Source organism: Vibrio sp. 10N.247.311.14, from assembly GCF_041467715.1.
In the GTDB taxonomy this organism is placed as follows: domain Bacteria; phylum Pseudomonadota; class Gammaproteobacteria; order Enterobacterales; family Vibrionaceae; genus Vibrio; species Vibrio crassostreae_C.
The window spans coordinates 1-57,671 of record NZ_JBFSVE010000026.1 but is presented as its reverse complement, the minus strand read 5'-3'; the positions used below and the strand labels follow the sequence as shown (position 1 = coordinate 57,671).

At 45.9% G+C, this 57,671-nt stretch carries 46 protein-coding genes (1 of these 46 running past the window's edge); 29 read left to right on the top strand and 17 right to left on the bottom strand.

Annotation, left to right across the window (positions count from 1 at the left end; genetic code table 11):
• The 10 genes from AB6F11_RS11575 to AB6F11_RS11530 all read left to right on the top strand — a co-directional run.
• Positions 1-460, top strand: partial view of an anaerobic C4-dicarboxylate transporter gene (locus AB6F11_RS11575; RefSeq protein WP_017061168.1) — the final stretch only. 848 nt of this gene lie to the left of the window's left edge; 460 of the gene's 1,308 nt are visible here — the last part of the coding sequence; its start codon lies off the left edge, out of view; its stop codon occupies positions 458-460.
• A 510-nt stretch (positions 461-970) separates the two neighbouring features.
• Complete coding sequence (locus AB6F11_RS11570; RefSeq protein ID WP_102394141.1) at positions 971-2,419, top strand: YfcC family protein; 1,449 nt, start codon at positions 971-973, stop codon at positions 2,417-2,419.
• A gap of 808 nt (positions 2,420-3,227) precedes the next feature.
• Positions 3,228-4,451 (top strand): arginine deiminase, encoded by a 1,224-nt coding sequence (arcA, locus tag AB6F11_RS11565; protein ID WP_017062724.1) that lies wholly within the window; start codon positions 3,228-3,230, stop codon positions 4,449-4,451.
• Between the two features lie 71 nt (positions 4,452-4,522).
• Positions 4,523-5,434, top strand: a complete 912-nt coding sequence (arcC, locus tag AB6F11_RS11560) for a carbamate kinase (RefSeq protein ID WP_102394140.1) — start codon at positions 4,523-4,525, stop codon at positions 5,432-5,434.
• 141 nt (positions 5,435-5,575) lie between these two features.
• Positions 5,576-6,586 (top strand): ornithine carbamoyltransferase, encoded by a 1,011-nt coding sequence (locus AB6F11_RS11555; protein WP_017062722.1) that lies wholly within the window; start codon positions 5,576-5,578, stop codon positions 6,584-6,586.
• A gap of 489 nt (positions 6,587-7,075) precedes the next feature.
• Positions 7,076-8,005 (top strand): aspartate carbamoyltransferase, encoded by a 930-nt coding sequence (gene pyrB, locus AB6F11_RS11550; protein ID WP_102394139.1) that lies wholly within the window; start codon positions 7,076-7,078, stop codon positions 8,003-8,005.
• A 15-nt stretch (positions 8,006-8,020) separates the two neighbouring features.
• On the top strand, positions 8,021-8,485 hold the full coding sequence (pyrI, locus tag AB6F11_RS11545) for an aspartate carbamoyltransferase regulatory subunit (RefSeq protein ID WP_050647091.1): 465 nt from the start codon (positions 8,021-8,023) through the stop codon (positions 8,483-8,485).
• 327 nt (positions 8,486-8,812) lie between these two features.
• Positions 8,813-9,301, top strand: a complete 489-nt coding sequence (locus tag AB6F11_RS11540) for an arginine repressor (RefSeq protein WP_017063664.1) — start codon at positions 8,813-8,815, stop codon at positions 9,299-9,301.
• A gap of 175 nt (positions 9,302-9,476) precedes the next feature.
• A complete protein-coding gene (locus tag AB6F11_RS11535; RefSeq protein WP_102394138.1) occupies positions 9,477-11,327 on the top strand; it encodes a protein-disulfide reductase DsbD in 1,851 nt (616 codons plus the stop codon).
• 212 nt (positions 11,328-11,539) lie between these two features.
• Positions 11,540-12,169, top strand: a complete 630-nt coding sequence (locus AB6F11_RS11530; protein ID WP_017062717.1) for a response regulator transcription factor — start codon at positions 11,540-11,542, stop codon at positions 12,167-12,169.
• On the opposite strand, the gene AB6F11_RS11525 is transcribed toward AB6F11_RS11530, so the two are convergent.
• Complete coding sequence (locus tag AB6F11_RS11525; RefSeq protein WP_102394137.1) at positions 12,166-13,917, bottom strand: potassium/proton antiporter; 1,752 nt, start codon at positions 13,915-13,917, stop codon at positions 12,166-12,168. The two genes, AB6F11_RS11530 and AB6F11_RS11525, sit on opposite strands and share 4 nt — an antisense overlap.
• Positions 13,918-14,365: 448 nt before the next feature.
• On the opposite strand from AB6F11_RS11525, the gene AB6F11_RS11520 reads away from it, so the two are divergent.
• From AB6F11_RS11520 to AB6F11_RS11505, 4 genes are all read left to right on the top strand, one after another.
• Positions 14,366-14,632 (top strand): DUF4212 domain-containing protein, encoded by a 267-nt coding sequence (locus AB6F11_RS11520; RefSeq protein WP_010435433.1) that lies wholly within the window; start codon positions 14,366-14,368, stop codon positions 14,630-14,632.
• Positions 14,633-14,642: 10 nt separating this feature from the next.
• Positions 14,643-16,346, top strand: coding sequence for a sodium:solute symporter family protein (locus tag AB6F11_RS11515; RefSeq protein WP_102394136.1), 1,704 nt, complete (start codon positions 14,643-14,645; stop codon positions 16,344-16,346).
• A gap of 200 nt (positions 16,347-16,546) precedes the next feature.
• Positions 16,547-16,933 carry a hypothetical protein gene (locus AB6F11_RS11510; protein WP_017068852.1) on the top strand — a complete coding sequence of 129 codons (387 nt, stop codon included), beginning with the start codon at positions 16,547-16,549 and terminating at the stop codon, positions 16,931-16,933.
• Positions 16,934-16,945: 12 nt separating this feature from the next.
• Entirely contained in the window at positions 16,946-18,331 is a 1,386-nt protein-coding gene (locus tag AB6F11_RS11505) for a lyase family protein (RefSeq protein WP_017062713.1), read from the top strand.
• Positions 18,332-18,448: 117 nt separating this feature from the next.
• On the opposite strand, the gene AB6F11_RS11500 is transcribed toward AB6F11_RS11505, so the two are convergent.
• The gene (locus AB6F11_RS11500) at positions 18,449-21,880 is read right to left on the bottom strand and encodes a PAS domain-containing hybrid sensor histidine kinase/response regulator (protein ID WP_102394144.1); all 3,432 of its coding nucleotides are present in this window, start codon (positions 21,878-21,880) and stop codon (positions 18,449-18,451) included.
• A gap of 118 nt (positions 21,881-21,998) precedes the next feature.
• Positions 21,999-23,195 (bottom strand): 3-phenylpropionate MFS transporter, encoded by a 1,197-nt coding sequence (locus tag AB6F11_RS11495; protein WP_017062710.1) that lies wholly within the window; start codon positions 23,193-23,195, stop codon positions 21,999-22,001.
• A gap of 232 nt (positions 23,196-23,427) precedes the next feature.
• Between AB6F11_RS11495 and AB6F11_RS11490 the strand changes: the two genes are divergently transcribed.
• The 9 genes from AB6F11_RS11490 (at position 23,428) to fis (ending at position 33,217) form a co-directional block, all read left to right on the top strand.
• Complete coding sequence (locus AB6F11_RS11490; RefSeq protein WP_102394135.1) at positions 23,428-25,260, top strand: DUF294 nucleotidyltransferase-like domain-containing protein; 1,833 nt, start codon at positions 23,428-23,430, stop codon at positions 25,258-25,260.
• Between the two features lie 10 nt (positions 25,261-25,270).
• Entirely contained in the window at positions 25,271-25,903 is a 633-nt protein-coding gene (locus tag AB6F11_RS11485) for a 3'-5' exonuclease (protein WP_017062708.1), read from the top strand.
• A 218-nt stretch (positions 25,904-26,121) separates the two neighbouring features.
• The gene (gene acs / locus AB6F11_RS11480; protein ID WP_009844693.1) at positions 26,122-28,071 is read left to right on the top strand and encodes an acetate--CoA ligase; all 1,950 of its coding nucleotides are present in this window, start codon (positions 26,122-26,124) and stop codon (positions 28,069-28,071) included.
• Positions 28,072-28,394: 323 nt separating this feature from the next.
• Complete coding sequence (gene aroQ, locus AB6F11_RS11475; protein ID WP_010435475.1) at positions 28,395-28,844, top strand: type II 3-dehydroquinate dehydratase; 450 nt, start codon at positions 28,395-28,397, stop codon at positions 28,842-28,844.
• A 74-nt stretch (positions 28,845-28,918) separates the two neighbouring features.
• A complete protein-coding gene (accB, locus tag AB6F11_RS11470) occupies positions 28,919-29,371 on the top strand; it encodes an acetyl-CoA carboxylase biotin carboxyl carrier protein (RefSeq protein ID WP_017062707.1) in 453 nt (150 codons plus the stop codon).
• A gap of 15 nt (positions 29,372-29,386) precedes the next feature.
• Positions 29,387-30,730, top strand: coding sequence for an acetyl-CoA carboxylase biotin carboxylase subunit (accC, locus tag AB6F11_RS11465; RefSeq protein ID WP_017062706.1), 1,344 nt, complete (start codon positions 29,387-29,389; stop codon positions 30,728-30,730).
• A gap of 170 nt (positions 30,731-30,900) precedes the next feature.
• On the top strand, positions 30,901-31,788 hold the full coding sequence (gene prmA / locus AB6F11_RS11460; RefSeq protein ID WP_017055901.1) for a 50S ribosomal protein L11 methyltransferase: 888 nt from the start codon (positions 30,901-30,903) through the stop codon (positions 31,786-31,788).
• 140 nt (positions 31,789-31,928) lie between these two features.
• The gene (gene dusB / locus AB6F11_RS11455) at positions 31,929-32,897 is read left to right on the top strand and encodes a tRNA dihydrouridine synthase DusB (RefSeq protein ID WP_032546269.1); all 969 of its coding nucleotides are present in this window, start codon (positions 31,929-31,931) and stop codon (positions 32,895-32,897) included.
• A gap of 23 nt (positions 32,898-32,920) precedes the next feature.
• On the top strand, positions 32,921-33,217 hold the full coding sequence (gene fis / locus AB6F11_RS11450) for a DNA-binding transcriptional regulator Fis (protein ID WP_004729744.1): 297 nt from the start codon (positions 32,921-32,923) through the stop codon (positions 33,215-33,217).
• An 88-nt stretch (positions 33,218-33,305) separates the two neighbouring features.
• Here fis and zntR read toward each other — a convergent pair whose 3' ends face one another.
• A complete protein-coding gene (zntR, locus tag AB6F11_RS11445; protein WP_017062704.1) occupies positions 33,306-33,746 on the bottom strand; it encodes a Zn(2+)-responsive transcriptional regulator in 441 nt (146 codons plus the stop codon).
• 325 nt (positions 33,747-34,071) lie between these two features.
• Here zntR and purH point away from each other — a divergent pair, with 325 nt between their 5' ends.
• Positions 34,072-35,682 carry a bifunctional phosphoribosylaminoimidazolecarboxamide formyltransferase/IMP cyclohydrolase gene (gene purH / locus AB6F11_RS11440; RefSeq protein ID WP_102394134.1) on the top strand — a complete coding sequence of 537 codons (1,611 nt, stop codon included), beginning with the start codon at positions 34,072-34,074 and terminating at the stop codon, positions 35,680-35,682.
• A gap of 182 nt (positions 35,683-35,864) precedes the next feature.
• Positions 35,865-37,154 (top strand): phosphoribosylamine--glycine ligase, encoded by a 1,290-nt coding sequence (gene purD / locus AB6F11_RS11435; RefSeq protein WP_102394133.1) that lies wholly within the window; start codon positions 35,865-35,867, stop codon positions 37,152-37,154.
• Positions 37,155-37,336: 182 nt separating this feature from the next.
• On the opposite strand, the gene AB6F11_RS11430 is transcribed toward purD, so the two are convergent.
• Both AB6F11_RS11430 and hupA read right to left on the bottom strand, forming a co-directional pair.
• A complete protein-coding gene (locus AB6F11_RS11430; RefSeq protein WP_017068859.1) occupies positions 37,337-38,035 on the bottom strand; it encodes a DUF1481 domain-containing protein in 699 nt (232 codons plus the stop codon).
• Between the two features lie 47 nt (positions 38,036-38,082).
• Positions 38,083-38,355, bottom strand: a complete 273-nt coding sequence (gene hupA, locus AB6F11_RS11425) for a nucleoid-associated protein HU-alpha (protein WP_004729753.1) — start codon at positions 38,353-38,355, stop codon at positions 38,083-38,085.
• 270 nt (positions 38,356-38,625) lie between these two features.
• Between hupA and AB6F11_RS11420 the strand changes: the two genes are divergently transcribed.
• Positions 38,626-39,777, top strand: a complete 1,152-nt coding sequence (locus AB6F11_RS11420; protein ID WP_017062700.1) for a CNNM domain-containing protein — start codon at positions 38,626-38,628, stop codon at positions 39,775-39,777.
• Positions 39,778-39,881: 104 nt separating this feature from the next.
• Here AB6F11_RS11420 and AB6F11_RS11415 read toward each other — a convergent pair whose 3' ends face one another.
• Complete coding sequence (locus AB6F11_RS11415; RefSeq protein ID WP_017062699.1) at positions 39,882-40,469, bottom strand: YjaG family protein; 588 nt, start codon at positions 40,467-40,469, stop codon at positions 39,882-39,884.
• 71 nt (positions 40,470-40,540) lie between these two features.
• Here AB6F11_RS11415 and AB6F11_RS11410 point away from each other — a divergent pair, with 71 nt between their 5' ends.
• Positions 40,541-41,467 carry a D-2-hydroxyacid dehydrogenase gene (locus AB6F11_RS11410; RefSeq protein ID WP_102394132.1) on the top strand — a complete coding sequence of 309 codons (927 nt, stop codon included), beginning with the start codon at positions 40,541-40,543 and terminating at the stop codon, positions 41,465-41,467.
• Positions 41,467-42,060 carry a uracil-DNA glycosylase family protein gene (locus tag AB6F11_RS11405; RefSeq protein WP_102394131.1) on the top strand — a complete coding sequence of 198 codons (594 nt, stop codon included), beginning with the start codon at positions 41,467-41,469 and terminating at the stop codon, positions 42,058-42,060. The genes AB6F11_RS11410 and AB6F11_RS11405 overlap by 1 nt, the downstream gene beginning before the upstream one ends.
• A gap of 103 nt (positions 42,061-42,163) precedes the next feature.
• On the opposite strand, the gene hemE is transcribed toward AB6F11_RS11405, so the two are convergent.
• Together hemE and nudC are read right to left on the bottom strand one after the other, a co-directional pair.
• Positions 42,164-43,231 carry a uroporphyrinogen decarboxylase gene (gene hemE, locus AB6F11_RS11400; protein WP_017060530.1) on the bottom strand — a complete coding sequence of 356 codons (1,068 nt, stop codon included), beginning with the start codon at positions 43,229-43,231 and terminating at the stop codon, positions 42,164-42,166.
• Between the two features lie 299 nt (positions 43,232-43,530).
• Complete coding sequence (nudC, locus tag AB6F11_RS11395; RefSeq protein ID WP_102394130.1) at positions 43,531-44,340, bottom strand: NAD(+) diphosphatase; 810 nt, start codon at positions 44,338-44,340, stop codon at positions 43,531-43,533.
• A 165-nt stretch (positions 44,341-44,505) separates the two neighbouring features.
• Here nudC and rsd point away from each other — a divergent pair, with 165 nt between their 5' ends.
• Entirely contained in the window at positions 44,506-45,003 is a 498-nt protein-coding gene (rsd, locus tag AB6F11_RS11390; RefSeq protein ID WP_102394129.1) for a sigma D regulator, read from the top strand.
• Between the two features lie 363 nt (positions 45,004-45,366).
• Here rsd and rpoC read toward each other — a convergent pair whose 3' ends face one another.
• The 8 genes from rpoC to secE all read right to left on the bottom strand — a co-directional run bounded on the left by rpoC (position 45,367) and on the right by secE (position 57,386).
• Complete coding sequence (gene rpoC, locus AB6F11_RS11385; RefSeq protein WP_017060527.1) at positions 45,367-49,569, bottom strand: DNA-directed RNA polymerase subunit beta'; 4,203 nt, start codon at positions 49,567-49,569, stop codon at positions 45,367-45,369.
• 91 nt (positions 49,570-49,660) lie between these two features.
• Positions 49,661-53,689 carry a DNA-directed RNA polymerase subunit beta gene (gene rpoB / locus AB6F11_RS11380; RefSeq protein ID WP_017060526.1) on the bottom strand — a complete coding sequence of 1,343 codons (4,029 nt, stop codon included), beginning with the start codon at positions 53,687-53,689 and terminating at the stop codon, positions 49,661-49,663.
• A 235-nt stretch (positions 53,690-53,924) separates the two neighbouring features.
• Positions 53,925-54,293, bottom strand: coding sequence for a 50S ribosomal protein L7/L12 (gene rplL, locus AB6F11_RS11375; RefSeq protein WP_017631516.1), 369 nt, complete (start codon positions 54,291-54,293; stop codon positions 53,925-53,927).
• A 57-nt stretch (positions 54,294-54,350) separates the two neighbouring features.
• Positions 54,351-54,845, bottom strand: coding sequence for a 50S ribosomal protein L10 (gene rplJ, locus AB6F11_RS11370; protein ID WP_010435550.1), 495 nt, complete (start codon positions 54,843-54,845; stop codon positions 54,351-54,353).
• Positions 54,846-55,095: 250 nt separating this feature from the next.
• On the bottom strand, positions 55,096-55,800 hold the full coding sequence (gene rplA, locus AB6F11_RS11365) for a 50S ribosomal protein L1 (RefSeq protein WP_017060523.1): 705 nt from the start codon (positions 55,798-55,800) through the stop codon (positions 55,096-55,098).
• A gap of 4 nt (positions 55,801-55,804) precedes the next feature.
• Entirely contained in the window at positions 55,805-56,233 is a 429-nt protein-coding gene (rplK, locus tag AB6F11_RS11360) for a 50S ribosomal protein L11 (RefSeq protein ID WP_010435555.1), read from the bottom strand.
• A gap of 213 nt (positions 56,234-56,446) precedes the next feature.
• Positions 56,447-56,995, bottom strand: coding sequence for a transcription termination/antitermination protein NusG (nusG, locus tag AB6F11_RS11355; RefSeq protein WP_010435556.1), 549 nt, complete (start codon positions 56,993-56,995; stop codon positions 56,447-56,449).
• A 13-nt stretch (positions 56,996-57,008) separates the two neighbouring features.
• A complete protein-coding gene (gene secE, locus AB6F11_RS11350) occupies positions 57,009-57,386 on the bottom strand; it encodes a preprotein translocase subunit SecE (protein WP_010435558.1) in 378 nt (125 codons plus the stop codon).
• Positions 57,387-57,671 lie beyond the last annotated feature (285 nt).

Genomic DNA, 57,671 nt, shown 5'->3' with positions numbered 1-57,671 from the left:
AGCGAAGATTTCTTCAGCACCAACGTTCCGTTCTGGTATGACGGCATGTGTATGTGTACTTGGTGTGGCTTGGTTAGGTTCAACGTTTGTAAACGCACACGTTGCTGAAATCAAAGACGTAGCAGGCGCTCTACTGGCTGACTACCCATGGATGCTGGCTCTTGTTCTGTTCTTCGCTTCTATGCTGCTTTACTCTCAAGGCGCAACAACAGTTGCACTGATGCCTGCAGCACTAGCGATTGGCGTAGCACCACTAACAGCCGTTGCTTCTTTTGCTGCGGTAAGTGCGCTGTTCGTACTTCCAACTTACCCTACGCTACTAGCAGCGGTTGAGATGGATGACACAGGCTCAACGCGTATCGGTAACTACGTATTCAACCACCCATTCTTCATTCCAGGTGTGGTAACAATCAGTACTGCGGTAGCACTCGGCTTCGCATTCGGCGGTCTGTTTATCTAACATTCGCTGGTGATTGAACATTTAAAAGGAAGCTTCGGCTTCCTTTTTTGTTTTCTGCTCAATGTGTTATTTGATACGCATCAAATAACCATTATAAACTTTAAAAACCGCCTAAAAATAAAGTTTGAATAAAATTCCAAGATTATTCTGCCTAATCATAAACAACACCTACCAAATCAATCTCCTTCCACTTCCAGTTAATCCACAACGAATATTAATCCAAGCTAACTAACCAAAAAACCTTGACGATTTTCTGCCATTTTTTAGCCCTTTTATTAGCCATTATTTTTGTGAACAGCACCAAACTTAAATACCGGAGTAAGGAATAAAATAACCGCAGCTAAATTAAATCTAACTTCATTTGGATTAGTAAATATAAAAACAACCTTAATTTAAAGTCAGCAACTTTATATCGTTGAGTGCTTTATAAGTGTCCGTGTATTTACAATCTATAAATCATTAGTCGCTAATTCACATCACTTCTATTTAAGATGATGTAAGGAGATAGCCATGACAACTCAAACGATACCAAGCGAGAAAAAAAAGGGCGGCTTCTTTGCCAACTTTAAATTCCCTTCTGCCTACACCATTCTATTTATTCTGATTGCGTTCGTCGCACTGCTTACCTGGATTGTTCCAGCAGGTCAATACGACCGTGCAATGAATGAAGAGCTAGGCCGAGAAGTACCCGTAACCGGAACCTATCAAGCGGTAGAAGGTAACCCTCAAGGCGTGATTGATGTACTGCTCGCGCCTATTGACGGCTTCTATGACCACAATAGCTATGAAGCGGCGGCTATCGACGTTTCGCTGTTCATCTTAATCATTGGTGGCTTCTTAGGGCTAGTAACCAAAACGGGTGCCATTGATGCCGGTATCGAGCGCGTCACCGCCCGCTTAGAAGGGCGAGAAGAGTTGATGATACCAATACTGATGGCGCTATTTGCCGCAGGTGGTACCGTCTACGGCATGGCGGAAGAATCACTGCCCTTCTATACATTGCTAGTGCCGGTAATGATGGCAGCTCGCTTTGACCCTCTTGTTGCCGCTGCGACCGTACTGCTTGGTGCAGGTATTGGGGTGCTGGGTTCAACGATTAACCCATTCGCAACCGTGATCGCTGCCAACGCCTCTGGTATTCCATTTACAGACGGTATCGTGTTGCGTATTGCCATGCTCGTTATTGGTTGGATAATTTGTGTTGCCTACGTGATGCGTTACGCAAGAATGGTTCAAGCCGATCCAACCACATCAATTGTCTACGACAAATACGAAGAGAACAAAGCGCACTTCTTAGGTAATGCGAGCGGCGAAAAACTTGAATTCACCGCGACTCGCAAACTGATTCTGACCATTTTTGGTGGCTCGTTCGCTGTGATGATTTACGGTGTATCCGTTGCTGGATGGTGGATGGCTGAGATCTCAGCGATGTTCCTAGCTGCAACCATTATCGTTGGTATTGTGGCTCGTATGAGCGAAGAAGAGTTTACCACCAGCTTCATTGATGGTGCCCGCGACCTACTTGGTGTTGCGCTTATCATAGGTATTGCACGTGGTATCGTAGTGGTGATGGACCGCGGTATGATCACCGATACCATTCTGTTCTCTGCAGAACAAATGGTAACGGGGCTTTCTTCAGTTATCTTCATTAACGTGATGTTCTTCTTAGAGATTCTACTGTCATTCTTAGTGCCATCGACCTCTGGTTTAGCGGTGCTTACCATGCCAATCATGGCACCATTGGCTGACTTTGCTGGCGTAGGTCGTGACCTGGTTATCACTGCGTACCAATCTGCATCTGGCTTGGTGAACCTAATCACCCCAACCTCCGCGGTGGTGATGGGTGGTTTGGCGATTGCTCGTGTCCCTTACGTGCGCTGGGTTAAATGGGTGATGCCACTAGTCGGTATCTTGATGGTTTTCTGTATTGTTGTGCTGAGTATTGGTGCGCTGATCTAACTAACAGCACTTCACACCTATCTCATCCAAAGCCGCTTCTCACAGCGGCTTTTTTATTGCAGCCTCTCCCAATGCAACCCTCTGCTACTGAAACAGCTCCTCAAAGCCATACACGCGATATTCAAGGTATCTTCTGTTCGTAGCAAAGCTCAACCAAACTCAAAGTGCTTGCTATAGAAGAATCAATCCTACTTTTTAACATCCAATTTTCTTGATGAAATAACACTCTATTTTCAACCATGATGTTTAAACAAATAGTTAGTCACTTATTAGCGTTAATTATATTTAAAGTAATTTACAGCCTAATAAATAGACGAGGGTTAATGCCCTTTTTTATCAAAAAACACACTTAAACAGCCGATTTTAAAATGTGAGCGCAACAACTTTATTCGAATTTACTTTGTTAATAAATAATTAATTCCACATCCAAAATTAAATATCTAAATAAAAACACTGCATACTTCCAAGCTAAGTACACTCTTATCAATAAAACTATTCTGCATATAATCCCTCGTAAATTAGATTCTAGTAAGTTTCGTCAAAAAAGCGTGCATAAAGTTCCCTAACCGCTAACTATTTAGAAGGTATTAGTCATAACTAAAAGTGCATAAAGTTTGTTAAAACCCTTAATTTTAAAGGGCTGCGGGATAAAAAACGATTTGTGATAGATCTCTAAGAATACCTGACTAGCAGGCGTAATATTAATTCCAGACAAGAGATATGAATAAATAATTCATTCTTCTCAACTGAAAATAAATAATTACTCTTAGCGATAAAAGTAATTCAAATATATAAGAGAGAGACGATCATGAGTAAGTTCTATGTAGGTTCTGAAATAGGTCAATTACGCCGCGTTCTAGTTCACCGTCCACGACGCGCACTGACTCACCTAACACCCTCTAACTGTCACGATTTACTATTTGATGACGTACTGGCTGTTGAGCGTGCAGGTAAAGAGCATGACGCATTTACTCAAACGCTACGTGATCAAGGTGTTGAAGTTCTTCTTCTTACTGACCTACTAGCAGACACGCTAGCAGTGCCAGAAGCGAAAGATTGGCTTTTGAATCATCAAGTTTCTGATTACCGCTTAGGCAAAACTTTTGCTAACGATGTGCGCTGCTACTTGGGCGACTTACCAAACCTAGAGCTAGCAAAAATCCTAACGGGCGGTCTGTCTTACGCTGAAATGCCAATGAAATCATCTTCAATGATGCAAGGCATGCATGCACCAACCGACTTCATTATCGAACCGCTACCAAACCACCTATTTACTCGTGACACATCTTGCTGGGTATACGGTGGTGTATCCATCAACCCGATGGCGAAACCAGCTCGTCAACGTGAAACCAACCACGTTCGCGCTATTTACCGCTGGCACCCAACATTCGCAGGCCAAGATTTCATTAAATACTTCGGCGATGAAGAAAACATCAGCTATGACAATTCAACGATTGAAGGCGGTGACGTTCTTGTAATCGGTCGCGGCACGGTGCTTATCGGTATGTCTGAGCGCACAACAGCACAAGGTGTTGAGCACTTAGCGTCTAGCCTATTCAAACACGGTCAAGCGAAACAAGTTATCGCAATGCAACTACCGAAACACCGCTCTTGCATGCACTTAGACACCGTGATGACGCACATGAACGAAGATACGTTCTCTGTATACCCTGAAGTGGTGAGTAAAGACGTGCAGTGCTGGAACCTAACTGGCGATGAGTCTGGCGCAGTGAAAGTGAAAGAAGAAGGCTACTTCGTAACAGCTATCGAAAAAGCACTTGGCGTAGACAAGCTAAACCTAATCACGACCGGTGGTGACAACTTCCATGCAGAGCGTGAGCAGTGGAACGATGCAAACAATGTTCTAACGGTTAAACCTGGCGTCGTGATTGGCTACGAAGGCAACACCTACACCAATGAAAAATACGACAAAGCAGGCATCACAGTTCTTCCTATCCCTGGTGATGAACTTGGCCGCGGTCGCGGTGGCGCACGCTGCATGAGCTGCCCTATTGAGCGTGATGGTATCTAATCACTAAGACGAAACGGCCAAGTTGGCGAACGCAAATAACCTCAACTTGGCCACAATGAGAGAACACAATTATGACTAAACAAACTGTTGTTGTTGCACTCGGTGGTAACGCCCTACTTCGTCGCGGTGAGCCGTTAGAAGCTGACGTTCAGCGCCGTAATATTGAAACAGCGGTGAAAACCATCTCGGAAATCGCCAAAGAGTACAACGTGGTGTTAGTACACGGTAATGGCCCACAAGTTGGCTTACTTGCTCTGCAAGGTTTGGAGTACAAGAAAGTAAATCCATACCCACTGGATGTATTGGGTAGCGAAACGCAAGGCATGATCGGCTACATGCTGATGCAAGAGTTCAAGAACTATCTACCTAACCGCAACATCTCGTGCATGTTGACGCAAATGACCGTTGATCCAAACGATCCTGCATTCGCCGATCCAACGAAGCCGATTGGCCCGATCTACGAAGAAGCGGAAGCGCGTGAATTGGCGGAGAAATTCCACTGGATCGTCAAACCAGACGGCCAACACTTCCGTCGCGTTGTGCCAAGCCCACGCCCTACTGGCATTGTTGAGCACGAAGCGATCACCCAACTTATCGATGCAGGCCACCTAGTGATTTGTACTGGCGGCGGTGGCATCCCAGTGAAAAAAGAGAACGGCAAATTAGTGGGTGTTGAAGCGGTTATCGACAAAGACATGTCAGCGGCTTTCTTAGCGAAACAACTGGATGCGGATGCACTGCTTATTTTGACCGACGCGGACGCTGTTTACCTTGATTGGGGCAAACCGACTCAACACGCACTGCGCAGCACCACACCAAGTGAACTGGCGAAATTCGAATTTGATGCAGGCTCTATGGGACCAAAAATTGAAGCATCGTGCGAATTCATTCAGCAAGGCGGCAAAGTCGTCGGTATTGGTGCACTCGAAGATGGTTTGCAAATCCTGCAAGGCTTGGCGGGCACCAACATCACCAAAGATTAATCTACTCGCGAGCTTTTCAAACCTTGCGAGAAAACTGAATCACCGTTTGAACTGAAATTAATACACAAAAATTGAATCGCGCTTTCTTGAATTTTCTTTCCCTGTAACAAGAAAGCGCCTAAATCTAAGAAGGAATACATCATGGCTTTTAACCTACGCAATCGTAACTTCCTAAAACTACTAGATTTCACTCCACGCGAAATTCAACACTTATTAGATCTTTCTATGGAGCTAAAAAAAGCGAAGTACAACGGTTACGAACAGCCAACACTAACTGGCAAAAACATTGCGCTTATCTTTGAGAAAACCTCAACTCGTACTCGCTGTGCATTCGAAGTAGCGGCATTCGACCAAGGCGCTCGCGTGTCTTACTTAGGCCCATCTGGCTCTCAAATTGGCCACAAAGAATCAATGAAAGATACCGCTCGCGTTCTTGGCCGTATGTACGATGGCATTGAATACCGCGGCTTCGGTCAAGAGATTGTTGAAGAGCTAGGCGCTTACGCTGGAGTTCCAGTATGGAATGGTCTGACTGACGAATTCCACCCTACACAAATTCTTGCTGACTTCCTAACCATGACGGAATACGGCCGTGGTAAACAACTGCATGAAATCAGCTTTGCTTACCTAGGTGATGCTCGCAACAACATGGGTAACTCTCTGATGGTTGGCGCAGCGAAAATGGGCATGGACATTCGCCTTGTTGCTCCAAAACAGTTCTGGCCACAAGAAGAACTATTGGCTCAGTGTCGTGAAATCGCAGAGCACACAGGTGGCAAAATTACACTGACTGAAGATGTTCAAGAAGGCGTGCAAGGTTGTGACTTCCTGTACACCGACGTTTGGGTATCTATGGGCGAAGCGAAAGAAGCATGGGCTGAGCGTATCAACCTAATGATGCCTTACCAAGTGAACATGGAAATGCTGAAAGCAACGGGTAACCCACATGTGAAATTCATGCACTGTCTGCCAGCTTTCCATGGCGAAGATACCACGGTAGGCAAACAACTTGCGGCTGAATATCCACAGCTAAAAGACGGTGTGGAAGTGACTGATGAGGTAGTTGAGTCTGAATACTCTATCGTGTTCGATGAAGCTGAAAACCGCATGCACACCATCAAAGCAGTAATGGTTGCAACACTAGGCAGTTAATTACCTAAACAGCTAAGAATCGAAACAACTAAGAAGTTAAGCACTCACTTGTTCGCGAGACATTGACAAGTTAAGTGTAATGACAGGGAAATGCGGGCGGCGAACTTGGGATTTAGCCCTTGGATAAAGCCCGCATTTTTTTTCATGTACTTGAGGGCATTATCGCCCCAAAAACCCTGAGATTTTCTGTTTCAACAAGGGCTTAAATCAAAGCAAAATGTAGAGGTTGTTTCGCATAAAAATCCATTAAATGAATACTTTACGGAAAGTATTGCATGGCCTTTTTATCTGAGTATAATCCTCCGCAATTTGTCTTAAGAGAGCAAAAAATGAACTGCAATTCTGTCGCACATGATTGTCAAACTACACGCCAAAGAGTGGCGGTGGTGTCATTTTTATTTTGCTCTATTGATCGTTTCGAAGCCTCCTATTTTTAGGGGGCTTTTTTTTGTCCGCAATTTGACTGTATGCATAGAAGGAAGACCCGTTATGGCGCATTCGTTATTTAACAAGCACATCATCTCCATACCTGAGCTCACTCGTAATGAACTGGAGCTTATCGTCGACACAGCAGCAAGACTCAAGGCCGAGCCAAACCCAGAGTTGCTGAAAAATAAAGTCGTTGCGAGCTGCTTCTTTGAGCCTTCAACTCGAACTCGCCTTTCATTTGAGACCGCCGTCCAGCGCCTTGGTGGCACGGTCATTGGCTTTGATAATGGCGGTAACACCTCACTGGCGAAGAAAGGCGAAACACTTGCCGATTCGGTACAGGTTATCTCTTCTTACGTTGACGCCTTTGTGATGCGTCACCCACAAGAAGGGGCAGCACGTTTAGCGTCTGAATTTTCTAACGGTGTGCCGGTAGTAAACGGCGGCGACGGTGCTAACCAGCACCCGACGCAGACCTTGCTGGACCTGTTCTCGATTTACGAAACACAAGGCACGCTCGATAACCTCAATGTGGCGTTCGTCGGCGACCTAAAATATGGCCGTACCGTGCACTCATTGACGCAAGCACTATCGAAATTCAATAACGTGCGTTTCTTCTTTATCGCGCCAGAAGTCTTAGAGATGCCAGATTACATCTGTGAAGAATTGGAAGAGATGGGCATCCAATACAGCACTCACTGCAGCATTGAAGAAGTCGTGCCGGAACTGGATGTTCTGTACATGACTCGCGTGCAGAAAGAGCGCTTTGATGCGTCGGAATACGCACACATGAAATCGGCTTACATCCTCACCGCCGATACATTGAAAGACGCTCGTCAAAACATGAAGGTACTTCACCCGCTGCCACGCGTCGACGAAATCACCACCGACGTTGATAAAACGCCACACGCTTACTACTTCGAACAAGCTGAAAACGGTGTATACGCTCGCGAAGCCCTATTGGCCCTAGTTCTTAACGACACTTTATAAGCAGGAGAAACAGTCATGGTTAAACAAACTCAGCTACAAGTAGAAGCGATCCGTAACGGCAGCGTGATTGACCACATCCCTGCTCACCTTGGTATCAAAATCCTTAAACTGTTTAAGCTACACAAGACAGAACAGCGCATCACTATGGGCTTAAACCTGCCATCATCGGCACTTGGCCATAAAGATCTAATCAAGATTGAGAACATCTTTCTGACCAAGGAACAAGCCAACCAATTGGCTCTGTACGCCCCGCAAGCGACGGTCAATCAGATTGAAGAGTACAAGGTGGTTAACAAGCTAACATTAGTGCTGCCAGAGCAAATCAACAGTGTCTACTCTTGCCCGAATAGCAACTGTATTTCGCACGGTGAGCCAGTCGAAAGCAGCTTTAAAGTGCAGCTAAAACAGGAAAACGTGCAGCTAAAATGTCACTACTGTGAAAAAGTATTCTCTCGCGAGATCATGAGTGAAATTCGCTAACCCTTAGCGCCATTATCACGGTCTCCAAAGCACCCTAATACCGATGGATATTTATGCCAAACTTGGAATAAATATCCATTTAACAAAAGAATAAAACTCCAAAATAAAAGCAATTAACTAGAATTTTATTTGGTGATCCCCTTCAAAAAGATAACTATCCTTTAGTGGTAGACTCAATGGGTAGACGATCATACATCACGCATACCTTCCCTCTTTATTTCGGGATTCATCGGTAAGCCCTATTTAACAATCGTACTCTACGGCTTTGGGAGTACGCTCGGCGCTATGGACAAGCGATAACCACATGTTGACCTTAAGGAGTTGTTCATGAACCCAATCACTGAGCACGGTTGCTTGTATTCAGCTGAAGATAAAACACTGACTGCAGCGTGCAAACGCTTACTACAACAACAAAGCTTCTCGACCCAAAATCAACTGCGAGAGAAACTCGTCGATATTGGCTATACCGGTATCAGCCAATCGACCGTATCTCGTATTTTGTCACAGCTTGGTGTTGTCAAAATTCAGAATGCTTGCGGTAAAAAGGTTTACTGCATCACGGTTGAAAGTGCACCGGTTCGTGTCGATGCATCCATCTCATCGCAAATCGAATTCATCACTCATAACCAAGCGATGGTCATCGTAAAAACTCATCCAGGTTGTGCTCAATTAGTCGCAAGATTAGTCGATATCGACCCACATACTGAGATTATCGGCACCGTTGGCGGTAATGATACCGTGCTTATTATTCCAAAAGATACGATGAATATTGATGCTTGCGAACAAGTAGTAAAAGCACGCTTGGGTGTAGCTTAAATGTCTCTTTTACAAAGGCAAGTCACTCAAGTTGAATTGCAGCTCCCCACTCGATTACCCAATAAAATCGCTATCCCGCCTTAGGGGATATTTGTTTGCCGATGAAACTAATAGCAAACTATTACGGTCTGATTGAGTTAAGATACCTTCAACTCCATTTTGATGACTAAATAGTATGCGACGACTTGCCACATTACTTTTTGTTTGTGTTTCCCTATTCACCCAGCCTGCGTGGGCGCTATTTGGGAACGACAACGCCGAGCCAAGCTTCGGAGGCAATAACAATGGTTTTGTCCCTGTAGACCAAGCTTTCCCTTTCAATTACTACCAGCAAGACGACAAAGTCCTTCTCGACTGGCAAGTAAAAGAGGACTACTACCTCTATCAACATAGCCTCTCGTTCACCGGGCAAAATCTCGCTATCGGTAATGTTGAATTAGAAGATGGTAAGCCGCACCAAGATGAATTCTTCGGTGAGGTGAGCATTTATACTCAGCCGTTATTCGTGCAAGTTCCTCTGCAGAGTTACCAAGATGGCTCACAGCTGATCGTTAAGTATCAAGGCTGTGCGGACGCAGGGTTCTGCTACCCACCAGAGACTCGTATCATCGACATTGAACCTTTCACAGCAACAGGTTCTGCTAATTCGCAAGGTAGTGACTCACAAGCTTCATCTTCTGCTGGCAACGAAACCGATGTTTCTATACAACCAACATCTCCGAAAGCAGACGTTGTAAGTAACACGACTCAACAGCCAAATACCCCTGTTTCAAAAGAAGCAGGCTTAGCCGATAAGCTCGGTGACAGTTGGTGGACCCCTCTATTATTCTTAGCACTCGGTGTTGGTTTAGCCTTTACGCCGTGTGTGCTGCCTATGTATCCGATTCTAACGGGTATCGTTTTAGGTGGTGGCAAACTCAGCCAAGGTCGCGCGCTGATGCTGTCCTTTATTTACGTGCAAGGCATGGCGTTAACCTACACCTTATTAGGTTTAGTGGTTGCTTCAGCAGGCATGCAATTCCAAGCCGCTATGCAGCACCCTTACGTGCTGATCGCGCTGAGTGTTCTGTTCGTGGCGTTAGCAATGTCGATGTTTGGCGTTTATAACCTGCAACTGCCAAGCAGCATCCAAACTTGGCTCAACAACCAAAGCAACAAGCAGCAAGGTGGCAATACCTTGGGCGTATTCGCAATGGGCGCTATCTCTGGCTTGGTGTGTTCACCTTGTACCACGGCGCCATTGTCAGGCGCACTGCTGTATGTGGCTCAGAGTGGTGACCTATTTACCGGTGCAATTGCTCTGTACGCGTTGGCTATGGGTATGGGTATCCCACTGATTTTAGTGGCAGTGTTTGGTAATAAGCTATTGCCTAAAGCGGGCAGCTGGATGAACAAGGTGAAGATCGTATTCGGCTTTATCTTGCTTGCCGCGCCTATCTTCCTGCTAGAGCGCATCATTCCTGAATTGTGGGCAACCGTGCTTTGGTCTGGCCTTGGCTTCATCGCCTTTGGTTGGCTTTACCACAGTAAGAATGCACTGCCATTTGGTGGCTGGAAGCAAAGCGCTGTGGGCATCATTGCGATGCTTGGCCTGTTCGCATCAGCTCAACCTGCGCTCAATTACTGGTTTGCAGAAAAGAGCGTGACGGTAGAACAACAGCACATCCAATTTGCACGCATCAACACGGTTGAAGAGCTAGAAATCCAGCTCATCGAAGCGAAGAAACTCGGTAAGCCTGTGATGCTCGACTTCTACGCCGATTGGTGTGTGGCGTGTAAAGAGTTCGAGAAGTACACCTTCCATCAAGCTGATGTGGAAAACAAGCTTTCTGACTTTGTACTGCTACAAGCCGATGTAACGAGAAACATGCCTCAAGACATTGAACTGCTTAAACAATTACAGGTACTTGGCTTACCGACGATTGAGTTCTGGGATGGCGAGGGTAACCATGTTCCAAATGCTCGTGTAACCGGTTTTATGCCTGCTGATGTATTCTTAAAACACATGCAAAACCACCAGCTATAACGGCAATATTCACTAAAATATAAGCCGAATCGAAAGCCGCACCGCCCCTCCGTAACGAGATGGCAGTGCGGCTTTTTTGCTATTCAGAGTAACGCTTTCTTATTCCGGGGATAAAAGTCGATATGGTTCAGACTTTTAATGCATAGATATTGTCCACATACTCAATCAGGATGATAATAAATATTAACTAAATTGTTAAAAGTATGAACGTCATGGACTCGACCTATACCATCATCATTGCTGATGACCACCCTCTCTTTCGCAACGCCCTGTTTCAGTCAGTTCATATGGCGATCAGTGGTGCGAACCTGCTTGAGGCCGATTCTCTCGATGCCTTACTGACTCTGCTAAAGAAAGAAGGCGAGCCGGATCTATTACTGCTCGATCTGAAAATGCCGGGCGCCAATGGCATGTCAGGCTTAATTCAACTGCGCGCTGAATACCCAGATCTACCGATTGTGGTGGTTTCTGCCAGTGAAGATGCCAGCGTGGTCACTCAGGTGAAGAGCCACGGTGCGTTTGGCTTTATTCCTAAGTCGAGTGATATGCGTGAGTTGGTGAGTGCACTGAATCAAGTGCTGAATGGCGACCCGTTCTTCCCTGAAGGGCTTATCACCAATAATGCAGCGTGTAGCGACCTTGCAGAAAAGATTTCCACACTGACGCCTCAGCAATACAAGGTATTAGGGATGCTTTCTGACGGCTTGCTTAACAAGCAAATCGCGTATGAATTGAATGTTTCGGAAGCGACCATCAAAGCACATATGACGGCCATCTTCCGTAAACTGGATGTGAAAAATCGTACTCAAGCGGTTATCTTGCTACAAGAAGTCCACAATTAAGCTTCACTGATATCCTCTTCTAAAGTCGTCTTAGGTAAACATAAACCCAACCTGACGACTTTATGATCATCTATCTCTGCAACCACCCAAGTGATGTCATGCCACTCAAAGCTATCACCCAATACAGAGTGTGCGCCAAGCTCTTGAGCAACCAATTGTTTTAGCGTCATTTCTCGCTCTTCTTCCGAGCCAAGTTCAATACCATAACAATCACTCACTGCCGCAACTGATAGCTCAACATCCAAGAAGAAGTCACCAAAGAATCGTGCCGCCTCTTCTGCTAGAGGCGCCTCACTGAACAACGAACTTAAGCTGTCCAAATCTTTGTCTTGACCAAGCACACATAAGATATCGTTCGCCTCTAACACGGTGCTGCCTGATGGGTGAAGCAAGGCATCCTTTCTAAACAGTGCAGTAATTCGCGTTCCTTCCGGCATAGACAAACGCTTTAGTGGTTCGCCCACACACCACTTCTCTTCTTTCAGCTTGTAGACAAACATCTCCCACTCACTAGCAGGGTAAATTTCAATGCCAGTACGAGAAATCGGTGTCGGCGTTGGCGGTAGCGTCACTTGAGCCAATCTCGCGACTTTCATCAAGCTGCCGCCTTGAACAATCAGCGACACCATAACCACGAAGAAGGCGATATTGAAATACAGCTGAGCATTGGGCAGGCCTGCCATCATCGGGAATACCGCTAAGATGATTGGTACTGCACCACGCAAACCTACCCAAGAAACAAACCAACGTTCCTTGGTGGTAAAGCTTCTGAACGGCAGCAAACCCAACCAAACCGACAGCGGACGAGCAAACAAAATCATACCGAAGGCCAGTGCCAGCGCAGGCAGAGCAATGTCCATCAACGTTGATGGCGTCACCAATAAACCCAATACCAAGAACATCACGATCTGGCTTAGCCACGTCATGCCATCAAGAACATTAAGAATCGAGTGTCGCGAGCGCGTCGGACGATTACCAATGAACAAGCCCACTAGGTAAATCGATAAGATGCCGCTGCCGCCAAGCATGTTAGAGAACGCAAACAGAGCCACGCCCCCACTGAGTACCAGAATGGAATAAAGGCCATCAGCCAATTGTACTCGATTGATTAAGCTCCATAGAACCCAGCCGCCGCCAATACCAACAAGAGTACCGATACCAAACTGCATCGCAAAACTTTGCAGTAGGAAGTTCATTCCCATCTCAGCGTCAGGGTTACCTAACAGCGCAATTAAGGTCACCGTCAGGAAGACCGCCATTGGGTCGTTAGTGCCCGATTCGATCTCTAGGGTTGAGCCAACACGCTCATTGAGACTCTGTCCTTTCAGCAAAGAGAATACCGCTGCCGCATCGGTTGAACCAACAATCGCCCCGACCAAGATGCCCTGCATTAATGACAATTCAAACAGCCAAGCCGCCATTAATCCGGTTAAGGTTGCTGTACATGCGACACCTATCGTCGCCAGCGAGAGCGAAGGCCAGAAAGCGACCTTGAAGCTCGCCACCTTGGTTCGCATACCGCCATCCAACAGAATCACGGCAAGCGCAAGGTTACTCACCAAGTAGGTCAGTGAGTAATCATCGAAATGAATATTACCGGGTCCATCTTCACCCGCTAACATACCAACGAACAAAAAGATCAAAAGAATAGGAACGCCCAATCGAGAGGACACTTGTGAGAAAAGCACGCTGATGGCGATGAGTACGGCACCAGTCAAGAATAAGTGGTTAATGGTTATTGCGTCCAATTCGTTCCCCCAAAGAATAAAATCCGAGCTTTAAGCCTGTTGATCTTTTGCCACTAGCTTGTTGATCTTCTGCCGTTTAGCAAGGCACGGTCGGTGAAAGTGCCGTTGTTACTATAACAAACTTATGTTTCGCTTCGTGTCATAAGCAGGGCTAAATACCGTTTCTCGGTCATTTAGTTGTTAAATTTTATGACTCGCAGTCTAATTCATCCCTTTTTGTTAGACCTTTGGCTAATTTAACAACATTGTAACATCACATTTTTCTATGGTTATGTCTCCTAGCTCCCATATTTCAGTACATTAGCGCTAATACCATCCCGACTAAAGTTGCACAGATCCCTTGACTTATCCTTGCTACATTCTAAATCGTAACATTACGTTAACACGCTATTTTACAAAACGGTTTCACAAAAACAGTTTCTACGAAAACGGAATAAAGGAGAAGGCAATGGCGTTCGAATCTACGGAACATGCTCAAGCCTACTGGAAGGAAAACTTGGGAATTATGGGAACACTGCTCGCGGTCTGGTTTGCGGTGTCTTACGGCGCTGGCATCTTATTTGTGGATGCCCTCAATACCGTTCAGTTTGGCGGGTTCAAGCTAGGATTTTGGTTCGCTCAGCAAGGTTCGATATACACCTTCGTGGCGCTGATATTTATTTACGTTGTCCGCATGAATGCGCTCGACAAAAAATACAACGTACAGGAAGACTAGAGGCTAGAACATGGATATTCAAACTTGGACGTTTATTCTCGTCGGTATTACTTTCGCGGTATATATCGGCATCGCAATCTGGGCTCGTGCAGGGTCTACTAGTGAGTTCTACGTTGCTGGCGGTGGTGTACACCCAGTAGCAAACGGCATGGCGACCGCCGCTGACTGGATGTCGGCAGCATCATTCATCTCAATGGCAGGTATCATCTCATTCGTTGGTTACGACGGTGCGGTTTACCTAATGGGTTGGACAGGTGGTTATGTACTACTTGCGCTATGCTTAGCACCTTACCTACGTAAGTTCGGTCAGTTTACGGTTCCTGATTTCATCGGTGAGCGTTACTACTCGAAAACGGCACGTATGGTAGCGGTATTCTGTGCAATCTTCGTATCGTTTACGTACGTTGCAGGCCAGATGCGTGGTGTGGGCGTTGTATTCTCTCGTTTCCTAGAAGTTGATATTAACCTAGGCATCATCATTGGTATGGGTATTGTGTTCTTCTACGCAGTACTAGGTGGCATGAAAGGCATCACTTATACGCAGGTAGCTCAATTCTGTGTCCTCATTTTCGCCTTCCTTGTTCCAGCAATCTTTACCTCAATCATGATGACAGGTAACCCACTTCCACAAGTTGGTATGGGCTCTACGCTATCAGGCACAGATGTTTACCTTCTTGATAAACTGGATGGACTGACCGAAGAACTCGGATTTACCGCCTATACCGAAGGTAACAAGAGCATGGTAGATGTATTCTTCATCTGTGCGGCTCTAATGGTCGGTACTGCGGGTCTTCCACACGTAATCATTCGTTTCTTCACGGTACCAAAAGTACGTGATGCTCGTATCTCAGCGGGTTGGGCACTACTGTTCATCTCATTGCTATACACAACAGCACCAGGAGTTGCAGCATTCGCTCGTGTAAACATGATCGAAACAATCAACGGCCCTGACATGCAAGGTGTCGCTGCAGCGGACGCACCAAGCTGGTACAGAAACTGGGAAAGCACTGGCCTAGTAGGTTGGGAAGATAAGAACGGCGATGGCAAAATGTTCTACTCGGGCGATGAGCGCAACGAGATGAAGATTAACCGTGACATCATCGTACTGGCTTCTCCAGAGCTAGCGAAACTACCAAACTGGGTTGTAGCACTGCTTGCAGCCGGTGGCCTAGCAGCCGCACTATCAACAGCCGCGGGTCTACTATTGGTCATCTCAACGTCGATTTCACATGACTTGTTGAAGAAAGGCTTCAGACCAAACATGACCGACAAGCAGGAGCTGTTAGCCGCTCGTCTGGCAGCCATGGTCGCGATTGTCGGTGCCGGTTACTTAGGTATTAACCCACCAGGCTTTGTAGCACAGGTAGTAGCGTTTGCCTTCGGCTTAGCCGCAGCATCCTTCTTCCCAGCGATTATCCTAGGTATCTTCTACAAGAAGATGAACAAGGAAGGCGCAATTGCAGGTATGTTGTCAGGTATTGCCTTCACAGCAAGCTACATCATCTACTTCAAGTTCATTAACCCAGCAGCAAGCACACCTGAAAACTGGTGGTTTGGTATCAGCCCAGAAGGCATCGGTACGCTAGGTATGTGTCTAAACTTCGTAGTATCGATTGCTGTAAACAAAGTAACTGCTGAAGTACCACAAGATGTACAAGATATGGTTGAGAACATCCGTTACCCGAAAGGTGCAGGTGAAGCTCACGACCACTAAGCACGACCATTAAACAAAGATGTTTAGCAAAAAATGAATCAGTACTTACATTGTAGGGATTAGGTACTGACTCCAGAAAGCCGATACTTCGTGTATCGGCTTTTTCTTTTTCTGCTCACTTTATAAAAAGATAAACAAAGGGTTGTTTTTAAAACTTTATTTGATAATAATTATCATTAACATCCAGTAAAGAGATGCAGATGATGATGAAAGAGCAGCAGGTTCTCTATTCGAGATTTTACAAAGCACAGGATCGCTTTGCTTCATTAGAACAAGTTCAAGGCCATGAGCCGTTTGTAATTCGAGAGTATATCGAGTGTGCACTGACGCTTTCGGCTTACTATGAAAAGCATGCCGCTCAAGAAAACATCTTGTTGTGCGAGCTGTATCTACGCCAAGTTTTCTTTCATTTGATTGAAGCGATTGAGTCTCCTCAGCGCAGTTTCGCCTTTCGTCATATCTGCCTAGACTCTATTCACTCACCACTATTTTATTTGAAGCGCCACTACTGCCAGCAACCTCAAGGCCAAGCGCGTTTTTTGAATCTCAGCCAAACACTAAAACAAGTCCAAGCCCCACTTGGCTAACAAGGATAGAACATGACCCTACAATTTCGGATTGAAAAAGACAGCATGGGCGAAGTGAAAGTCCCTGCCGATGCGCTATACCAAGCACAAACTCAGCGTGCAGCGGATAACTTCGCGTTTAGCTCTCACAAGATGCCGACCAGTTTTATTCAAGCACTGGCGTTAATTAAACAGGCAGCGGCAGATACCAATGCTCAGTTAGGTCTACTGGAAGGTGATATTGCCAACGCGATAGCCGAAGCCAGCCAAGAGATCATTGAGGGTAAACACCTCGATCAATTCCCTATCGATGTCTACCAAACCGGTTCAGGTACCAGTTCCAACATGAATGCCAATGAAGTGATTGCTACGCTTGCCTCAAGAAGCTTGCAAGGCGACGTGAACCCCAATGATCACGTCAACATGGGCCAAAGCAGTAACGATGTGGTGCCAACCGCAATTCAAGTGAGCGTTGCTTTGATGGCTGAAAATAAGCTATTACCTGCATTAACTCACCTTTCTGAAGCACTCACCATCAAACAACAGGAACTTGCGGAGGTCGTGAAGACCGGCCGCACTCATCTAATGGATGCGATGCCAATGACCTTTGCTCAAGAGCTAGGTGGTTGGAAATTTCAGATAGAACACGCTAAGCAAGCAATAGAGAACACCCTGCCCGCTATCAAGGCTTTAGCACAAGGTGGTACTGCGGTTGGAACAGGGATCAATGCTGACCCACGCTTTGCCGATAAGTTTGCGAGTAACCTGTCTCAATCGACAAAGATCAGTTTTAGCTCGAGTGAAAACTTCTTTTTTAGCCTCAGCAGTCAAGACGCGATCGTTGCGCTGTCAGGTCAGCTCAAAACGGCAGCAGTTGCGATCATGAAGATCTCAAACGATCTTCGCTGGATGAACTCTGGGCCGTTGGCTGGCTTAGGGGAAATTGAATTACAGGCTCTACAACCAGGCTCATCGATCATGCCTGGCAAGGTAAATCCTGTGATTCCAGAAGCTGCAGCTATGGCGGCGGCGCAAGTCATTGGCAACGACACCACCATTACCGTAGCCGGACAATCAGGTAACTTCCAACTTAATGTGATGCTGCCAGTGATTGCTCATAACGTGTTGGAAAGTATTGAGTTATTGGCAAACAGCTCAGTCGCTTTAGCGGACAAAGCCATCGCGACCTTCACGGTACGCCAAGACAATCTCGATTTGGCACTGTCAAAGAACCCAATCCTAGTGACCGCACTTAACCCTGTGATTGGCTACTTGAAGGCGGCTGATATTGCCAAGAAAGCTTACAAAGAAGGCTTACCAATTCTGGATGTCGCAGAAAGAGAAACCGATCTTAGCCGAGAAGAGCTCAGTAAACTGCTTGATCCAACCACACTGACACAAGGTGGCATTGCTGGTTAGTTATTGAATTAACAAGCGAATCGGCGTTCGCAAAAAAAACAGAGACAAAAAAGGCCTCATCTGAGGCCTTTTCACTATCCGCTCACGAACGTACTAATCCGAGCCTGTTAACCCAAACTAGCTCACTCGATTCAAGACCGCTCTTAACTTAAGTGGCTTCACTGGCTTGGCAATAAAGCGAAAGCTGTTGGCCTTTATCGCTGCCAACATGTCATCGGTTCTATCGGCACTAATGATGACCCCTTCAAAAGAGTCTCCGAGGCGCAAGCGACACTGCTGCAGGACTTCGAGACCCGTTCTGCCATTATCTAAACGGTAATCAGAGAAAATCACATCAGGTAGCCAACCCTCATCTAGGCACTGCAAGCTTTCGACCAAATCAACCGCCGTCTTAACCTCACAGCCCCAACGTCCGATCAGGTTTTCCATACCGACTAAGATTTCTCGTTCATTATCGACACACAATATCTTGAGATGTTCGATGTCGCTGGTCGCCATTGGCGTCGAAGCTTGCACAACTGGAGCCACTTTTTCCGCTCTAGCTAAAGTGATGGAAAAGACACTGCCTTGCCCCGGCCATGAGCGCATCGAAATTTGATGGCCAAGCACATGAGCAATACCTTTCGAGATTGCTAACCCTAACCCCAATCCTTGATCGGCTCGTACTTGGCTGCCACGAGTAAACTCTTCAAAGATTTCTTGTTGCTTGTCTTCATCGATACCGGTTCCATTATCCCACACATCAATTCGAACCTGTCCATTGACTCTTCTCGCACCCAGTACCACTTTCCCTTCCGGGTTGTAGCGGAACGCATTGGTCAAAAAGTTCTGAATCACACGCCTCAACAGCTTAGGGTCTGAATGAATGAACAATGACGACGGAATCATCTTAAACTCAATTTTCTGTTGTCTCGCTAGAGCGCTAAATTCCGCGTTCAAATTGGTTAATACGTCATGCACGGCAATCGCGTGAATGTTGGTTTCTAACTTTCCGGACTCCAATCGAGAGATATCTAGCAAGTCACCAATCAAATCTTCTGCGGCGCCAAGTGCACTCTCGATGTGAGATGACAATTGCTTCACCTCTTGCTCTTTTGCCACCTCAGACAGTGACGAAGCAAATAGACGTGCGGCATTGAGCGGCTGCATCAAATCGTGGCTTACCGCGGCTAGAAAACGACTCTTAGATTGTGATTCTTGATCCGAAATCTGCGTGGCTTTTACCAAGCGATGATTCAGTTTTTCGAGCTCTTGAGTTCGCTCATGCACTCTCGATTCCAAACTTTCGTTGGCATCTTTTAGCGCTTGCTCTGCTTGTCGGAATACCGTGATGTCGGTAAAGCTCATCACAAAGCCACCACTTGGCATCGGGTTACCTTGCACTTCAATCACTCGACCATCAGGACGAATGCGAGAAGAGGTATGTCGAGTGCCTTGCTCCAAATGATAAACACGGCGACGCACATGATCTTCAGGGTCACCCGGACCACACAAACCTTGCTGAGCATTATGGCGAATCACATCGGAGATCGGCCTGCCCACTTGTATCAAACCAGCAGGGAACTCAAACAATTCTAGATAGCGCTGATTCCACGCCACCAGCCTCATTTGTTTGTCGATTACTGCGATGCCTTGGCCAATATGTTCAATCGCGCCTTGCAGTAAACCACGGCTGAAGTCGTACAGTTCCGAAGCTTCATCCACGATGGTCGCGACTTCTTCAAGCTGCATGTTTCTTCCCTGTAAAGCGGAAGTAAGTACTAACTTAGCAGACGAAGCACCGAATACTCCGGCGAGCACGCGCTCTGCGTGTCGAATCAGACTTGCAGGCGCTTGTTGATTAGGAAGCAGCGGCTGACCGTGTTGTTGCCAATAGCTGTGTAAGGCACTTTTCGCACGTTTGCGACCCACAAAACGCGACGCCAGCATCTCTAATTCAGCGACCGTCACTCGGTTCTGGTAAAGGCTAATATTCTCGTTTTCAGGCAGCGGCGTGCCAACAAATGCTGCTGATTGTAAGCGCTCACTTAGACTTGGCCTGGTCGACATCGAAACTACGGCATAGCACAAGGTATTAAGTACAATACTCAGCACAATGCCCCAGTTTGAACTGCTGATATTCCAGCTACTGAGCAGTTCTGGCGGCGTGATAATCCACAGTAAAAGGTTACTTTCACTGTCGCCAGCCAACATGCTGGTTTGGCTCATCAAGGTAATCAGCCAAATCAACGAGCCCACCATTAAGCCGACATACACGCCCTTGCGGTTACCCGGGCGCCAGTACAAACCACCAATAAGTGCTGGCGCGAATTGAGCAATCGCAGCAAAGGAAAGAAAGCCAATCGCTGACAGTGAATGGATGGTATCGAGCGCTTGATAAAACAGCCAAGCACCCAGTAACAGCAGTAAAATTAGCCCGCGGCGAATCACCAATAGCAGGCCAGAAAAGTGTCGATGGGTTCTTTGAGTTAGGCGCATACGGCGCAGTAACAATGGCATCACTAAATCATTCGACACCATGATCGCCAAGGCGATGGTCGACACTATCACCATGCCACTTGCCGCAGACGTACCACCAAGGAAAGCCAGCAAGGCAATGTGATTAGCGCCTTCTGACATTGGCACACTGATCACATAGGTATCCGCTGGCATACCAGTAAGTAGTCCTTGTCCTGCCCAAGCAATTGGCAGCACGAACAGTCCCATCAAAATCAGGTAAAGCGGAAACAACCAACGAGCGGTATGCAGGTCTTGAGGACGTTCGTTCTCTACCACCATGGTATGGAACTGGCGTGGCAGACAGACAATCGCCAACATGGTTAAAACGGTATGAATAATTAAGGTCGGAATATTGGGTGATTCGTAGGTGGAAGCCGCCACATCAAGCAAGTCGATCTTGTCGCTGCTCATCGCCAGATACATGATGAATAGGCCAACGATCAGGAATGCCGCGAGCTTAACGATGGATTCAAACGCCACCGCCATCATCATGCCACGGTGATGCTCTGTGTTATCAATGTGTCTTGTACCAAACAGCATGGTGAAAATAGCCAAAGCACCGACCACAAACCAAGACACATGATAGTCCTGATAACCGAAGTCAGCCGCTAGGTTGGGTGCAACAATATCCAACCCCATGGTAATACCACGCAGTTGCAGAGCAATATAAGGAAGGATACCAACCACGGCGATAACCGTCACCGCCACCGCTAAGCCCTGAGATTTTCCATAACGAGCCGCGATAAAGTCGGCAATGGAGGTGATATGTTCCCGCTTCGCAATCAGGATCAACCGCGCCAAGATCCGCCAGCCTAGTGTAAAGACTAGAATCGGGGCGAGGTAAATGGGTAAAAAAGACCAAGGGTTGTTACTCGCCTGTCCGACCGTTCCATAGAAGGTCCAAGAGGTACAATACACGGCAATCGAAAGGCTATAGATCCACGGGCGCCAACGCGATAGCCAACGAACCTGCCTGTCTCCATACCAAGCGATCAGAAATAACACGCCCAAGTAGGCTAAAGAGACTGGAATTACTATCCATCCTTGCATTGAAAACCCTTTTTTCATCCATAAAAAAACCTCTCCATAAGGGAGAGGTTTCATTTAACTAAGGATGGGTGATTAACTCAATCGCATCGCTTAAATTCTGTGCTTTAGACTCTAATTATCAGCATTTGCTGTGAGATTCTGACTGTTCCGAATCTGATTGATTAATCTCAACCACTGAACTTCTTTCATCCAACTTAATGAACAGAGCAAGTGCACCCATAGCAGCCATACCCCAGAAGATATTTGCGCCCCAAAGCTCATAACCCCAACCACTTAAGGTGGTCATCAGTGCAATAAAGGCACCTAATGGAATCGCGTTATACAGAGCTTGTAGCGCAACCATCTTGTTTTGTTCTTCAGATTGGATGTATTGAATCGCGGCGATGTGTGCCATGGCAAAGGTCACGCCATGCAGTAGCTGCACCATCACCAGTGCGAAAATCGCTGTCGTTGATGCGGTAATACCCCAACGCGCCATCACCCCAATAGCCGCGACGACAAACAAAGTACGCAGTGACCAGCCTGAGAATAATCGCTTACTCAGAGCAAATACGGCCACTTCAGCAACAACACCTAAACTCCACAAGTAACCGATAATAGCTTCTGAGTGACCCGCTTCTTTCCAATAAATCGCACTAAAACTGTAGTAAGCCGCATGACTACCTTGCAGCAGCGCCATCAAGGCTAAAAACTTTACCACTGACGACTCACGCAGCAGTTCACCTAGTTTTGGTCGCGCCGCTTGTTGCTCAGATTGCGTTACTGGCATCACGTTAGGATTTCTCATCGCCAGAATTAATGACAACAACACGCCCGCAAGTGCAGTATACAAAATCATGTCGGTGCCAAATTGTGCCACCAAATAGCCAACAACCGTTGAACCTGCGATAAAGGCAATTGAGCCCCAAAGGCGAGTTCGGCCGTAGTCGAGCATTTTCAAACGACTGTAATGGTTAGCCATCGCATCAGAAAGAGGAATGATCGGCCCACAACAGAGGTTAAACAGTACCGTTGCCAACAACATCAGTATAAAACTGCCACCGGTGAAGAAGTGGAAACCGACAAACAGCAGCGCAGCGAAACTCAAACAGCGTAGCGCTGGCATCAAGTGTTCCACTTTATGGATACGCGGCGTAATCACTAAGTTGGCCACACAACGAGTTGCAAAGCCGATACCAATCAATACGCCAATATCACCAGCAGACACGCCTTGGTCTTCAAACCACAACGCCCAAAATGGCAAATACACGCCATACGCAAAAAAGAAACCAAGAAAATACTGAGAGATCCAGCCATAGGGTGAAGGGCTAAACATAAATGACCTATAAAGTGTGCGGAAAAAGGCAGCACCAATTATGCCTATCTCGCATACGATGAAAAAGGGAATTATTACTGGGATAGTATTCCCATATTCAATGGGTCTGGATATCGCATTTCAACAAGAGATTTCACGCTCATCAATACTCATACTCGCATTTAGACTAAAGTCGTCTGGAGCTTCGCTGGTATTTTGTCAGACTGATTAAAGACTCCCATTTCTTCTTGTGATGCTTATGCCTGACAAATTTAATATGCAGCACCCGCCCTTCGATAGCCTGTCCGACGCCGAACAGTTGAAGCTTCGCTCTTCATTAGACGTGGTGTATTACCGCTCTCAAGAAGTGATACTGGAAGCTGAAAGGCCGAGCCGACACCTGCATATTTTGATCAAAGGAGCTGTTGAAGAGCGCGCGAGCAGTGATGGTGAGATTTACGCACACTATGCCAATGACGATATTTTTGATGTCCGCAGCCAGTTTGAACCCCACACCAAACACCAATATATCGCACTCGAAGATACATTAAGTTATCTGCTGCCCACCGATATTTTTCTTGAGCTTTACCACGCCAATGGCCAATTCGCTGCCTACTTTGATAGCAACCTATCAACACGAAAAGCTTTGATAGAAGCCGCCCAGCAGCAACAGAATCTTGCCGAGTTTATATTAACCAAAGTGGATGACTCTATCTATCACCCACCACTGATACTTGAACCAAACCAACCGATCAACCAAGTCACTCAAACCCTTAAAGAACAAGGGTTAGACTCGGCCCTAGTCCATTTGGAACATAATGATCCAAAAGCTTTTGGAACATCATGTTCCTTGTCGTATGGAATCGTCACTCGAACCAATTTATTGCATGCTGTGATGCTCGATAATTTCACACTGGATGCGCCTGTCGGTGAGATCGCAACGTTTCCGGTGATGCACGTGAACCAAGGCGATTTCTTATTTAACGCCATGATTACCATGACCAGAAATCGAGTAAAAAGGTTGATGGTTTGTGATGGTAAAAATGCGGTCGGCATGGTGGATATGACACAGATTCTCAGTGCATTCTCCACACACTCCCACGTTCTTACTTTGCGTATTGCGCGCGCCACCAGCGTTGAAGAATTGGCAATGGCATCCAACAAACAACGTCAACTGGTCGAGAGCTTGCTCAGTAATGGGATTCGCACACGCTTTATCATGGAGCTGATTTCTGCGGTCAACGAACAGATCATAGAGAAGGCTTTTGAGTTGGTGATCCCACCTGCACTGCATAATCATTGCTGCCTAATCGTGTTGGGTTCTGAGGGGCGTGGAGAGCAAATTCTCAAAACCGATCAAGACAACGCTCTGATTATTCAAGATGGTTTGGAATGGCATCAATGCCAAAGTGCCATGAACGACCTCACCCATACCCTTCAACAATTGGGTTACCCACTGTGCCCGGGCAACGTAATGGTCAACAATCCGAAATGGGTGCATTCAGAACAAGAGTGGAAACAAACCCTCACCCATTGGGTAAAAAAAGCCACGCCAGACACCGTGATGGATATCGCGATCATGGCAGATGCACACGCAGTAGCGGGGAATAGAGAGTTATTAAAACCTGTAAAGCAGCACCTCAGTGATTTAATGCTCGGACAAGAATTGATTCTGACGGAGTTCTGCCGCCCGGCGCTGAACTTCTCAGTTCCCCTGACCCTGTTTGGTAATGTGAAGCAATCTAAGTCCGGACTCGATATCAAACAAGGCGGTATTTTCCCTATCGTGCATGGTGTGAGAGCGCTTTGCCTAGAACATGGTGTCACGGTCAACAACACCTTCGAACGCATTGAGCAGCTGGTCAGCAAGAAAGTATTAGAGCAAAGTACTGCCGATAATCTCAGTGAAGCACTCAAGCAATTCTTTAAGTGGCGCTTAGCCCAAAGGCTTTCTCAGCAGCACAGCAGCAACAAGATTAACGTCAAACTGATGGAACGAGCAGACAGGGATCTGCTTCGTCATAGCCTGCACGTGGTGAAGAAATTCAAGCAATGGCTCGGCTACCACTATCAGATACGGGATTAGGCATTGAACGATGAATAGGTTGGTTCGCTATTACTGGCATCACAAGCTCAAAGGCTCCCTCTATCAGCCTCTGTTTACCGCGCCTATTGATCATGAATATGTATCGCTCGATTGTGAAACCACCAGCCTAGATCCCAATCAGGCAGAATTAGTTACCATTGCCGCGACCAAGATCATCGGTAACCGAATCATTACCAGCCAACCTTTTGAAGTCCGGTTGCGCGCCCCCCAATCGCTCGATTGCAATTCAATAAAAATCCACCGTATCCGTCATCAAGATCTAAAGCACGGCATCGAAGAAAAACAGGCTTTAATCGAGCTACTGAACTTCATTGGAAATCGTCCTTTAGTCGGCTATCACATCCGCTATGATAAAAAAATTCTCGACCGCGCCTGTTTAAAACAGCTTGGATTTCCACTGCCTAACCGATTAGTCGAAGTGAGCCAACTCTATCAAGACAAACTCGAAAGACAGCTGCCCAACGCCTATTTTGATCTCAGTATGGACGCCATCTGTCGCCAACTCGATTTACCTATCCCGGTCAATAAACATGATGCATTACAAGACGCTATCTCCGCTGCGCTGATCTTTGTGCGCCTGAAACATGGTGACCTTCCCCGTTTCAACTCTTCTTATTCTTAATTCAACCACTGGCGCTTCACATAGAGAGCAACATCTCAAAATTGAACTTAACTCGCTATTTTGTAAGTGAAAAGCAGCGTCTCATCCTAAAGTCTAATTGTGGAAATCGCCGTCCTAGCCGAGAGTGATAACACAAAGACGGTTCTGTAATAGACCTAGAAACTGAACACAAAGGAAGTTGCCAGTTCATTAGGAATGTAGGCACAAGGAGAGATGCAATGAGTGAAGCCCACGTTTATCCGGTAAAAGAAAATATTAAATCAACCACACACGCGGATAATGACACTTACCTAGCCATGTACCAGCAATCTGTTTCTGACCCTGAAGGCTTTTGGGGTGAACACGGAAAAATCGTTGATTGGATCAAACCTTTCACACAAGTAAAAAACACCTCTTTCGACCCTGGCCACATTGATATTCGCTGGTTTGAAGATGGCACGCTTAACGTTTCGGCTAACTGTATCGACCGCCACCTTGCTGAGCGCGGTGATGAAGTCGCTATCATCTGGGAAGGCGATGACCCGGCAGATGATAAAACTCTAACTTTTAATGAACTGCATAAAGAAGTGTGCCTGTTTTCGAATGCTCTAAAAGAGCAAGGCGTGCGCAAAGGTGATGTGGTTTGTTTATACATGCCAATGGTGCCAGAAGCGGCAGTAGCCATGCTGGCGTGTACCCGTATCGGTGCGGTTCACACAGTCGTATTTGGTGGTTTCTCACCAGAAGCACTGTCTGGTCGTATTATCGATTCAAATTCTAAAGTCGTTATCACTGCCGATGAAGGCGTGCGTGGCGGCCGTGCTGTTCCACTGAAAAAGAATGTCGATGAAGCACTGACGAACCCTGAAGTGAAAAACATCGAGAAGGTTGTTGTATTCAAACGCACTGGCGGTGATGTGGCATGGCACGAACATCGCGATGTGTGGTGGCACGATGCTATTGCTAATGTATCTGCAGATTGCCCACCAGAAGAGATGAACGCAGAAGATCCACTATTCATCCTTTATACGTCAGGCTCAACAGGTAAACCTAAAGGCGTTATGCACACCACAGGTGGCTACCTTGTTTATGCTGCGATGACCTTCAAATACGTATTCGATTACCAAGAAGGCGAGACTTTCTGGTGTACAGCCGATGTGGGTTGGATTACCGGTCACACATATCTTGTTTACGGACCGCTTGCTAATGGCGCAAAAACGATTCTGTTTGAAGGCGTGCCAAATTACCCGAACACCAGCCGCATGAGCGAAGTGGTCGATAAGCACCAAGTTAATATTCTTTATACGGCGCCAACGGCTATTCGTGCATTGATGGCGAAAGGCAATGAAGCCGTTGAAGGTACTTCTCGTGACAGCCTAAGAATCATGGGCTCAGTGGGTGAACCTATCAACCCAGAGGCGTGGGAGTGGTACTACAAAACAATCGGTAATGAGCAATCTCCAATTGTTGATACATGGTGGCAAACAGAAACGGGCGGTATCTTGATTGCACCGCTACCAGGCGCAACAGACCTGAAACCGGGCTCTGCAACTCGTCCATTCTTCGGTGTGCAACCGGCACTGGTTGATAACATGGGTAACATCATTGAGGGTGCAACAGACGGCAACCTAGTGATTCTTGACTCTTGGCCAGGCCAAATGCGTACCGTTCATGGCGATCATGACCGCTTCGAACAGACTTACTTCTCGACCTTTAAAGGCATGTACTTCACCAGTGACGGCGCTCGTCGTGATGAAGACGGTTACTACTGGATTACGGGGCGTGTCGATGATGTACTTAACGTATCAGGTCACCGTATGGGTACTGCTGAGATTGAATCGGCTCTAGTCGCGTTCGATAAGATTGCAGAAGCCGCGATTGTGGGCATCCCTCATGATATTAAAGGCCAAGCGATTTACGCTTACATCACGCTGAATGATGGTGAGTTCCCAACCGCAGAGCTTCATAAAGAAGTAAAAGACTGGGTACGTAAAGAGATTGGCCCAATTGCAACGCCAGATGTACTGCACTGGACCGACTCTCTACCAAAAACTCGTTCGGGTAAAATCATGCGTCGTATCCTGCGTAAAATCGCGACTGGCGATACAGGTAACCTAGGTGATACCTCGACACTGGCCGACCCAAGTGTGGTTGATAAGCTGATTGCCGAGAAAGCAGAACTGGCATAAGCAGCCAGTCACAGCAGCTAATCACTGTTTAAAACAGCACTTTCTAAACCGTCACCTATGTGGCGGTTTTTTTTATGGCTGATCTTGATCTCAAATATCCCGCCCCAAATTAAGGCTAAGACGCTTTTTTGTTAAGTTGGTAACAATTCCAAGCTGTATCAATAGGAGATTAGACCAGTAAATTGCTGCGATTTGCGCTGAATTAGCTATAATCTGGTTCTAATTTTTAAATTTGGGTTTTTCTCACTGGAAATTAACCGCAAATTTTCAATAAAATGGCAACATTCACGTTCGTAAACACGATAAAGGAAGATAGCCCCACGATGTCTACAAAGTTTCGCATTCTAGTTTTAAATGGCCCAAACCTTAACCTGTTAGGCCTTAGAGAGCCCGCACACTACGGTTCTCAAACACTTGATCAGATTATTAGCTCACTGACCGAGCAAGCGAAAGCACACGATGTTGAGCTATCTCACTTACAGTCAAATCGTGAGTACGAACTGATTGAAGCTATCCATAGTGCTTATCAAAATGTTGATTTTATTATTATCAACCCAGCAGCCTTTACACATACCAGTGTGGCACTGCGTGATGCACTACTTGGCGTTGCAATACCATTTATTGAGGTTCATCTATCGAATGTTCACGCGCGTGAACCATTCCGTCACCACTCTTACCTATCTGATAAAGCAGAAGGTGTGATTTGTGGCTTAGGTGCCCAAGGTTATCAATTTGCTTTGACCGCTGCGCTCAGCAAGCTCAACTCAAAGTAAACATAAACAACGAACTATTACTAACCTACTCAGTCATAGAGTAAGTTCAATTAACAGATAAAGAGAAAGAAACAATGGATATTCGCAAAATCAAAAAGCTAATCGAATTGGTTGAAGAGTCTGGTATTTCTGAGCTAGAAATCTCTGAAGGTGAAGAGTCAGTACGAATCAGTCGTAACAGCACTGCACCTGTAGCACCTGTTCAATATGCAGCAGCTCCAGCACCTGTAGCGGCAGCAGCTCCTGCGGCGGCACCTGTAGCAGCAGAAGCAGCAGCTCCTGCAGTTCCAGCTGGTCACCAAGTTCTTTCTCCAATGGTTGGTACTTTCTACGGCGCTCCAAGCCCAGACGCAAAACCATTCGTTAAAGTTGGTCAATCTGTAACTGCTGGCGAAACGCTATGTATCGTTGAAGCAATGAAAATGATGAACCAAATCGAAGCTGATAAATCTGGTGTTGTAACAGCTATCCTAGTTGAAGACGGTCAACCAGTAGAATTCGACCAAGCTCTAGTAATTATCGAATAATAGAGAGCACTCATTATGTTAGATAAATTAGTAATCGCGAACCGTGGTGAGATTGCACTACGTATTCTGCGTGCATGTAAAGAGCTTGGCATTAAAACGGTAGCGGTTCACTCAACTGCTGACCGTGATCTTAAGCACGTACTGCTTGCAGACGAAACCATTTGTATCGGTCCAGCTCGTGGTATCGATAGCTACCTAAACATCCCTCGTATCATCAGCGCAGCTGAAGTTACAGGTGCAGTAGCTGTTCACCCTGGCTACGGCTTCCTATCTGAAAATGCAGACTTTGCAGAACAGGTAGAGCGCAGTGGCTTTATCTTCGTTGGCCCTAAAGCTGAAACCATTCGCATGATGGGTGACAAAGTGTCAGCTATCACGTCAATGAAGAAAGCTGGCGTACCTTGTGTACCGGGTTCTGACGGCCCTCTTGACGACGACGAAGCAAAAAACAAAGCGCACGCTAAACGCATTGGCTTCCCAGTTATCATCAAGGCATCTGGCGGCGGCGGCGGTCGTGGTATGCGTGTTGTTCGTTCTGAAGCAGAATTAACAGAAGCTATCGCGATGACTCGTGCTGAAGCAAAAGCATGTTTCAACAACGACATGGTTTACATGGAGAAATTCCTAGAAAACCCACGTCACATTGAAGTACAAGTGCTTGCAGATGGCCAAGGTAATGCTATCCACCTAGGTGAGCGTGACTGTTCAATGCAACGTCGTCACCAGAAAGTTGTGGAAGAAGCGCCAGCTCCAGGTATCACTGAAGAGATGCGTAAGTACATTGGCGAACGTTGTACTCGTGCATGTATTGAGATCGGTTACCGCGGTGCAGGTACATTTGAATTCCTATACGAGAACGGTGAATTCTACTTCATCGAAATGAACACTCGTATCCAGGTTGAACACACGATTACTGAAATGGTAACGGGTATCGACCTAGTGAAAGAACAGCTACGTATTGCAGCTGGTCAGCCTCTATCATTCACTCAGGATGACATTAAGCTGCGTGGCCACTCAATCGAATGTCGTATCAATGCTGAAGATCCAGTTCGTTTCCTACCTTCACCAGGTAAGATTGAACGTTTCCACGCACCAGGCGGCATGGGCGTACGTTGGGAATCTCACATCTACACGGGTTACACAGTGCCACCACACTACGATTCAATGATTGGTAAGCTGATCACTTACGGTGAGAACCGTGATGTTGCTATCGCTCGTATGAAGAACGCATTGGGTGAAATGATTGTTGAAGGTATTAACGTTAATACTGAGCTTCAACTGTCTATTATGAACGACGAAAACTTCCAACACGGTGGTGCAAACATCCACTACCTTGAGAAGAAACTTGGTTTGTCATAATCCGTTCGTTTAAGAACAGTCAAAATGCTCACTTCGGTGAGCATTTTTGTTTTTGAACCGCCGAAAAAATCAATCTTTAACCCCCATTATATTCCGTGGGGTTTTGGTGAATTTGCTCATATTTTCTGCTAGACTCGCCATCCAATTTTTCTCATATAGAAGATGCAGCCATGCCTTGGATTCAAATCAAGCTTAATGCTACCAATGAAAATGCCGAACAAATCGGCGACATGTTAATGGAAGAGACTGGTGCTCTTTCTGTAACTTTCCTGGATGCACAAGATACCCCTGTATTTGAGCCTCTGCCAGGCGAAACTCGCCTTTGGGGTGATACTGACATTCTCGCGCTTTACGACGCTGAGACTGATACTGGTGTCGTTCTAGCGCAGATTAAAGCAAGCAACATGTTCCCTGCAGACTTTGCTCATAAAGTAGAGCAAATTGAAGACAAGGATTGGGAGCGTGAATGGATGGACAACTTCCACCCAATGAAGTTTGGTGAGCGTTTATGGATCTGCCCTAGCTGGCGCGATATCCCTGAACCTGACGCTGTTAACGTAATGCTAGACCCTGGCCTTGCATTTGGTACAGGTACTCACCCGACAACGGCATTGTGTCTTGAGTGGCTTGAAGGCTTAGACCTTGCAGGCAAAACCGTGATCGACTTCGGTTGTGGCTCAGGCATCCTAGCGATCGCTGCGATCAAACTAGGCGCAGCAAAAGTTATCGGGATCGACATTGATCCTCAAGCTCTGCTTGCATCAAAAGACAACGCACAACGCAATGGCGTTGCTGAGCAACTAGAGGTGTTCTTGCCACAAGATCAACCGGAAGGTTTGCTAGCAGACGTTGTTGTTGCCAACATTCTTGCGGGTCCATTACGCGACCTTTCTGGCATCATCAAGGGCCTAGTTAAGCCAAATGGTGTACTTGCGATGTCGGGTGTTTTAGATACACAAGCAGAAGATGTTGCCACTTATTATCGTGATGAGCTTCACATTGATCCGATCATCGAACAACAAGAATGGTGTCGAATCTCAGGTCGCAAGCAAGGCTAGACAAGACTTTGGGCGCTAATTGACTGAAATTTAAACAAATTACAAAAACAAATTGTAAATGCTCAAATATTAGTCTTTTCACGCAGCGAAAAAATGCGTAAAATGCGCGCCCTTGCTGGTACAGAACTGTGATGACATTTTTGAAAATCGGAAATTATCAACTTAAGAACAATCTAATCGTCGCTCCTATGGCTGGCGTAACGGATAGACCATTCCGTGAGTTGTGTCTTCGCTACGGTGCGGGGATGGCAGTCAGTGAAATGATGTCCTCCAATCCGAAAGTTTGGAAAACGTCAAAGTCTCAGCAGCGTATGGTACATGAAGGCGAATCGGGCATTCGTTCAGTACAAATCGCTGGTGCAGATCCACAGCTTATGGCCGAGGCTGCTCAATTTAATGTCGATAACGGTGCGCAAATCATCGATATCAACATGGGTTGTCCAGCCAAAAAAGTGAATAAGAAGCTTGCGGGCTCAGCCTTACTGCAGCATCCAGAACTCATTGAAGACATTCTGAAAGCGGTGGTAAATGCTGTCGACGTTCCAGTAACGTTGAAAACGCGCACAGGCTGGGATACAGACAATAGAAACTGTGTCCAAATCGCGAAAATAGCCGAAGACTGCGGCATACAAGCTCTTGCGCTCCATGGAAGAACTCGCGCTTGTATGTACAAAGGTGAGGCAGAATACAAACACATTAAAGCAGCGAAACAAGCAGTATCTATTCCGGTTATCGCTAACGGTGATATCGATAGTCCGGAAAAAGCGAAGTTTGTGCTGGAGTACACCGGCGCTGATGCTTTAATGATAGGTCGACCTGCCCAAGGACGTCCTTGGATTTTTAACGAAATCCTACACTATTTGGAAAACGGCACCACGATGGACCCACTCCCGATTTCGGAAGTGAAAGACATCATGCTTGGTCATGTGCACGCTCTACATGAATTTTATGGAGAGTTTTTAGGCCCTCGCATCGCTCGTAAGCATGTGGGTTGGTATCTAAAAGAACATGAACAAGCGAGTGAGTTTCGCCGTACCTTCAACGCATTCGAAGCAGGTGATCTGCAGCTTGAAGCGCTAGAAGGTTTTTTTGATAACGTTGCACCATAATTACGAGAAGAGCTAGACCGAATATGTTCGAACAAAATCTGACTTCAGAAGCATTGACAGTAACTACAGTTACATCACAAGACCAAATCACGCAGAAGCCACTACGTGACTCAGTTAAAGCATCATTGAAAAATTACCTTGCTCAATTAAACGGTCAAGAAGTCAGCGAGTTATACGAATTAGTATTAGCTGAAGTTGAACAGCCACTACTAGACACTATCATGCAGTACACTCGCGGTAACCAAACTCGCGCAGCAACCATGATGGGTATTAACCGCGGTACTCTTCGCAAGAAACTTAAAAAATACGGCATGAACTAATCGTTCTTTCGTAATTTATTGAATTGAAAGCCAAGCTCATTGTTGAGTTTGGCTTTTTTTTGGCTTGTCGATCCGTGATAGTCGCTGATTACTCTCCAGTGCGACAGCAGCGACCTTTGTCGACGTTTGCTGAGTCCAAGGCTGCTAGAATCGAACAATGGCTTGCATCATCGTCTACGTGACCACAACACGCATCATTAATCTTTTTAAGTGCGGTGCGAATCTTAGTTAACTCGGTAATCTTCTCATCAATCATCTCTAGCTTTGCTGAGGTAATCGACTTCACTTCAGCGCAACTGTGCTGTGTGGCCTCGAGGCGAATCTCAAGCAATTCTTTAATCTCGTCCAAACTCAGCCCCAACGCTTTAGATTTGAGAATAAACGTCACCTGTTTCTGGTTATTTTCATCATATAGGCGATAACCCGAGTCACTGCGACTGGCTGGCGCGATCAGGTTATTCTTCTCATAAAATCGCAAGGTATCGGCTGTCACACCGCATCGCTTCGCTAATTCACCGATCTGAAACATGTTTTTTCCTACTGTTTCGTCCATTCCACAATTAACCTTATCGTTACTTTTTAGGCTGAAATGGCACTTTTCATAATTAATTTTGAGATGCCAAACGATTGCGCGAGCTTTTTTGTAATAAATTAGTTAGAATCTGCGCCATCAAATTTGGAGTTGGTTATCTTATAGCTTAATCATAAGACTAACCCAAAAGGTCTTTACCAAAACTGGCCAATATTTTATCTCTTACTGGTATCTAAGATAATCCACGCTAAGAAGATAGAAACAAGTTCTTTTTTGGCAAATATCTTTATTTTAACCCCATGAATTTGAGGAAGATGGAAGCATGAATAACGCTCGTCCAATTCGCCGCGCTCTAATCAGCGTATCAGACAAAACTAGTATCGTTGAATTTGCACAAGCTCTTGCTAACCGTGGTGTAGATATCCTATCTACCGGTGGCACTGCTCGCCTGCTTGCTGAAAAAGGCATCTCTGTTACAGAAGTATCTGACTACACTGGTTTCCCAGAAATGATGGATGGCCGTGTTAAGACTCTGCACCCAAAAGTTCATGGTGGTGTTCTAGGCCGTCGTGGCCAAGATGATGACGTGATGGAAACTCACGGTATCAACCCTATCGATATGGTTGTTGTAAACCTATACCCATTCGCAGAAACCGTTGCTAAAGAAGGTTGTACCCTTGCTGATGCTGTTGAGAACATCGACATCGGCGGCCCTACAATGGTTCGCTCTGCAGCGAAAAACCACAAAGACGTAACGATCGTTGTTAACGCACACGACTACGAGCGCGTTGTCGCTGAAATGGACGCGAACGATAAATCTCTAACACTAGAGACTCGCTTCGACCTCGCTATCGCAGCATTCGAGCACACCGCTTCTTACGACGGCATGATCGCAAACTACTTCGGCACTATGGTTCCATCTTACGGTGCCTCTCTACTTGATGAAGAAGGAAAGAAGGCTGACGAAGAGTCTAAATTCCCTCGCACGTTCAACCAACAGTTCGAGAAAAAGCAAGACATGCGCTACGGTGAGAACAGCCACCAGGCAGCCGCATTCTACGTTGAAGCAAACCCTGAAGAAGCATCAGTTTCTACAGCTCGCCAGATTCAAGGTAAAGCCCTTTCTTACAACAACATCGCTGACACCGACGCAGCACTTGAGTGTGTGAAAGAGTTCGACCAGCCAGCATGTGTGATCGTTAAGCACGCTAACCCATGTGGTGTTGCACTAGGTGAAGACATCCTAGAAGCTTACGACCGTGCATTCAAAACAGACCCAACTTCTGCATTTGGCGGCATCATCGCTTTCAACCGTGAGCTAGACGCTGCAACAGCAACGGCTATCACTGAGCGTCAATTCGTTGAAGTTATCATTGCACCATCAGTTTCTGCTGAAGCAGTAGCAATCGTAGCGGCTAAGAAAAACCTTCGCCTACTTGAGTGTGGTGAGTGGACAACGAAGACAACTGGCTTTGACGTTAAACGCGTTAACGGTGGTTTGCTAGTTCAAGACCGCGACCAAGGCATGGTGTCTGAAGATGACCTTAAAGTGGTTTCTAAGCGCCAGCCAACAGCTGAAGAATTGAAAGATGCTCTATTCTGCTGGAAAGTAGCGAAATACGTTAAATCTAACGCTATCGTTTACTCGAAAGGCGACATGACAATTGGTGTTGGCGCTGGCCAAATGAGCCGCGTTTACTCTGCGAAAATCGCAGGCATCAAAGCTGCAGACGAAGGTCTAAAGGTTGAAGGTTGTGTAATGGCATCTGACGCGTTCTTCCCATTCCGTGACGGTATCGACGCGGCAGCAGAAGCTGGCATCAAGTGTGTTATCCAACCGGGTGGTTCTATGCGTGATGACGAAGTTATCGCAGCAGCAGACGAACACGGCATGGCGATGATCTTTACGGGCATGCGTCACTTCCGCCACTAATTTCCTCTTCGTATTTGGCACTGTGGCGTCGTTAGCTGCTTTCGCCCACCCCGGTCACATAGCAGACTATGCTCCCCGGGGATGGGCTCAATTGCTGCCTAGCCACATCACCAACTACTTTGAGCAAGACTTATAACTTTGTTTTTTTAAATATTTAGATATTTGAGATTAAGGATTTTACAATGCGAGTTTTAATCATCGGTGCTGGCGGTAGAGAACATGCTTTAGGCTGGAAAGCAGCACAAAACCCAAACGTTGAAACAGTATTCATCGCTCCAGGTAACGCAGGCACCGCACTTGAGCCTAAACTTGAGAACGTAAACATCGGCGTTGAAGACATCGCTGGGTTAGTCGCGTTTGCTCAAGAGAAAGAAATCGAACTGACCATCGTTGGCCCTGAAGCACCGTTAGTCATTGGTGTGGTTGACGCATTTCGAGAAGTAGGTCTACCTATCTTTGGTCCAACTCAAGCAGCAGCGCAACTTGAAGGTTCTAAAGCATTCACCAAAGACTTCCTAGCTCGTCATGACATCCCAACAGGTTCTTACGCTAACTTCACTGAAATTGAGCCAGCTCTCGCTTACGTTCGTGAGCAAGGCGCGCCAATTGTAGTTAAAGCTGACGGCCTTGCGGCTGGTAAAGGCGTTATCGTTGCGATGACACTGGAAGAAGCAGAAGACGCAATCAAAGACATGCTAGCAGGCAACGCATTTGGCGAAGCAGGCAGCCGTGTGGTTATCGAAGAGTTCCTTGAAGGCGAAGAGGCAAGCTTTATCGTAATGGTTGACGGCTCTAGCGTGCTTCCTATGGCCACCAGCCAAGATCACAAACGTGTTGGCGACAAAGACACTGGGCCGAACACGGGCGGCATGGGTGCTTACTCTCCTGCGCCGGTTGTAACTCCAGAAATCCACAACCGTATCCTTGAGGAAGTTATCTACCCAACGGTACGTGGTATGGACGCAGAAGGCGCACCTTACACAGGTTTCCTTTACGCTGGCCTAATGATCGATGCTGACGGCACACCTAAAGTTATCGAATACAACTGCCGCTTTGGCGACCCTGAAACGCAACCTATCATGATGCGTATGGAGTCAGACCTTGTTGAACTTTGCCTAATGGCTATCGACGAGAAGCTCGACGAAGCAGAATCGAAGTGGGATCCACGCGCTTCTATCGGTGTTGTTCTTGCGGCTGGCGGTTACCCTGCTGACTACGCAAAAGGTGACGTTATTTCACTACCAACAAGCGAAGTTGAAGGCCAAAAGGTTTTCCACGCGGGTACGACAAATAATGAAGCTGGCGACGTTGTGACAAACGGCGGTCGTGTACTTTGTGCAACAGCACTGGGCAATACGGTTTCTGAGGCTCAAGAGCGCGCTTACGCGTTGACGAAGCAAGTTAGCTGGAATGGTATGTTCCACCGCAATGATATTGGTTACCGTGCGATTGCGCGCGAGCAAGAGCAGTAATCAATCTGGTTACTCGCTTACTTTTCATAATAGTAAGCAAATGACAGTAAGCGAATAACAACAAAAGGCGCCTCAATAGGCGCCTTTTTTATTACTCAATCTTTCTAGGAATCCGCGTCTGTACAGACAAATCAGCACTTGGCCTACAGTAGGCCAAATACTCTCAATCCTTTGATTACTCGCTATTCTTTCAGCAACGATGGCCTCACGACACAATCATGACTGTCTTCAGCCAGCATCAGTAACTCTTCTACGCTCATCTTACCGAGTAAGTCACTGCCAAGAAACGCCGCATAGCTTTCCACTGATGCCAATCGGTCGATCACGAAGCTTGGTAAGGTCTGGTTAAATTCAATGCGATCAAATTCACCACCAGCGCACGTCTTAAAAGAGCTGCCATCCCAGTAACCCTGAACCAGTCTGAGCCCTTCGTCATTCTGCTTCATCGTAGTCTCTAGAACCGACTTAGCTTCTTTCTGGTAGTTTTCGAGTTGCTTAGCTTGGATAGGTAAGATTTTGCTATCAATACGATACTGTTGATACACAGCTTCGCCTGACTTATTGAAACGCACATGGACACGATAAGGAACCAGCTCATTCGAAGAGTTACGCTGCTCGCCTTCACGAATGAATTCTCGAAGCACGCCTTCTGACCAAGCATAATCAGTTTGGTACCAGCCGTAATCGCCGACAGTGACGTAGTCAGCTGAAGTATGAGGTTGTGTTAGCTTGTTTGTAACCCAGTAGAAACTTGTCGCGTCGCCCATGACTTGGCCGCCGGTATGAGTTTCAAATTGCTCTAGGTTTTTGCGAGGGCTTGTTGAAGAACAACCAATAAGAAATGTAGATAATAGTGAAACGAGAAGAAATGCTTTTTTCATAAAAACCTGTACCGAGGTGGAATACGACTACCTCGGTACAGTTTAGATTATTTCACTGAATCTTTCAGCGCTTTACCTGCAACAAATGCTGGAACATTTGCAGCAGCGATTTGGATCTCATCACCAGTTTTTGGGTTACGACCAGTGCGAGCTGCACGGTGGTTTACTTTAAAAGTACCAAAACCAATTAGCTGAACTTGATCGCCATCTTTAAGAGCATCTGTAACACCGCCAAGAGTCGCTTCTAGAGCAGCTTTAGCTTGTGCTTTAGAAAGGTCCGCTTTTTCAGCAATAAAGTCGATTAATTGAGTCTTGTTCATTTTAGGTTTCCCTTCTTTGTATTTTTAAATTCAATTCACTCTAAAACATAAATGCCCCATCTGGCAAAGGTTTGTCGTCGATCTTTAGCTCTAATGCCGTAGTTTTAGCCATAATATGAGTAATAACTCACAATTTGTTACTGATTTTATTAAGCAAGCCCTTGTTTAAAAGGGGCTGAGAGCAAAATTAATGATGACCTAGCCACTACTTTTTCACTATAATCCACGCTGAATCGCTGCTAAAGCGTACAATTTAATTTAAGGGCAAACATGCTGCTGCTATCTATTTACGTCTCCATTGCTATTGGAGTTTCTTTCATTTGTTCTGTTTTGGAAGCTGTACTTTTGAGTATTAGTCCGAGCTACATTGCTCAACTAAAACAAAATGGGCACCCTGCAGCAGAGTCTTTAGACAAACTGAAAACAGATATTGACCGCCCGCTTGCGTCAATTTTAACGCTCAACACCATCGCCCATACTATCGGTGCTGCGACAGCAGGTGCACAAGCGGCTGTCGTTTTTGGTAGCCAATGGTTAGGTGTCTTCTCTGCCGTGCTAACGCTAGGTATCTTGGTATTATCTGAGATTGTTCCAAAAACCATTGGTGCAACCTACTGGCGTCAACTTGCTCCTGCTTCGGCAAGCGTGCTTCGTTGGATGGTGTTCTTCCTAACACCGTTTGTATGGTTCTCAGAACAGATCACCAAACGTCTTGCTCGTGGCCACCAAGCACCAAAAATGCGTGATGAGTTATCTGCAATGGCGATTTTGGCAAAAGAGAGCGGTGAATTTGCAGAAGGCGAGTCAAAAATCCTGAGCAACCTACTGGGTATTCAAGATGTACCCGTGACTCAGGTAATGACGCCGCGCCCAGTGGTATTCCGTGTTGATGCGGAAATGAGTGTGAATACGTTCCTAGAACAACATAAAGACACGCCATTCTCACGTCCGCTGGTTTACAGCGAGCAGAGTGACAACATCATCGGTTTTGTTCACCGCTTAGAGCTGTTTAGATTGCAGCAAGCCGGTTGTGGTGAGAAAGCTTTGGGTGAAGTAATGCGCCCTATCCACGTGTTGCTGAACAACATGGGCTTGGCTAAGGCCTTTGACCAGATGATGGCAAACCGCCTGCAACTGTCTTTAGTTGTGGACGAATACGGCACTATTCAGGGCATCATCACCCTAGAAGACATCTTTGAGCACCTAGTGGGCGAAGAGATTGTCGACGAAGCGGATAAGACGACTGACATGCAAGAACTGGCGTTCCAACGCTGGGAGAAGTGGAAAGAGACACACGGTGTTATCGAAAACCGCGATGACGAGGACGAGGAAGAAACTCCAGCAGACAACGACTCTTCAGATGCAAAATCAACGAATGACGACGACGCATCAAAAGATAAGGCATCAAAAGACAAAGTGTAGAACGAAGACAAAAAAGACGCTTAATCTAAATTTGATACCGTCAGATACAACAAAGGCTCCCTAGGGAGCCTTTGTTTTTATTCGTACCTTGGTGCAATTGCGAATTATAGCGCAACACCAATGTTACTGACTGGGTCTTCACGCAGTTCGTGGCGTAGGTCTTTGATCAGCTCTAAGTCACGCTCAGTCGTTTCACGTAGAGGTCGGAAAATGGCCCACTGAACGTCCCACTCTTCACACACCGCTTCGTTTTCTTTCTGGTTTTCGTTCGTCACTTCTTCAGCGCCTTGAGCAAACTCAAGCTCAGCAACCGTCTTCACCGATTGTTGACTCACTTTAATTACCGCTTCCAACATATGTTCACGGTCAAGCAGACCATGAATTAGCGTTGCTAGGCCTTGGCATGCGTCCATTGCTGGGTAAACACCATAAAAATCAAAATCATCACCGCTAGGGAATAGCTCTTCAACCTTCTCAAGTTGACGCTCAAAGTTCACCTTTGCTGTTTTAACCGTCAGGATTTCCCAAATGCTATCCAAAACATCACGATAGATTCGAGCTTCCGCAAATTCTGTATTCTCACAAAACATGGCATAGTTAGGGTACATACGCTCACATAGACACGCCATAAAGGTAATTTGTTGCCAAGGTTCTAACTTTTCAAGACGAACCTGCAGTGGATTCTGAAGCATAGTCACTCAATAATTGCAGAAAAAGACAGCGAAAGTGTACTTGATAAACCCTGGGGGGAAAAGGTAAGCCGATGAACAATTTTACGAATAAGCTCTATATTCTTACTGAGCATGACGATACCTATACGCAACTGATTCTAAACCAGGATTTACCCGACCTAGAAATCACTCAAAACCCCAAATCAGCACAGATTGTCTTGGCGTCACCACCTCTAATCGCAGAGCGCCTCGGCGAGTTTAAAGAGCTAGACTGGGTACAGAGTACCTATGCCGGAATCAATAAAATCACTCAGCCAGATCTGCGTCAGGACTATACGCTAACCAACGTCAAAGGCATCTTTGGTCCGGCTATCGCAGAATACGTATTGGGTTACACAATCAGTCACTGTAGACACTTCCCTCATTACCACCAGCATCAACAACAACGAAACTGGCAGCCACAGCTTTATACTAGCCTAACTGACAAAACTATGGTGATTTTAGGAACAGGTTCAATCGGCAGTCATTTGGCAAAAACCGCGGCGGCTTTTGGTATTCATACCATAGGTGTCAACCGTACCGGCATCCCATCCAAACAAGAAACCTTTAAAGAGACTTTCCACATCAATGAGATAGAGGCTGCCCTTAAGCAGGCCGATATTGTGGTCAACACCTTGCCATCAACCGCTGAAACCTATCAGCTGTTGAACCAAACCACGTTAGGTTACTGCTCTAATGTGTTGCTGTTTAATGTCGGTCGAGGGGAAAGCATCGACAATAAAGCCTTGTTGCTCGCCATAAAAAACAGATGGGTAGAACACGCATTTTTAGATGTGTTTGAAAGTGAACCCCTCTCTCAGGAATATCCTTTCTGGAAACTACCGCAAGTCACCATCACTCCACACATCGCTGCACTCAGTGAGCCAAGACAAGTAGTCGAGATCTTCGCAGAGAATTACAAACAGTGGCGAGATGGCTTTACACTTAATCATGTCATCGATTTTGATAAAGGTTACTGATGTCCTCTTCGTTACTTAAAGAGATTCGACAATGCCGAGCTTGTGAACCTCACCTATCACACGGTGCCAACCCAGTGATTCAAGCACACCCAAATGCGCGTTTGCTGATCATAGGTCAAGCGCCGGGTATCAAGGTGCATGAGTCGTCGATCCCTTGGAATGACGCCAGTGGCGAACGATTAAGAGACTGGTTAGGGATAGACAGCGATACTTTTTACGACGAGCATAAAGTCGCGATTGTGCCTATGGGGTTTTGTTATCCGGGAAAAGGAAAGAGTGGCGATCTGCCACCACGCAAAGAATGCGCAGAGCTCTGGCACAAAAAAGTACTGCAGTCATTGCCCAACATTCAAATGACACTATTGATTGGTCAATATGCGCAAAACTATTATTTAAAGGAAAGAACCACCAAAACGCTGACAGAAACAGTCAAAAACTGGCAGGCTTGGGCGCCTGAATTTTTGCCATTACCTCACCCTTCGCCACGCAATAATATCTGGCTCAAGAAGAACCCTTGGTTTGAAAATGAAGTCATTCCTTATATCAGGAAACACATCTCAGAGCATTTGGCCTACCATGATCCAAATGCCTAATTAACTGCACACAATAAGATTAAACCGCTATCAAATGCCAATTTCAGGCAATAAAAAAGCGCTGTTGGTTTTCCAACAGCGCTTTCAATCATCTTACTCAGAATTACTTGTGGTAAGGCTTAGACAATTCGTGAACAGCGTCAACGAATACACCAGCGTTCTCTGGCGGTACATCCAAGTGGATACCGTGGCCTAGGTTAAATACATGACCTGTACCGCCGTCGCCGAAGCCTTCAAGGATGCTGCCCACTTCTTCGCGAATACGTTCAGGCTGAGCGTAAAGCATTGAAGGATCCATGTTACCTTGCAGAGCAACTTTGTCGCCGATGCGAGCTTTTGCATCTGCGATGTTGATTGTCCAGTCTAGACCAACCGCATCACAACCTGTTGCTGCGATAGACTCAAGCCACATGCCGCCGTTCTTAGTGAACAGAGTAACCGGTACTCGACGACCTTCGTTTTCACGGATTAGGCCATCAACGATTTTGTGCATGTATTGCAGTGAGAATAGGTTGTAGTCACGAGGGGTCAGTACACCACCCCATGTATCAAATACCATTACCGATTGAGCACCCGCTTTAATTTGCGCGTTCAGGTATTCGATAACACTGTCAGCTAGCTTGTCTAGAAGCAGGTGCAGCGTTTGTGGTTCTGCATACATCATCTTCTTGATCTTAGTGAATGCTTTAGAGCTTCCACCTTCAACCATGTATGTAGCTAGAGTCCATGGGCTACCAGAGAAACCAATCAGTGGCACTTCGCCTTTCAGGTCTTTACGGATCTGACGAACGGCATTCATTACGTATTGAAGCTCACCTTCTGGATCAGGTAGGCCAATCTTCTCTACGTCAGCTTTACACGTGATCGGACGCTCAAACTTAGGACCTTCACCTGTTTCAAAGTACAAACCTAAGCCCATTGCATCAGGGATAGTTAGGATGTCTGAGAACAAGATTGCCGCATCAAGCGGGAAACGACGTAAAGGTTGAAGTGTTACTTCTGATGCCAGTTCCGCGTTTTTGCACAAAGACATGAAATCGCCCGCTTCAGCGCGCGTTGCTTTGTACTCAGGAAGATAGCGGCCAGCTTGGCGCATCATCCATACCGGTGTGTAATCAACAGGCTGTTTTAAAAGTGCGCGTAAATAGCGATCGTTTTTTAATTCGGTCATTCCGTTAAATTCCAATTCAATCTTGTCTAGTTTTGATGGCAAGTATTCTAACACTGATTGAAGGGTAAAAGCTGTGTGCTTTGCAACCTAGATCAAGTTATTAACTTTTAAATCAATGCTTAATTTGCACCCAATTACGGGAGCATGTTAAAAATTTGTTCGCTAGCGAAAATTACAATTATAACATCTGAGTAGTCACTACTCAGCATCTCATAACGACATCTTACTTACCCCCTCCACTTGTGGAGGGTTTTTTTTAGCTTTTGACCACCCATAGGCCAAATACTATCACAGGCAAATTAGTGCTCTAGCATCTGCTCCGTCACACCATCTTTCATCACGTCATCAACGGTTTTCTCAATCAACTGTCTCGCAATGGTTCCAACAGGAGCAACATCAGGTAGGCTTGTTACGTCAAACCATTGAGCATCCGATAGCTCGCTGTAGTCAGGCTTAAGCGTACCACCAGCATAATCTGCGAGAAAGCCCATCATCATACTCGATGGAAACGCCCATGGCTGGCTGCCAAAATAACGAATATTATCGACATCGATACCCGTTTCTTCTTTGACTTCTCTTGCCACACACTGCTCTAAGGTCTCTCCGACCTCTAGGAAGCCCGCTATCACGGTATACATGCCTGTTTTATGTCTTGGGTGCTGCGCAAGCAATATCTTGTTGTCGTTTCGTACAGCGACAATGATGCACGGGAAGATACGAGGGTAATGAAGCGTGCGGCAATCTCCACACTGCATCGCCACCTGGTTATGGTTGAGATGATTTCGACCGCCACACTGAGGGCAAAAACGCATACTTTGAGTCATATGCCCATATTGGATGGCTTTGCTTGCAGTCAAGAAACTCGCTTCAGGCCAGTGCAGTAACTCTCTTAGGCTGACCATGCTAAGCTCATTCTCCACATCACAATCGTTGAGCCAATACACCTTGCGACCTTGATGCTGACCAATACAGATTGCATGCTCCACACTCAGCCCAAGCTCTTCAGCAGAGCCAAACGGAAACTGATCATTATTAACCCAAACATCACTACCAGAAACGACGCACCAATAAGCTTGCTCTGTCATTTTGTTATCACTTTTTTTTAACATCCCTATGCCTCATTGCTTGCAGTTCGTTCATTTTACTGGCAATCTAATTTCATACTAGAGTTGTAGCAGAGAATATTTCAAGCTATTACTTTTAGTAGCTACCAATAAAACGGACCCTGCTTAGGCAATTACTTGATCACAAGGTTGTGATCAGATCATGAGGACATGGTCATGCTAAATAAATTCAAACAAATACAAGAACAATGGGGTGGCTCTAATGAGGTCATCGATCATTGGCTCGAAACTCGACAGTCTCTAATCGTTGAGTATTGTAAGCTTGCCGCTCTACAGCCTTCATCGTCGAAAGCAACTGCAATCACCGAACTGCCTTCTCCAGAAGAGCTCCAAAAATTCAGCCAACATCTTGTTGATTACATCTCCGAAGGTCATTTCAAAATCTATGACATGGTGATGGACAAATGGCAGTCTACTGGCTTCAAAGCAACAGACGAAATCAACCAATCTTATGGTCATATCGTTCTTACCACCGACCCACTGCTCAACTTCACCGATAAATACGCTGCCATTGAAGCGACCGATACATTAGAAAGCTTTGATAGTGAGCTATCACTCGTTGGTGAGATTCTTGAGGTGAGGTTTGCGGTTGAAGACCAGCTGATACAACAAATTGCCGACAGCCTAGCGGTTCCACCAGGAGCGTAATGGCTTAACATCTTCTAAGCTTGCCTCTGTGCAAGCTTTTTGTTTTGTCTGTAGCGTTACCTAACACATTCAACTCTTCTACCAGAGCCTATTGGTTCGTCCCTGATCGGATGTTTTGCGATAACCAGACGTCACACTTGTCACCAGTTTCATCCTCACGACATTTCTGTAAACACCCAAAACTGCCTTAGAGAAAGTACTCTCAACTAAGTCCACCAAGCAATCAAGGAATCAAGGAATCAAGGAATCAAGCAAACCTATCAGATTCTGAAGAATAACCTCTCGTTAAACACCAATACGCCAGATACAAAAAAGGCACCCGAAGGTGCCTTTTTCTTATCTCTTAGAGACTACTCGTAGAGCTTACTCTTCTGAAGAGAAACCAGCGTTTAGAAGTGCTGCTAGATTGTCAGTAGCTTGTTCAGCTGAAGGACCTTCTTGCTCTTCTTCACGTTGCTTTTGACGCTCTTGGTGGTATGCGAAACCAGTACCAGCTGGGATCAGACGACCAACAATTACGTTCTCTTTCAGACCGCGAAGGTCATCACGCTTACCAGAAACCGCAGCTTCTGTTAGTACACGAGTCGTTTCTTGGAACGATGCAGCTGAGATGAATGACTCAGTTGCAAGAGATGCTTTAGTAATACCTAGTAGGTCACGTTCGAAACGTACTAGTTCTTTACCTTCAGCTTCTAGCTTACGGTTAGCAATCTTAACATTGTGGTACTCAACTTGTTCGCCAGGTAGGAACGGAGAGTCACCAGAATGAGTGATTGTACACTTACGTAGCATTTGACGAACGATAGTCTCGATGTGCTTATCGTTAATCTTTACGCCTTGTAAGCGGTAAACTTCTTGAACTTCGTTCGCGATGTACTGAGTTACTGCGTGGATACCACGTAGACGCAGGATATCGTGTGGAGTTTCAGGACCGTCGGCGATTACATCACCACGTTCAATCTTCTCACCTTCGAACACGTTCAATTGACGATGCTTAGGAATCATCTCTTCGTAAGCGTCACCGCCTTCACGAGTGATTACTAGACGACGCTTACCTTTCGTTTCTTTACCGAAAGACACAGTACCTGTGTGCTCAGCAAGGATCGCAGGCTCTTTAGGCTTACGAGCTTCGAATAGGTCAGCTACGCGTGGTAGACCACCGGTGATATCTTTGTTTCCGCTCGATTTTTGAGGGATACGAGATAATGTGTCACCGATGCCAACTTCAGCGCCATCTTCGATGTTTACAATCGCTTTGCCAGGTAGGAAGTAGTGAGCTGGCATATCAGTACCAGGGATCATTACGTCGTTACCTTGCTCATCAACAAGTTTGATAGCTGGACGCATATCTTTACCTGCTGCTGGGCGAGCTGCTGCGTCTGTAACTTCACTTGAAGAAAGACCCGTTAGATCGTCAGTTTGACGAGAAACTGTAATACCATCGATCATATCTACGAATTGGATACGACCTGCCACTTCAGTGATGATTGGCATGGTATGCGCTTCCCAGTTAGCTACAACTTCACCAGCAGTAACTGCTGCGTTGTCGCCTTTGGTTAGCATCGAACCGTAAGGAAGTTTGTGCTTCTCTTTAGTACGGCCGAATTCATCAATAATCGTCATCTCAGATGCACGAGAAGTGATAACCAGTTTCTTATCTTTGTTAACTACGAACTTAGCATTGTGAAGTTTCACAGTACCAGTTGTCTTAGCTTGGATGCTGTTCTCTGCTGCTGCAGTAGATGCCGCACCACCGATGTGGAACGTACGCATCGTTAGCTGTGTACCCGGTTCACCGATAGATTGTGCAGCGATAACACCAACTGCTTCACCTTGGTTCACTAGGTGACCACGTGCTAGGTCACGACCGTAACACTGTGCACAACAACCGAAGTCTGCATCACAGGTAACAACAGAGCGCACTTTCATGCTATCTACTGAGTTGTCTTCCATGATTTGACACCACTTCTCATCAATCAGAGTATTACGTGGAATCAGTACATCTTCAGTACCAGGCTTAAGAACGTCTTCAGCTACTACACGACCTAGAGCAAGCTCAGAAAGTGCAACTTTAACGTCACCACCTTCGATGTGAGGCATCATGTCGATACCTTCGTGCGTGCCACAGTCATGTTCGTGTACTACAACGTCTTGAGCAACGTCTACTAGACGACGAGTTAGGTAACCCGAGTTTGCTGTTTTCAGTGCTGTATCCGCAAGACCCTTACGAGCACCGTGCGTTGAGATAAAGTACTGAAGGACGTTTAGACCTTCTTTAAAGTTCGCTGTGATCGGCGTTTCGATGATTGAACCATCTGGACGCGCCATCAGACCACGCATACCTGCTAGCTGACGAATCTGAGCTGCAGAACCACGTGCGCCCGAGTCGGCCATCATGTAGATGCTGTTAAACGATTCTTGCTGTTCTTCTTCGCCGTCACGGTTGATAACTGTTTCAGAAGATAGGTTATCCATCATTGCTTTCGCAACGCGGTCATTCGTAGATGCCCAGATATCGATAACTTTGTTGTAACGCTCACCCGCAGTAACAAGACCAGATTGGAATTGCTCTTGGATTTCGCGAACTTCTTCTTCAGCAGATTCAATTTCATCGTATTTCGCTTGAGGTACAACCATATCGTCGATACCTACAGAAACACCAGAAAGTGCAGCGTATGCAAAACCTGCGTACATGATTTGGTCAGCAAATACTACTGTATCTTTTAGACCAAGCTTACGGTAACACTCGTTAAGAAGAGTAGAGATCTGCTTCTTACCTAACTTTTGGTTAACGATGCTGTACGGTAGGCCAGCTGGAACGATTTGCCATAGCATTGCACGGCCGACAGTTGTATCAACCATCTTCGTTTCAGTAGTGCTGTTACCATCTTCGTCTACTACAGTTTCGGTGATACGTACTTTAACGCGAGCGTGTAGCTCAGCAGTCTTAGTACGGTATGCCTTTTCAGCCTCAGCAGGGCCAGCAAGGTACATGCCTTCGCCTTTCACGTTGATCTTGTCACGTGTCATGTAGTAAAGACCCAATACAACGTCCTGAGAAGGTACGATGATCGGATCACCTGACGCTGGCGACAGAATGTTATTCGTCGACATCATCAGTGTACGTGCTTCAAGCTGTGCTTCTAGAGTTAGAGGCACGTGTACCGCCATTTGGTCACCATCGAAGTCGGCGTTGTATGCCGCACACACTAGTGGGTGAAGCTGAATCGCTTTACCTTCGATTAGTACTGGTTCAAACGCTTGGATACCTAGACGGTGAAGTGTAGGTGCACGGTTAAGCAGTACTGGGTGTTCGCGGATTACTTCGTCTAGGATATCCCAAACGATAGCTTCTTCGCGCTCTACCATCTTCTTAGCAGCTTTGATTGTCGTAGCCATGCCACGAGTTTCTAGCTTGCTGTAGATGAACGGCTTAAATAGCTCAAGTGCCATCTTCTTAGGAAGACCACACTGATGTAGACGAAGGTATGGACCTACTGTGATTACAGAACGGCCAGAGTAGTCTACACGTTTACCTAGAAGGTTCTGACGGAAACGACCTTGTTTACCCTTGATCATATCAGCAAGAGATTTCAGAGGACGCTTGTTAGAACCAGTGATAGCACGACCACGACGACCGTTATCTAGAAGTGCATCAACAGACTCTTGCAGCATACGCTTTTCGTTACGTACGATGATGTCCGGAGCAGCTAGCTCTAGAAGACGCTTCAAACGGTTGTTACGGTTGATCACACGACGGTAAAGGTCGTTCAGATCTGAAGTCGCAAAACGACCGCCATCTAGTGGTACTAGAGGACGTAGATCTGGCGGCAGAACCGGAAGTACAGTCAGAATCATCCATTGCGGATCGTTACCCGATGCAATGAACGCTTCAACTAGCTTCAGGCGCTTAGTAACTTTTTTACGCTTAGTTTCTGAGTTAGTCGTTTCTAACTCTTCGCGCATTTCTTCTACTTCTTGATGAAGGTCCATTGTTGCAAGCAGATCTTTGATCGCTTCAGCACCCATCTTAGCAGTGAATTCGTCACCCCACTCTTCTAGACGATCCAGATACTCTTCTTCAGTAAGCATCTGAGATTTTTCTAGATCAGTCATACCTGGTTCAGTTACTACGTACATCTCGAAGTAAAGAACACGTTCGATATCACGTAGAGGGATATCCATTAGTAGACCGATACGAGACGGCAGTGATTTTAGGAACCAGATGTGAGCAACTGGTGAAGCTAGCTCGATGTGGCCCATGCGGTCACGACGAACTTTAGTTTGTGTAACTTCAACGCCACACTTCTCACAGATAACACCACGGTGCTTCAGGCGCTTGTATTTGCCACAAAGACATTCGTAGTCTTTAACTGGACCAAAAATACGTGCACAGAACAGACCATCACGTTCAGGTTTGAACGTACGATAGTTAATTGTTTCCGGCTTTTTAACTTCACCAAAAGACCATGAACGGATCATGTCTGGTGAAGATAGACCGATTTTGATTGCATCAAATTCTTCGGTCTTATGCTGTGCTTTTAGAAAGTTTAATAAGTCTTTCACATTCAGCTCCTGTAAGGAGTTAAAGGAGCTCACTGCTGTAGCAAGCTCCCTTTTACCAAATAATCCTATCTTCTTTTAAAAAGAGGAGGGATTACTCTTCGTCTTCTAGCTCGATGTTGATACCTAGCGAGCGAATCTCTTTCAACAGTACGTTGAACGACTCAGGCATACCAGGTTCCATGCTATGGTTACCGTCTACGATGTTCTTATACATCTTAGTACGGCCGTTAACGTCATCTGACTTAACTGTTAGCATTTCTTGTAGAGTATATGCAGCACCGTATGCTTCTAGTGCCCATACTTCCATCTCACCGAAACGCTGACCACCGAACTGAGCTTTACCACCAAGTGGTTGCTGAGTTACTAGGCTGTAAGAACCAGTTGAACGAGCATGCATCTTGTCATCAACCAAGTGGTTCAGTTTCAGCATGTACATGTAACCAACAGTTACAGGACGCTCAAACGAATCACCAGTACGACCATCAAACAGTTTAAGCTGACCAGATTCTGGCAGATCACCCAGTTTAAGTAGTTCTTTGATTAGAGACTCAGAAGCACCGTCGAACACAGGAGTAGCAATCGGTAGACCGCCACGTAGGTTCTTGATCAGTGTACGAACTTGATCATCAGACAGTTCAGCAATATCAACTTTCTGACGAGTATCACCAAGATCGTAAACCTTCTGTAGGAACTCACGGAACTTATGCAGTTCTTGTTGTTCCTTAACCATTTGGTTGATCTTGTCACCGATACCTTTCGCAGCCAAACCTAAGTGAACTTCTAGGATCTGACCGATGTTCATACGCGATGGTACACCCAGCGGGTTAAGTACGATGTCTACAGGCTGACCTTTCTCATCGTATGGCATGTCTTCAACAGGGTTAATCTTAGAGATTACACCTTTGTTACCGTGACGACCGGCCATCTTATCACCAGGCTGGATACGACGTTTAACCGCTAGGTAAACTTTAACAATCTTAAGAACGCCAGGCGCTAGATCATCACCTTGAGTGATTTTACGACGCTTAGTTTCAAACTTCTTATCGAAGTCTGCTTTTAGCTCATCCCACTGCTCAGCAAGTTGCTCAAGCTGTGTTTGTAGCGCATCGTCTTCTAGAACTTGCTCTAGCCATTGCTTACGACCGATAGTATCAAGCTTAGCTTCAGAGTAACCACCAGACAGAAGTACAGCTTTAACACGGTTAAGAAGGCCACCCTCAAGAATTTGGAACTCTTCAGTTAGGTCTTTCTTCGCTTCTTTAAGCTGCATCTGTTCGATTTCAAGTGCACGCTTGTCTTTCTCTACGCCATCGCGAGTGAAGACTTGTACATCGATGATAGTACCCGAAACAGAGTTTGGTACACGTAGAGAAGTATCTTTAACATCAGACGCTTTCTCACCGAAGATAGCACGTAGTAGCTTCTCTTCAGGAGTCAGTTGAGTTTCACCTTTAGGGGTTACTTTACCAACTAGGATGTCGCCACCCTTAACTTCAGCACCAATGTAAACGATACCTGACTCGTCTAGTTTAGACAGAGCAGACTCACCTACGTTTGGAATATCAGCTGTGATCTCTTCAGAACCCAGCTTAGTATCACGAGCCACACAAGATAGTTCTTGAATGTGGATTGTCGTGAAACGGTCTTCTTGAACTACGCGCTCAGATACTAAGATCGAGTCTTCGAAGTTGTAACCGTTCCAAGGCATGAATGCGATACGCATGTTTTGGCCAAGAGCTAGTTCACCAAGGTCTGTTGAAGGACCATCAGCAAGAACATCGCCGCGTGCAACTGGTTCACCAGGAAGTACAGTTGGACGTTGGTTAATACATGTGTTTTGGTTCGAACGCGTGTACTTAGTTAGGTTGTAGATATCGATACCAGCTTCGCCAGGTACCAATTCATCTTCGTTAACCTTAACTACGATACGAGAAGCGTCTACAGACTGAACTTGACCACCACGTTTAGCAACCGCTGTAACACCAGAGTCAACTGCGATGTTACGTTCGATACCTGTACCTACTAGAGGCTTATCAGCCTTAAGTGTTGGTACAGCTTGACGTTGCATGTTGGCACCCATCAATGCACGGTTCGCATCATCGTGTTCTAGGAACGGGATAAGCGAAGCAGCGATAGATACTACTTGGTTTGTCGCAACGTCCATGTAGTCAACGTGATCGCGTGGGTGAAGACCAGATTCACCTTTTTGACGAGCTGTGATTAGCTCATCTGCAAACGTACCTTCTTCAGTAAGAATGGTGTTTGCTTGCGCGATTACGAATTGACCTTCCTGGATTGCAGACAGGTAATCAACTTCTTCTGTTACTACACCATCTACTACACGACGGTAAGGAGTTTCTAGGAAACCGTAATCGTTACAACGTGCAAACGCAGATAGCGAGTTAATTAGACCGATGTTTGGACCTTCAGGCGTTTCGATCGGACATAGACGACCGTAGTGAGTTACGTGAACGTCACGTACTTCGAAGCCTGCGCGCTCACGAGTAAGACCACCAGGACCTAAAGCAGAGATACGACGTTTGTGCGTAACTTCTGACAATGGGTTGTTTTGGTCCATGAACTGTGAAAGCTGTGAAGAGCCAAAGAATTCTTTAACTGCAGCAGAGATCGGCTTAGCGTTGATAAGATCTTGAGGCATGATTGCATCAAGGTCACCAAGGCTTAGGCGCTCTTTAACGGCACGTTCTACACGAACTAGACCAACACGGAATTGGTTTTCTGCCATTTCACCTACAGAACGGATACGACGGTTGCCAAGGTGGTCGATATCGTCCACTTCACCAATACCGTTACGGATACCAATCAGTTTTTTCATCACTTCGATGATGTCTGATTCATCCAGAGTACCGCGCTCTTCTTCTTCTTCACGCTCGATAGAGCTGTTGAACTTCATACGGCCTACAGTTGATAGGTCGTAACGTTCTTCAGAGAAGAATAGGCTTTCGAATAGAGACTCTGCAGCTTCTTTCGTTGGTGGCTCGCCAGGACGCATCATGCGGTAGATTTCTACCAATGCAGAGATGCGATCTACTGTGCTATCTGCACGTAGAGTGTCTGACATGAATGGACCGTGATCTAGGTCATTCGTGAACAGAGTTTGTAGAGCCTTGTGACCTGCTTGAGACAGGTTAGCAAGTGCTTCTAGGCTAATCTCTTGGTTCGCGCCAACGATGATCTCGCCAGTTGCTTCATTGATGTAATCTTTAGATGCAACTTTACCAACGATGTACTCTACTGGTACTTCGATGTGCTCAACGCCATCTTTTTCAAGTTGACGGATATGACGAGCAGTAACACGACGACCAGTCTCAACGTAAGTTTTGCCGTTTGCTTCGATGTCGAATGACGCAGTTTCACCACGTAGACGATCAGGAACCAACTCCATAAGAAGAGTTTGGTCTTTAACTTCGAAGTTCACTTTGTCGAAGAACAGATCTAGGATCTCTTCAGTCGACTTACCAAGTGCACGAAGAATAATCGATGCTGGTAGCTTACGACGACGGTCGATACGTACGAATAAGTTATCCTTAGGATCGAACTCAAAGTCTAACCATGAGCCACGGTAAGGAATTACACGTGCGTTATAAAGAACTTTACCTGATGAGTGGGTCTTACCCTTATCACTGTCGAAGAACACGCCTGGGCTTCGGTGCAGCTGGGATACGATAACCCTCTCGGTACCATTAATTACGAAAGTACCATTGTCTGTCATAAGCGGAATTTCGCCCATGTAGACTTCTTGTTCTTTAATGTCTTTTACAGTACCTGCTGGTGCATCTCGATCAAAGATAACTAGACGTAGTTTTACGCGTAGTGGCTTTGAGTAAGTAACACCGCGGATTTGACATTCTTTAACGTCAAAAACTGGCTCACCAAGACGGTAGCTAACGTATTGCAGCTCAGAATTGCCGTTGTAGCTCTGAATTGGAAATACAGAACGGAAAGCAGCTTCAAGACCGTATTGACCTTCTGGATCCTGTTCGATGAATTTGTCGAAAGAATCAAGCTGGATCGATAACAGGTATGGAATGTCCAAAACTTGTGGACGAGTACCAAAATCCTTACGGATGCGCTTTTTCTCGGTATAAGAGTAAACCATGGGGTTCCTCAGCTCGCTGATAAGTGACCCAAACCACCCAAAACACTCTTCAAGAGGGGGCGGTGACAAACAGCTGTTTACTGTAGTGAACAATCATTTCGAAAAAATGACTGTTTTTTTGCTCGGATTATGACGGTTAAACAGCGGAAAATTCGTCATAGCCCTACAGCGCAAAAAGGCCGGTGGTTAATAAACCACCAGCCATTAGCCTTGCGGCTAAGAAATTAAGTAATAATTACTTGATTTCAACAGAAGCGCCAGCTTCTTCTAGCTGTGCTTTAAGAGCTTCAGCTTCAGCTTTGTCAACGCCTTCTTTAAGCGCTGCAGGAGCTGAGTCTACAAGACCTTTAGCTTCTTTAAGACCTAGGCCAGTTGCGCCACGTACAGCTTTGATAACTTGTACTTTGTTAGCGCCAGCAGCAGTTAGGATAACGTCGAATTCAGTTTGCTCAGCAGCAGCGTCGCCGCCAGCTGCGCCGCCAGCTACAACAGCAGCAGCTGCAGTAACGCCGAATTTCTCTTCCATAGCTTCGATAAGCTCAACAACTTGCATTACAGACATTTCTGCAACTGCGTCTAGGATTTGCTCGTTAGTAATAGACATAACAATTCTCTTTTAAGTCAACAATAAGTTTAAATAGCAACCAGTGAAAAGCAAGGCTTATGCCGCAGCTTCTTCTTTTTGGTCGCGAACAGCAGCGATAGTACGAACCAGCTTGCCAGCAGAAGCTTCTTTCATGCACATCATTAGGCGTGCGATAGCTTCGTCGTAAGTTGGTAGTGTCGCTAGTACTTCAGCATCAGTAACTGCGCCTTCAAATGCAGCAGCTTTGATCTCGAAATCTTTATTCTCTTTAGCGAAGTCTTTGAAAAGACGCGCTGCAGCACCTGGGTGCTCATTAGAGAATGCGATCAGAGTTGGACCAGTGAAAGTGTCTACTAGACACTCGTAGTCTGTACCCTGAACCGCACGGCGTGCTAGTGTGTTACGAACAACTTTCATGTAAACACCCGCTTCGCGAGCTTGTTTACGTAGAGAAGTCATTGCGCCAACTTCAACGCCACGAGAATCAGCTACAACTGCAGAAAGTGCACCACTGGCAGCTTCGTTGACTTCAGCAACAATTGCTTTTTTGTCTTGAAGATTTAAAGCCATTTGGATTAACCTCTGGTTGTGATTACAGCACTCAATACAAAATGTAATGAGCGTTTACGATGTTATTTAAAAATGAATAAATTCATTTCAAACCACAACATCGCCTACGTAGGTTTTATTAAGCTATCAATAATCTAATGAAAATCGACAGCGCCTACGGTCTTGGGATAGATGATTTCAAATTGCTTTAAAACCACCCAACCACAAATATTAGGCGCAGAAGTATACACTAAATCTGCGCCTAAGCAAATTAGTTTGCTTGAGTGTCAAGACTAGCTTGATCAACAGCAACACCAGCACCCATCGTAGTAGAGATGCTTACTTTCTTCAGGTAAGAACCCTTAGCTGAAGAAGGCTTAGCTTTCTTAAGAGCAACTAGAAGAGCTTCTAGGTTCTCTTGAAGCTGGCTAGCTTCGAAAGATGCTTTACCGATAGTAGTGTGGATGATGCCGTTCTTGTCGTTACGGTAACGAACCTGACCAGCTTTAGCGTTCTTAACCGCTTCAGCAACGTTAGGAGTTACAGTACCAACTTTAGGGTTTGGCATAAGGCCGCGTGGACCTAGGATTGTACCTAGTTGACCAACAACACGCATTGCATCTGGAGAAGCAACAACTACGTCGAAGTTCATTTCGCCTTTTTTCACTTGCTCAGCAAGATCTTCCATACCAACGATATCTGCGCCAGCAGCTTTAGCAGCTTCTGCGTTTGCACCTTGAGTGAAAACAGCAACGCGGATGTCACGGCCAGTACCGTGAGGTAGCACTGTTGCGCCACGAACGTTTTGGTCAGATTTACGAGCATCGATGCCTAGGTTAACAGCAACATCTACAGATTCAACGAATTTAGCAGTCGCTAGTTCTTTAAGAAGAGCAACAGCTTCGCTGATTTCGTATTCTTTAGTTGAGTCAACTTTGTCGCGGATTACGCGCATACGCTTAGTAAGTTTAGCCATGATCTTATCCCTCTACCACTAGGCCCATTGAACGAGCAGTACCAGCAATAGAACGTTTCATTGCTTCGATGTCAGCACCAGTCATATCAGCAGCTTTAGTTTCTGCGATTTCCTGAACTTGAGCGTCAGTAACAGTACCAACTTTCTCAGTGTTTGGACGACCTGAACCAGACTTAACGCCAGCAGCTTTCTTAAGAAGAACAGCAGCAGGTGGAGTCTTAGTTACGAACGTGAAAGAACGGTCGTTGTAAACAGTAATAACTACTGGAGTAGGTAGACCTTTCTCAACAGATTCTGTTTTTGCGTTGAACGCTTTACAGAATTCCATGATGTTCACGCCGTGTTGACCTAGAGCAGGACCAACCGGTGGACTTGGGTTTGCCATACCAGCTGCAACTTGCAGTTTGATATAAGCTTCAACTTTCTTAGCCATGATATTTCCTAATATTTTGGGTACATGCGCTAGCCGCAAGGCGAGCTCCCCATAAATTCAATTAACTCTTTTTTACTTCCACAGAAGCAAAAAGGCGCGAAATTATAATCATAATTCGCGCCTTTAACAACCCTAAAAAGGTGATTTTTTATACTCTTTTATTTTGAACAACTTACGAAGTATTTATCCACAGCTTGTTCAAAGCTTAGAGTTTTAGTCCAGTTTTTCAACCTGACCAAATTCAAGCTCAACCGGTGTTGCACGACCAAAGATCGATACAGATACCTTAATGCGGCTTTTCTCGTAATCTACTTCTTCAACAGTACCGTTGAAGTCAGCAAATGGACCATCGTTCACACGAACCACTTCACCCGCTTCGAACATTGTCTTAGGACGTGGAGACTCGCTCGCTTTCTCTAGACGGTTCAAGATAGCATCAGCTTCTTTATCAGTGATTGGTGCAGGACGATCAGAGGTACCACCAATGAAGCCCATAACACGCGGAATGCTGCGTACTAAGTGCCATGATTCATCATTCATGATCATTTGAACTAATACGTAGCCAGGGAAGAATTTACGTTCACTTTTACGGCGTTGGCCTGCACGCATTTCCACTACTTCTTCAGTAGGTACTAGCACATCGCCAAATAGTTCTTCCATGTTGTGCATTTTAATATGCTCGCGTAGCGACTGTGCAACACGACCTTCAAAGCCAGAAAAGGCTTGAACTACATACCAACGTTTTTTTGGAGCTTCACTCATGAATCAGAACCCTCTACACCCCAGTTGCTAGAGAAACTAGACGGACCATAATGCCGTCAATTCCCCAAAGCACTAGAGACATAACAATACATACAGCTAAAACGATCAATGTAGTTTGCATAGTTTCTTGGCGAGTAGGCCAAACAACTTTACGAATCTCCATACGAGATTCTTTTGCAAAATCGATCGCAGCTTTACCTTTAGTTGTTGTTGCTGCAACGCCTAGTGCGGCAGCAATCAGCACAACTACACCTGCAGCGCGAATTACAACAGACAATTCACCATACAGGTAATTACCCACAACAGCAGCAGCCAACAGAACAAAAGCGACAATCCACTTCATTGTATCTGCTGCACCTGAGCTATCAGGAGTTTCAGCGTTTGCTTTCATAAAACCAACCTGTGATAAGTCTTAAATATAGACGACAATAACCCCGCTGTTGCAGGGCACATTCCTTTGCGTTGCAAAACAACACATCTAACAGTCATTTTAGTCAAAAAGACCGTTTAATTCTTTGCTAAGAGCAAAAATCGATGTCAAAACATCCAACTCTTTTTTTAGCGCAGAAAAAGGGCATCAAATGATGCCCTTTTTACTAGTGGTTCGTCAAATCTTATGCAAAGATTTTAGCTACAACACCAGCACCAACTGTACGGCCACCTTCGCGGATTGCGA

Coding starts and splice junctions, on each gene's coding strand:
- AB6F11_RS11570 (WP_102394141.1), top strand. CDS start 971: ATGACAACTCAAACGATACCAAGCGAGAAAAAAAAGGGCGGCTTCTTT.
- arcA (WP_017062724.1), top strand. CDS start 3,228: ATGAGTAAGTTCTATGTAGGTTCTGAAATAGGTCAATTACGCCGCGTT.
- arcC (WP_102394140.1), top strand. CDS start 4,523: ATGACTAAACAAACTGTTGTTGTTGCACTCGGTGGTAACGCCCTACTT.
- AB6F11_RS11555 (WP_017062722.1), top strand. CDS start 5,576: ATGGCTTTTAACCTACGCAATCGTAACTTCCTAAAACTACTAGATTTC.
- pyrB (WP_102394139.1), top strand. CDS start 7,076: ATGGCGCATTCGTTATTTAACAAGCACATCATCTCCATACCTGAGCTC.
- pyrI (WP_050647091.1), top strand. CDS start 8,021: ATGGTTAAACAAACTCAGCTACAAGTAGAAGCGATCCGTAACGGCAGC.
- AB6F11_RS11540 (WP_017063664.1), top strand. CDS start 8,813: ATGAACCCAATCACTGAGCACGGTTGCTTGTATTCAGCTGAAGATAAA.
- AB6F11_RS11535 (WP_102394138.1), top strand. CDS start 9,477: ATGCGACGACTTGCCACATTACTTTTTGTTTGTGTTTCCCTATTCACC.
- AB6F11_RS11530 (WP_017062717.1), top strand. CDS start 11,540: ATGGACTCGACCTATACCATCATCATTGCTGATGACCACCCTCTCTTT.
- AB6F11_RS11520 (WP_010435433.1), top strand. CDS start 14,366: ATGGCGTTCGAATCTACGGAACATGCTCAAGCCTACTGGAAGGAAAAC.
- AB6F11_RS11515 (WP_102394136.1), top strand. CDS start 14,643: ATGGATATTCAAACTTGGACGTTTATTCTCGTCGGTATTACTTTCGCG.
- AB6F11_RS11510 (WP_017068852.1), top strand. CDS start 16,547: ATGATGATGAAAGAGCAGCAGGTTCTCTATTCGAGATTTTACAAAGCA.
- AB6F11_RS11505 (WP_017062713.1), top strand. CDS start 16,946: ATGACCCTACAATTTCGGATTGAAAAAGACAGCATGGGCGAAGTGAAA.
- AB6F11_RS11500 (WP_102394144.1), bottom strand. CDS start 21,880: ATGCAAGGATGGATAGTAATTCCAGTCTCTTTAGCCTACTTGGGCGTG.
- AB6F11_RS11495 (WP_017062710.1), bottom strand. CDS start 23,195: ATGTTTAGCCCTTCACCCTATGGCTGGATCTCTCAGTATTTTCTTGGT.
- AB6F11_RS11490 (WP_102394135.1), top strand. CDS start 23,428: ATGCTTATGCCTGACAAATTTAATATGCAGCACCCGCCCTTCGATAGC.
- AB6F11_RS11485 (WP_017062708.1), top strand. CDS start 25,271: ATGAATAGGTTGGTTCGCTATTACTGGCATCACAAGCTCAAAGGCTCC.
- acs (WP_009844693.1), top strand. CDS start 26,122: ATGAGTGAAGCCCACGTTTATCCGGTAAAAGAAAATATTAAATCAACC.
- aroQ (WP_010435475.1), top strand. CDS start 28,395: ATGTCTACAAAGTTTCGCATTCTAGTTTTAAATGGCCCAAACCTTAAC.
- accB (WP_017062707.1), top strand. CDS start 28,919: ATGGATATTCGCAAAATCAAAAAGCTAATCGAATTGGTTGAAGAGTCT.
- accC (WP_017062706.1), top strand. CDS start 29,387: ATGTTAGATAAATTAGTAATCGCGAACCGTGGTGAGATTGCACTACGT.
- prmA (WP_017055901.1), top strand. CDS start 30,901: ATGCCTTGGATTCAAATCAAGCTTAATGCTACCAATGAAAATGCCGAA.
- fis (WP_004729744.1), top strand. CDS start 32,921: ATGTTCGAACAAAATCTGACTTCAGAAGCATTGACAGTAACTACAGTT.
- zntR (WP_017062704.1), bottom strand. CDS start 33,746: ATGTTTCAGATCGGTGAATTAGCGAAGCGATGCGGTGTGACAGCCGAT.
- purH (WP_102394134.1), top strand. CDS start 34,072: ATGAATAACGCTCGTCCAATTCGCCGCGCTCTAATCAGCGTATCAGAC.
- purD (WP_102394133.1), top strand. CDS start 35,865: ATGCGAGTTTTAATCATCGGTGCTGGCGGTAGAGAACATGCTTTAGGC.
- AB6F11_RS11430 (WP_017068859.1), bottom strand. CDS start 38,035: ATGAAAAAAGCATTTCTTCTCGTTTCACTATTATCTACATTTCTTATT.
- hupA (WP_004729753.1), bottom strand. CDS start 38,355: ATGAACAAGACTCAATTAATCGACTTTATTGCTGAAAAAGCGGACCTT.
- AB6F11_RS11420 (WP_017062700.1), top strand. CDS start 38,626: ATGCTGCTGCTATCTATTTACGTCTCCATTGCTATTGGAGTTTCTTTC.
- AB6F11_RS11415 (WP_017062699.1), bottom strand. CDS start 40,469: ATGCTTCAGAATCCACTGCAGGTTCGTCTTGAAAAGTTAGAACCTTGG.
- AB6F11_RS11410 (WP_102394132.1), top strand. CDS start 40,541: ATGAACAATTTTACGAATAAGCTCTATATTCTTACTGAGCATGACGAT.
- AB6F11_RS11405 (WP_102394131.1), top strand. CDS start 41,467: ATGTCCTCTTCGTTACTTAAAGAGATTCGACAATGCCGAGCTTGTGAA.
- hemE (WP_017060530.1), bottom strand. CDS start 43,231: ATGACCGAATTAAAAAACGATCGCTATTTACGCGCACTTTTAAAACAG.
- nudC (WP_102394130.1), bottom strand. CDS start 44,340: ATGTTAAAAAAAAGTGATAACAAAATGACAGAGCAAGCTTATTGGTGC.
- rsd (WP_102394129.1), top strand. CDS start 44,506: ATGGTCATGCTAAATAAATTCAAACAAATACAAGAACAATGGGGTGGC.
- rpoB (WP_017060526.1), bottom strand. CDS start 53,689: ATGGTTTACTCTTATACCGAGAAAAAGCGCATCCGTAAGGATTTTGGT.
- rplL (WP_017631516.1), bottom strand. CDS start 54,293: ATGTCTATTACTAACGAGCAAATCCTAGACGCAGTTGCAGAAATGTCT.
- rplJ (WP_010435550.1), bottom strand. CDS start 54,845: ATGGCTTTAAATCTTCAAGACAAAAAAGCAATTGTTGCTGAAGTCAAC.
- rplA (WP_017060523.1), bottom strand. CDS start 55,800: ATGGCTAAACTTACTAAGCGTATGCGCGTAATCCGCGACAAAGTTGAC.
- rplK (WP_010435555.1), bottom strand. CDS start 56,233: ATGGCTAAGAAAGTTGAAGCTTATATCAAACTGCAAGTTGCAGCTGGT.
- nusG (WP_010435556.1), bottom strand. CDS start 56,995: ATGAGTGAAGCTCCAAAAAAACGTTGGTATGTAGTTCAAGCCTTTTCT.
- secE (WP_010435558.1), bottom strand. CDS start 57,386: ATGAAAGCAAACGCTGAAACTCCTGATAGCTCAGGTGCAGCAGATACA.